The 43,654-nt window shown below is 69.2% G+C and carries 42 protein-coding genes; 30 read left to right on the top strand and 12 right to left on the bottom strand.

The window, feature by feature from the left end:
* A partial coding sequence (locus VFF46_RS11260) for an MFS transporter (RefSeq protein WP_325037023.1) occupies positions 1-703 on the top strand: 703 nt, incomplete at its 5' end.
* Positions 704-771: 68 nt separating this feature from the next.
* On the opposite strand, the gene VFF46_RS11255 is transcribed toward VFF46_RS11260, so the two are convergent.
* Together VFF46_RS11255 and VFF46_RS11250 are read right to left on the bottom strand one after the other, a co-directional pair.
* On the bottom strand, positions 772-1,263 hold the full coding sequence (locus tag VFF46_RS11255; RefSeq protein WP_325037022.1) for a GNAT family N-acetyltransferase: 492 nt from the start codon (positions 1,261-1,263) through the stop codon (positions 772-774).
* Between the two features lie 37 nt (positions 1,264-1,300).
* Positions 1,301-2,320: a M48 family metallopeptidase gene (locus VFF46_RS11250; RefSeq protein WP_325037021.1), complete on the bottom strand. Its 1,020-nt coding sequence runs from the start codon at positions 2,318-2,320 to the stop codon at positions 1,301-1,303.
* Between the two features lie 117 nt (positions 2,321-2,437).
* Between VFF46_RS11250 and VFF46_RS11245 the strand changes: the two genes are divergently transcribed.
* A complete protein-coding gene (locus VFF46_RS11245; protein ID WP_325037020.1) occupies positions 2,438-3,556 on the top strand; it encodes a PLP-dependent cysteine synthase family protein in 1,119 nt (372 codons plus the stop codon).
* Positions 3,557-3,662: 106 nt separating this feature from the next.
* Here the strand turns inward: VFF46_RS11245 and VFF46_RS11240 are convergent, their stop codons facing one another.
* A complete protein-coding gene (locus tag VFF46_RS11240) occupies positions 3,663-4,622 on the bottom strand; it encodes a zinc-binding dehydrogenase (RefSeq protein WP_325037019.1) in 960 nt (319 codons plus the stop codon).
* Positions 4,623-4,728: 106 nt separating this feature from the next.
* On the opposite strand from VFF46_RS11240, the gene VFF46_RS11235 reads away from it, so the two are divergent.
* Together VFF46_RS11235 and VFF46_RS11230 are read left to right on the top strand one after the other, a co-directional pair.
* Positions 4,729-5,307 carry a helix-turn-helix domain-containing protein gene (locus VFF46_RS11235; protein WP_325037018.1) on the top strand — a complete coding sequence of 193 codons (579 nt, stop codon included), beginning with the start codon at positions 4,729-4,731 and terminating at the stop codon, positions 5,305-5,307.
* Positions 5,304-5,762, top strand: a complete 459-nt coding sequence (locus VFF46_RS11230; protein WP_325037017.1) for an AAA family ATPase — start codon at positions 5,304-5,306, stop codon at positions 5,760-5,762. The genes VFF46_RS11235 and VFF46_RS11230 overlap by 4 nt, the downstream gene beginning before the upstream one ends.
* On the opposite strand, the gene VFF46_RS11225 is transcribed toward VFF46_RS11230, so the two are convergent.
* Both VFF46_RS11225 and VFF46_RS11220 read right to left on the bottom strand, forming a co-directional pair.
* Positions 5,730-6,488, bottom strand: coding sequence for a hypothetical protein (locus VFF46_RS11225; RefSeq protein WP_325037016.1), 759 nt, complete (start codon positions 6,486-6,488; stop codon positions 5,730-5,732). The genes VFF46_RS11230 and VFF46_RS11225 overlap by 33 nt on opposite strands.
* A gap of 2 nt (positions 6,489-6,490) precedes the next feature.
* Entirely contained in the window at positions 6,491-7,363 is an 873-nt protein-coding gene (locus VFF46_RS11220; RefSeq protein WP_325037015.1) for a 1,4-dihydroxy-2-naphthoate polyprenyltransferase, read from the bottom strand.
* Positions 7,364-7,451: 88 nt separating this feature from the next.
* Here VFF46_RS11220 and menE point away from each other — a divergent pair, with 88 nt between their 5' ends.
* Genes menE through menD form a run of 3 tightly spaced genes read left to right on the top strand, consistent with a single transcriptional unit; the run spans position 7,452 to position 11,103 of the window.
* The gene (gene menE / locus VFF46_RS11215) at positions 7,452-8,543 is read left to right on the top strand and encodes an o-succinylbenzoate--CoA ligase (protein WP_325037014.1); all 1,092 of its coding nucleotides are present in this window, start codon (positions 7,452-7,454) and stop codon (positions 8,541-8,543) included.
* Positions 8,540-9,466, top strand: a complete 927-nt coding sequence (locus tag VFF46_RS11210; RefSeq protein WP_325037013.1) for an o-succinylbenzoate synthase — start codon at positions 8,540-8,542, stop codon at positions 9,464-9,466. The genes menE and VFF46_RS11210 overlap by 4 nt, the downstream gene beginning before the upstream one ends.
* On the top strand, positions 9,463-11,103 hold the full coding sequence (gene menD / locus VFF46_RS11205; protein ID WP_325037012.1) for a 2-succinyl-5-enolpyruvyl-6-hydroxy-3-cyclohexene-1-carboxylic-acid synthase: 1,641 nt from the start codon (positions 9,463-9,465) through the stop codon (positions 11,101-11,103). The genes VFF46_RS11210 and menD overlap by 4 nt, the downstream gene beginning before the upstream one ends.
* Here menD and mptB read toward each other — a convergent pair.
* The 4 genes from mptB to VFF46_RS11185 all read right to left on the bottom strand — a co-directional run bounded on the left by mptB (position 11,090) and on the right by VFF46_RS11185 (position 14,979).
* Entirely contained in the window at positions 11,090-12,493 is a 1,404-nt protein-coding gene (gene mptB / locus VFF46_RS11200) for a polyprenol phosphomannose-dependent alpha 1,6 mannosyltransferase MptB (RefSeq protein ID WP_325037011.1), read from the bottom strand. The genes menD and mptB overlap by 14 nt on opposite strands.
* A gap of 40 nt (positions 12,494-12,533) precedes the next feature.
* Positions 12,534-13,298, bottom strand: coding sequence for an ABC transporter permease (locus tag VFF46_RS11195; protein ID WP_325037010.1), 765 nt, complete (start codon positions 13,296-13,298; stop codon positions 12,534-12,536).
* Complete coding sequence (locus tag VFF46_RS11190; protein WP_325037009.1) at positions 13,295-14,281, bottom strand: ATP-binding cassette domain-containing protein; 987 nt, start codon at positions 14,279-14,281, stop codon at positions 13,295-13,297. Before VFF46_RS11190 ends, VFF46_RS11195 begins: the two co-directional genes overlap by 4 nt.
* Before the next feature lie 68 nt (positions 14,282-14,349).
* Complete coding sequence (locus tag VFF46_RS11185) at positions 14,350-14,979, bottom strand: PadR family transcriptional regulator (RefSeq protein WP_325037008.1); 630 nt, start codon at positions 14,977-14,979, stop codon at positions 14,350-14,352.
* A gap of 55 nt (positions 14,980-15,034) precedes the next feature.
* Between VFF46_RS11185 and VFF46_RS11180 the strand changes: the two genes are divergently transcribed.
* Positions 15,035-15,868, top strand: a complete 834-nt coding sequence (locus tag VFF46_RS11180; protein ID WP_325037007.1) for a GNAT family N-acetyltransferase — start codon at positions 15,035-15,037, stop codon at positions 15,866-15,868.
* Positions 15,865-16,701: a GNAT family N-acetyltransferase gene (locus VFF46_RS11175; protein ID WP_325037006.1), complete on the top strand. Its 837-nt coding sequence runs from the start codon at positions 15,865-15,867 to the stop codon at positions 16,699-16,701. Before VFF46_RS11180 ends, VFF46_RS11175 begins: the two co-directional genes overlap by 4 nt.
* Here VFF46_RS11175 and VFF46_RS11170 read toward each other — a convergent pair.
* Both VFF46_RS11170 and VFF46_RS11165 read right to left on the bottom strand, forming a co-directional pair.
* On the bottom strand, positions 16,694-17,311 hold the full coding sequence (locus VFF46_RS11170; RefSeq protein WP_325037005.1) for an MBL fold metallo-hydrolase: 618 nt from the start codon (positions 17,309-17,311) through the stop codon (positions 16,694-16,696). The genes VFF46_RS11175 and VFF46_RS11170 overlap by 8 nt on opposite strands.
* A 3-nt stretch (positions 17,312-17,314) precedes the next feature.
* A complete protein-coding gene (locus tag VFF46_RS11165) occupies positions 17,315-18,595 on the bottom strand; it encodes an isochorismate synthase (protein WP_325037004.1) in 1,281 nt (426 codons plus the stop codon).
* Positions 18,596-18,667: 72 nt separating this feature from the next.
* Between VFF46_RS11165 and VFF46_RS11160 the strand changes: the two genes are divergently transcribed.
* The 17 genes from VFF46_RS11160 (at position 18,668) to VFF46_RS11080 (ending at position 37,440) form a co-directional block, all read left to right on the top strand.
* Positions 18,668-19,375 (top strand): demethylmenaquinone methyltransferase, encoded by a 708-nt coding sequence (locus VFF46_RS11160; protein ID WP_325037003.1) that lies wholly within the window; start codon positions 18,668-18,670, stop codon positions 19,373-19,375.
* Between the two features lie 165 nt (positions 19,376-19,540).
* Positions 19,541-20,854 (top strand): geranylgeranyl reductase family protein, encoded by a 1,314-nt coding sequence (locus VFF46_RS11155; RefSeq protein ID WP_325037002.1) that lies wholly within the window; start codon positions 19,541-19,543, stop codon positions 20,852-20,854.
* A gap of 87 nt (positions 20,855-20,941) precedes the next feature.
* The gene (locus VFF46_RS11150; RefSeq protein ID WP_209692643.1) at positions 20,942-21,301 is read left to right on the top strand and encodes an NADH-quinone oxidoreductase subunit A; all 360 of its coding nucleotides are present in this window, start codon (positions 20,942-20,944) and stop codon (positions 21,299-21,301) included.
* Position 21,302: 1 nt separating this feature from the next.
* On the top strand, positions 21,303-21,857 hold the full coding sequence (locus VFF46_RS11145; protein ID WP_131286677.1) for a NuoB/complex I 20 kDa subunit family protein: 555 nt from the start codon (positions 21,303-21,305) through the stop codon (positions 21,855-21,857).
* Positions 21,854-22,561 (top strand): NADH-quinone oxidoreductase subunit C, encoded by a 708-nt coding sequence (locus VFF46_RS11140; RefSeq protein WP_325037001.1) that lies wholly within the window; start codon positions 21,854-21,856, stop codon positions 22,559-22,561. Before VFF46_RS11145 ends, VFF46_RS11140 begins: the two co-directional genes overlap by 4 nt.
* Complete coding sequence (locus tag VFF46_RS11135; RefSeq protein ID WP_325037000.1) at positions 22,561-23,898, top strand: NADH-quinone oxidoreductase subunit D; 1,338 nt, start codon at positions 22,561-22,563, stop codon at positions 23,896-23,898. Before VFF46_RS11140 ends, VFF46_RS11135 begins: the two co-directional genes overlap by 1 nt.
* Positions 23,899-24,630, top strand: coding sequence for an NADH-quinone oxidoreductase subunit NuoE (nuoE, locus tag VFF46_RS11130; RefSeq protein WP_325036999.1), 732 nt, complete (start codon positions 23,899-23,901; stop codon positions 24,628-24,630). It begins immediately after the preceding gene.
* 2 nt (positions 24,631-24,632) lie between these two features.
* Positions 24,633-25,940: an NADH-quinone oxidoreductase subunit NuoF gene (gene nuoF / locus VFF46_RS11125; protein ID WP_325036998.1), complete on the top strand. Its 1,308-nt coding sequence runs from the start codon at positions 24,633-24,635 to the stop codon at positions 25,938-25,940.
* Positions 25,937-28,366 carry an NADH-quinone oxidoreductase subunit G gene (locus VFF46_RS11120; RefSeq protein ID WP_325036997.1) on the top strand — a complete coding sequence of 810 codons (2,430 nt, stop codon included), beginning with the start codon at positions 25,937-25,939 and terminating at the stop codon, positions 28,364-28,366. Before nuoF ends, VFF46_RS11120 begins: the two co-directional genes overlap by 4 nt.
* A gap of 73 nt (positions 28,367-28,439) precedes the next feature.
* The gene (gene nuoH, locus VFF46_RS11115) at positions 28,440-29,765 is read left to right on the top strand and encodes an NADH-quinone oxidoreductase subunit NuoH (protein WP_325036996.1); all 1,326 of its coding nucleotides are present in this window, start codon (positions 28,440-28,442) and stop codon (positions 29,763-29,765) included.
* Positions 29,758-30,306: an NADH-quinone oxidoreductase subunit NuoI gene (nuoI, locus tag VFF46_RS11110; protein ID WP_325036995.1), complete on the top strand. Its 549-nt coding sequence runs from the start codon at positions 29,758-29,760 to the stop codon at positions 30,304-30,306. The genes nuoH and nuoI overlap by 8 nt, the downstream gene beginning before the upstream one ends.
* Positions 30,303-31,139 carry an NADH-quinone oxidoreductase subunit J gene (locus VFF46_RS11105; protein ID WP_325036994.1) on the top strand — a complete coding sequence of 279 codons (837 nt, stop codon included), beginning with the start codon at positions 30,303-30,305 and terminating at the stop codon, positions 31,137-31,139. The genes nuoI and VFF46_RS11105 overlap by 4 nt, the downstream gene beginning before the upstream one ends.
* The gene (nuoK, locus tag VFF46_RS11100; protein WP_130441814.1) at positions 31,136-31,435 is read left to right on the top strand and encodes an NADH-quinone oxidoreductase subunit NuoK; all 300 of its coding nucleotides are present in this window, start codon (positions 31,136-31,138) and stop codon (positions 31,433-31,435) included. Before VFF46_RS11105 ends, nuoK begins: the two co-directional genes overlap by 4 nt.
* A gap of 11 nt (positions 31,436-31,446) precedes the next feature.
* The gene (gene nuoL / locus VFF46_RS11095) at positions 31,447-33,315 is read left to right on the top strand and encodes an NADH-quinone oxidoreductase subunit L (protein WP_325036993.1); all 1,869 of its coding nucleotides are present in this window, start codon (positions 31,447-31,449) and stop codon (positions 33,313-33,315) included.
* A complete protein-coding gene (locus VFF46_RS11090) occupies positions 33,312-34,835 on the top strand; it encodes an NADH-quinone oxidoreductase subunit M (RefSeq protein ID WP_325036992.1) in 1,524 nt (507 codons plus the stop codon). The genes nuoL and VFF46_RS11090 overlap by 4 nt, the downstream gene beginning before the upstream one ends.
* A gap of 5 nt (positions 34,836-34,840) precedes the next feature.
* Positions 34,841-36,421 (top strand): NADH-quinone oxidoreductase subunit NuoN, encoded by a 1,581-nt coding sequence (nuoN, locus tag VFF46_RS11085; RefSeq protein ID WP_325037024.1) that lies wholly within the window; start codon positions 34,841-34,843, stop codon positions 36,419-36,421.
* Positions 36,418-37,440, top strand: coding sequence for a polyprenyl synthetase family protein (locus VFF46_RS11080; protein WP_325036991.1), 1,023 nt, complete (start codon positions 36,418-36,420; stop codon positions 37,438-37,440). Before nuoN ends, VFF46_RS11080 begins: the two co-directional genes overlap by 4 nt.
* On the opposite strand, the gene VFF46_RS11075 is transcribed toward VFF46_RS11080, so the two are convergent.
* Positions 37,437-38,942, bottom strand: coding sequence for a phospholipase D-like domain-containing protein (locus tag VFF46_RS11075; RefSeq protein WP_325036990.1), 1,506 nt, complete (start codon positions 38,940-38,942; stop codon positions 37,437-37,439). The genes VFF46_RS11080 and VFF46_RS11075 overlap by 4 nt on opposite strands.
* 82 nt (positions 38,943-39,024) lie before the next feature.
* Here VFF46_RS11075 and VFF46_RS11070 point away from each other — a divergent pair, with 82 nt between their 5' ends.
* From VFF46_RS11070 to VFF46_RS11055, 4 genes are all read left to right on the top strand, one after another.
* Positions 39,025-40,212 carry a helix-turn-helix domain-containing protein gene (locus VFF46_RS11070; protein WP_325036989.1) on the top strand — a complete coding sequence of 396 codons (1,188 nt, stop codon included), beginning with the start codon at positions 39,025-39,027 and terminating at the stop codon, positions 40,210-40,212.
* A gap of 159 nt (positions 40,213-40,371) precedes the next feature.
* Positions 40,372-42,690, top strand: a complete 2,319-nt coding sequence (locus tag VFF46_RS11065) for a molybdopterin cofactor-binding domain-containing protein (RefSeq protein ID WP_325036988.1) — start codon at positions 40,372-40,374, stop codon at positions 42,688-42,690.
* Positions 42,691-42,696: 6 nt separating this feature from the next.
* On the top strand, positions 42,697-43,179 hold the full coding sequence (locus tag VFF46_RS11060) for a (2Fe-2S)-binding protein (RefSeq protein WP_325036987.1): 483 nt from the start codon (positions 42,697-42,699) through the stop codon (positions 43,177-43,179).
* The coding region (locus tag VFF46_RS11055) for an XdhC family protein (protein ID WP_325036986.1) at positions 43,172-43,654 on the top strand (483 nt) is incomplete at its 3' end. The genes VFF46_RS11060 and VFF46_RS11055, both read left to right, overlap by 8 nt.

Genomic DNA, 43,654 nt, shown 5'->3' with positions numbered 1-43,654 from the left:
GAGCTTCTTCGTGATGCTGATCGTCGGCGCGGCGATGTTCTCGATGTTCTACTTCCTGGGCATCTTCGTGCAGTCGATCATGGGCTACAGCGCGCTCAAGACCGGCGTCTCGTTCCTGCCGTTCAGCGTCGGCATCGTGGTCGCGGCGCAGGTCGCGTCGGCGCTGGTGGCGCGGATCGACCCGCGCTGGATCGCCGGTGCGGGTGGCGTGTTCGTGGCGGCCGGCATGTTCGGGTTCAGCCGGCTGCAGGTGGACTCGACGTACCTGACGCATCTGCTGCCGTACATCCTGGTGCTGTCGTTCGGGATGGGGCTGATCTTCGTACCGCTGACGCTGACCGCGGTCAGTGGCGTGGCGGCGGAGGACTCCGGCGTCGGATCCGCCGTACTGAACACCGTGCAGCAGATCGGTGGTGCGGTCGGCCTGGCGCTGCTCGGGACGATCTCCACGAACGCGATCAAGGACAGGTTCGCCGAGCTGGCCCCGGGCCTGCAGAAGGCGGCCGAGTCCGGGCAGTCGCCGGAGCAGATCAAGCAGCTGCAGGGACAGTTCACCGCGCTGGCCACGACGCACGGGTTCACCCGCGCGTTCCTGTGGTCGTCGTTCCTGGCGCTGGGCGCCGGGCTGATCACGCTGATCGGCCTGTCGATCAAGCACAAGGACCTGGCCAACGACGGCCAGAGCCCGGTCCACATGGGCTGATCACTGGGTTGATCGCCGTACTCGAAGGGCTCGCTTCCGGGAGGGGGAGGCGAGCCCTTCGTCCTTTTCTACAACGGTTTCCGCATCACGAGCTCGCGGCGTACGCCGTCGGCCATCAGATCACCGGGCTCGTCGGTGTCGACGTACCCGTGGCGGAGATACAGGTTGTGCGCGGGGTCGTTGCCGGGGACAACGGACAGCTTGAGGGCGGTCGCGCCGGTGGACCGTGCCCAGTCCTCGACGGCCTGCATCAGGGCGTTGCCGACACCCTTGCCGCGGCCCGCTGGCGCGACCCACATCGAGACCAGCTCGGCCGTCTCGCCGGCCGGGCTGTACTCATCAAGGAATCCACCCGCCATTCCGGCCGGCGTGCCGTCGATGCCGGCGATCACCTGGTAGGCGCCGGGCTCGGAGAGTCGCTGCCGCCAGCGGTCCTCGGTCGCGTCGGCCCAGTCCTCGTAGCGGGAGCCGAACGCGAACGCGGCCTCCTGCAGCGCGGCCAGCCGTAGTTCGCGCCAGGCTTTCCAGTCGTCCGGGCCGATTGCTTGGATGTCGATCACGTCGTACAGGATGCAACCGGCCCGGGCTGGACACCAATCAGTTTCGGGGCGGGAACTTCGAGGAGACCCAGTCGCGGACGCCGCCGAGGCCGTCCCCGAGGTCGCGGAGCAGCTTCGCCAGCGGGTCCTGCGAGCGGTTGAAGGCTTCGGAGTACGACTTCGCGGCGTTCTTCGCCTCCTGCGAGATCGACGCGTCGGCGTCCTCCTGGCGCTTCGGGTAGTCGCCGGAGACGATCGTGGTGTACTCGCCCTCGTCCACCCAGCGGCGCAGCTCATGCGCCCGGATCACGGCCAGCGGGTGCGACTGCGCCTCGAGCAGCAGCAGCTTCAGCACGCTGTCGCGGAGGTCGCCGGCGCTCTCGTACTCCGTGCCCTGGGCAAGGAACGCGGTCGTGTCGAGCTCCTGGAGCTGGCCGCCGCTGGCGAGCTTCATCTGCACCCGGAGCGCGACCGCCGGGTCCTGGGTCGCGAGCAGACCGGCCCGGTCGCCGGACAACTCCGCCTTGCGGGACCACTCGTGCAGCGCGGCGATGATCGCGCGCAGGCCGAGGGCACCGATCGGCATCCAGTTGAACGCGCCGGTGAGCCGCATCAGCCACATCAGCAGCGACTGGTACAGCGCGTGTCCGCTCTGCGCGTGCCCGAGCTCGTGTCCGAGGACGAATCGCAGCTCCTCCTCGTCGAGGCCCTGGAGGAGCGCGCTGTTCACCACGATGAACGGCTTGTCCATGCCGATCGTGACCGCGTTCCAGATCGGGCTGTTGGTGACGTACAGCTCCGGGAGGTCCCGGACGTCGAGGGTGCTCGCCGCCTCGGTGTACAGCCGGTTGACGGTCGGGAACTGCCGCTCGTCGACCCGGATCGCCGAGCCCAGGTACTGCAGCCGGAAGGCGCGCTCGTTGATCAGCCCGGACATCTTCCGCAGTACGTAGTCGAACCCCTTCAGCTGCCGCAGCGCCACCAGCGCGCCACGGTCCGCGGGGTGCTCCCACGCCCGCGAGCTGATGTCGGTCAACGTCACCCGCTGCCGCGTCGGCCGATCACTGTTCTCACTCATCGTTCCCCCTGCCCGGTCGTCATGGGTTCCGACAGTAGCTCGCTTTCGGGGTCCCGCGGGGGTGGTTGCGGAGCGTAGGAATACTCAAATCCGCGCGGAAGTCCTAGCCTGGCCCGCATGAGTGAGGTTGACGGGGTGTGCCGCGAGGTCGATCGGCGGGACGAGAAGGCGCGGGCCTGGGTGTCCGAGGCGATCCGGATCGTGGACGCCGACGCGAACCGGAGCGCGGACACGCATCTGCACGTGTTCCCGATGCCGGAAGGTACCGGTGTGGACCTGTACCTCAAGGACGAGTCCGTGCACCCGACCGGCTCGCTCAAGCACCGCCTGGCCCGGTCGCTGTTCCTGTACGCCCTCTGCAACGGCTGGATCCACGAGGGCACGACGGTGATCGAGGCGTCCAGCGGCTCCACCGCGGTCAGCGAGGCGTACTTCGCCCGCCTGCTCGGGCTCCCGTTCGTCGCGGTGATGCCGCGCTCGACCAGCCCCGAGAAGGTCGAGCTGATCGAGTTCTACGGCGGCCGCTGCCACTTCGTCGAGCGCTCCGGCCAGATCTACGGCGAGGCCAAGCGGCTCGCCGAGGAGACCGGCGGGCACTACATGGACCAGTTCACGTACGCCGAACGCGCGACCGACTGGCGCGGCAACAACAACATCGCCGAGTCGATCTTCGGGCAGCTGTCCCTGGAGCAGCACCCGATCCCGACCTGGATCGTGGTCGGCGCCGGCACCGGCGGTACGTCGGCCACCATCGGGCGGTACGTCCGCTACCAGCGGCACGAGACCTCGGTCGCGGTCGTCGACCCGGAGAACTCCGCGTTCTTCCCGGCCTTCGAGGCCGGCGACCACGAGTTCTCCACCGGCCGCCCGTCCCGCATCGAAGGCATCGGCCGCCCGCGCGTCGAGCCGTCGTTCGTCCTCGGCGTCGTCGACCGGATGATCTCGGTCCCCGACGCCGCGTCGATCGCCGCGATGCGCTTCTGCTCCCGCGTCACCGGCCGCCTGGTCGGCGGCTCCACCGGCACCAACCTCTGGGGCGCCCTCCGCCTCGCGGCCGAGATGCGCCGTACCGGAGCCCGCGGCAGCATCGTCACCCTGCTCTGCGACAGCGGCGAACGCTACGGCAACACCTACTACGACGACGCCTGGCTCCGCACCAGCGGCATCGACATCACCCCCTACGCCACCACCCTGGAAACCTTCGCCACCACCGGCCACTGGACCGAACCGGAGTAGCAGCAGCTCGACAGTACGTATATGTCCACTGCCCGGCAATCCGAGGGACGACCACGCGGGCGAGCGCGTGTAGTGGACGCATACGTACTGTCGAGCGGCCGATTGTTCAGGGGCGGAGTGCCAGTTTGCCGGTGGTTGCGCGGGATTCCAGGGTGGTGAGGGCTGTTGGGCCGTCGGGGAGGGGGTAGGTGGTTGGGGTGGTGGGGGTGAGGACTTCGGTGGAGATGAGGGTGAAGAGTTCGGTGAGGACTTCGCCGTAGAGGTGGGGTGTGTGTTGGATGAGGGCGCCCAGGTTGAGGCCGATGACGTGGAGTTGGTGTTTGTAGACCAGGTCCCAGTTGGTGAGGGTTGAGGTGCCGGCGGCGAGGCCGTAGACGACGACCCGGCCGGTGACGGGTTTGGTTACCTCGAGGCTGGTGGTGAGGTTGGTGGACTCGAGGGCAAGGTCGACGCCGTCGGTCAGGTGGAGGATTTCGGTGGCCAGGCCGGGGGAGTGGGAGTTGAGGACGTGGTCGGCGCCGAGGCGGCGTACGGTGTCGTGCTTCTCGGGTGCGGCCGTGGCGATCACCGTCGCGCCGTAGTGCTTGGCCATTCGTACGGCGGCTTGGCCGGTGGCGCCGGCGGCGGCGTGGATGAGGACGGTCTCGCCGGCGGTCAACCGGCCGAGCGGGCGGAGGGCAGCGAGCGCGGTCGGCCAGTTGACGAGTAGTCCCAGCGCCTCGGCGTCGTCCCAGCCCTCCGGTACGGGAAGGACGGCGACGGCGGGCAGTACGGCGTACTCCGCGAATGCCCCGCCGGCGATGCACACGCCGACCACGTGCGTGCCGGGCGTGAGGTCGACGCCTTCGCCGGCCGAGACCACCTCGCCGGCGGCCTCGATCCCGGCGACGTACGGCGGCTGCGGTCCGCCCGCGAACGTGCCGTACGACTGCGAGATGTCGACGTAGTTGACCCCGGCGGCGGTCACCCGGACGAGCACTTCGCCCGGTCCGGGGCGCGGCACCGGTACGTCCGTCAGCTTCACATCCCGCGGCCCGTCCAGCGACGTCTGCACCAGCGCTTGCATCCCACACCCCTTTGTTGGTCGATTGACCAACAAAGAGTCGCAGCACAGCATCCACCGGTCAAGCTAAACTTGGTCGATCGACCAACAAACCTCGGAGGAGGAGCCGATGGCGACCCGCGGCAGACCGCGGACGTTCGACCCGGACGTCGCGTTGCGCCAGGCCCTCGACGTGTTCTGGGAACGCGGGTACGAAGGCACCTCGCTGAGCGACCTCGCCGAGGCGATGGGGATCCGGTCGGCGAGCATCTACGCGTACTTCGGCAGCAAGGAGAACCTGTTCCGCCAGGTCATGACCCTGTACGGCGCCACCGCCGGCGAGCCGCCCCGCCGGGCGCTCCGCGAGGGCAAGACCGCCCGCGAGGCGATCCACGCGATGCTGCGGGCGACCGCGGACCAGATCACGCACCCCGAACACCCGCACTACTGCATGCTGATCCTCGCCGCCCCCACCGGCGCCGTCGAGAACCACGCCGTACGCCAGTTCCTCGCCGACGGCCGGCACGGCATGTACGAGGAGATCCGCGACCGCCTCGCCGCCGACGTACCGCCCGTACGACTCGACGGGCTTGCCCGCTACTACACGACCGTCGTCCAGGGCCTTTCCGTCCAGGCCCGCGACGGCGCCACCCGCGCGGAACTGGAGACCGTCATCACCTGCGCGATGGCCGCCTGGGACGCGTTGTGACCCGCATCCTGATCACCGGCATGTCCGGCGCCGGCAAGACCACCGTGCTCGACGAACTCGCCCGCCGCGGCCACCACACCGTCGACACCGACCACGACGACTGGACCCTCCCCGACGGCACCTGGGATGAGCCCCGCATGCATCAGCTGCTCGCGCAACCCGAGGTGATCGTCTCAGGTACCGTCGAGAACCAGGGCAGCTTCTACGACCGCTTCCACCACGTCGTCCTGTTCACCGCCCCGCTCGAGATCCTCATCGATCGGGTACGCCGCCGTACCAACAACCCGTACGGTCGAACCCCAGCAGAACAAGGGGAAATCGCGCACTACGTCCGCACCGTCGAGCCCCTCCTCCGCCGCGGCGCGACCCTCGAGGTCGACACCCGGCAACCCATCTCCGCCCTCGCCGACACCATCGAGCGGTTAGGGGGTGTCCTGGAGGATCCAGGCGAGTAGGGACTGGGCGTCTTCGGCGCGCTCGGTCGGGGTGTTGTAGGTGGTGGGGGTGCCGGGGGACTCGCGGATGGTGAGGGCTTCCTGGGCTATCCGGTGCCAGCGCGGGTCCAGGGAGTTCAGGACGTAGCGGCCGGCGCCGCTCTTCGAGGTGAGGGTCCGGGTGGCCAGGAGGTGGTGCAGGCGGGGTGCGCCGAGCGTGACCCAGGCGACGGCGGCGTCGTTCCGGCCGGCGGTGGCCAGGTCGGCGTTCTCGATCCGCTGGGCGATCGCGCGCCAGTACGTGTCGAGGTTCGTCCGGGTGTACGCGATCAGGTCGTCGAGGTTCGTGTAGACCGGCGGGAGTTCGCCGCGGACGACGACCGCGCGCTCGGCGAGCTCGTGCCAGGTGACGAGGTTGATGTCGCTGGTGCCTTCGGGGTCGAACGCGCCCTGGAAGAACACCGGACGCGCCCCGAGCGTTGACGGATCGGCCGCCAGGTCCGCGGCCGTGCAGTGGAAACCGTCGAAGGTCAGCTCCGCCTTGGCGGCCTCATGCACTTCCTGCAGGACAGCGGTGTCCGGTACGTCGTCCCACACCGCGACGAAGTCGACGTCACTGCCCGGGAAGAACTCGCCCCAGCAGATCGACCCGTGCAGGAACAGCCCGGTCAGCCGTCCCGGGAGCCGACTGTCCACCTCGGCCAGGAAACGATCGGTCAGCTCGACAACGGCGCTCGGCAAAGTCATGCTTACCCGCCCAGAGCCAGGCCGAGCCCGAGGCCGACGGCGTACAGGAGTTCGGTGAGGCCGGTGTTCTTCAGGACTGGGATGAGCGCCGGGCCGACCGCATCGCTGAGGATCACCCGGGTGGACATGATGGCCAGCGGTACGGCGATGAAGGCGAGGAGTGCCCACGGCGTCGCGACTGCCGAGACGGCGGCCAGGACGAACGCGAGGACGATCAGGGCGGCGTACAGGCGCCGGGAGTTGGCCGCGCCCAGGACGACGGCGAGTGTGCGCTTGCCCGTCACCGAGTCGGTGGGGATGTCGCGGAGGTTGTTCGCGACCAGGAGCGCGCAGGCGATCGAGCCGACCGAGACGGCGCCCGCGATGGCGGTCCAGTGCAGGGTCTCGGCTTGGGCGTACGTCGTACCGAGCACCGCGACCAGGCCGAAGAAGAGGAAGACGCTGACCTCGCCGAGCGCGCGGTAGCCGTAGGGCTTCTTGCCGCCGGTGTAGAACCACGCGCCGAGCAGCGAGGCGGCCCCGGCGACCAGCAGCCACCACGTGGTCGTCGCGCACAGCACGATGCCGAGCACGGCGCCGACACCGAAGCAGGTGAACGCGGCCGTCTTGACGGCGCGGGGCGTGGCGACCTTGGAGCCGACCAGGCGCAACGGGCCGACGCGGTTCTCGTCGGTACCGCGGATACCGTCGCTGTAGTCGTTGGCGTAGTTGACGCCGATCTGCAGCGCGAGCGCGACGCCGAGGGCCAGCAGCGCCTTCCACCAGACGAAGGCGTCCAGGTAGGCGGCCGCGCCGGTTCCGACGAGCACGGGGGAGATCGCGGCGGGCAAGGTGCGGGGGCGGGCGCCTTCGATCCACTGGGCAGGGGTAGCCATGACCGTCGATTCTGTCAGCCGGGCGGCCGACCGGAGGCAGCGGGCCAGCGTGCTGGGACCAGCACCTGGGTCGTACGCTCGGTGTGACATGTCTACCTTGCGGCTGATTCCCGGTACGCCGGATGCGGTGCTGACCGCGCTGAGCGAAGTACTCGACGGGAGCGGTACGCCGTTCGCGCCGGTGCCGGAGGACGCCGTCGGAGCCGCGCGGGTGCGGCAGGCCGCGGCGCCGGACGAGCCGATCGAGGACGACTGCGCTGTGGTGCTCACCACGTCCGGGTCCTCGGGCGAACCGAAGGGCGTGCTGCTGTCGCGGGACGCGCTGATCGCCTCGGCCGTCGCTACCCACGACCGGCTCGGCGGTCCCGGGCAGTGGCTGCTGCCGATGAAGCCGTACTTCGTCGGCGGCCTGCAGGTCCTCACGCGCTCGCTGGTCGCCGGTACGACGCCGGTCCCGGTCGAGGACGGCTTCAGCGCGTCCGCCCGCCGGCTGACCGGGGACCGCCGGTACACCGCGATGGTCCCGACCCAGCTGGCGCGGTACCTGGACACGGACCTGGAGGCATTGCGGTCGTTCGACGCGATCATCATCGGCGGGGCGTCGACGCCGGAGCCGCTGAAGCAGCGCGCGCGGGCGGCCGGCGTGACCGCGATCCCGGCGTACGGGATGACCGAGACCGGCAGCGGTTGCGTGTACGCCGGGGTGCCCCTGGACGGTACGTCGATCGCCCTGGACGACGGGCGGATCCTGATCAAGGGCAGCACCCTGTTCTCCGGGTACCGGTTGCGCCCGGAGCTGACGGCCGACGTACTGCGGGACGGCTGGTTCCGTACGCAGGACCGTGGCGAGCTGGAGGACGGGCGGTTGCGGGTGGTCGGCCGGGTCGACGACGTGGTGATCTCCGGTGGCGTGAACGTCACGCTGACCACGGTGCAGGCGCGACTGCTCGAACACCCTCGCGTGAAGGACGCCGTGGTGCTGGGAGCTCCTGACGCGGAGTGGGGGACACGGGTGATCGCTTTCGTCGTGGGCGAGCCGGCACGGGAGGAGGTCCGCGACTGGGTCAGCGAGACGCTGCCGCGGACCTGGGCGCCGCAGGACGTCGTACAGCTGGAGACGTTGCCGATGCTTGCTTCGGGCAAGGTCGACCGGCAGCGGTTGCTGGAAGGCGTGCGGTGATCACGTACTCGATCGGGCTCAAGAACAAGTTCCGTGGCATCACAGTGCGCGAGGGCATGCTGTACGAAGGCCCTGCGGGCTGGGCGGAGTGGAGCCCGTTCCTGGACTACGACGACGCCACCTGCGTCTCCTGGCTGCGTGCAGCGCGTGAAGCCGCCGAGGACGGGTGGCCGGCGCCAGTACGCGACCAGGTCCCCGTCAACTGCACTGTGCCGGCAGTAGGTCCAGAGAAAGCTGCAGCGATCGTCAGAGCATCAGGATGCGGTACGGCAAAGGTGAAGGTGGCTGAGCCGGGCCAGACGCTTGCTGACGACTTGGAGCGTGTTGAAGCGGTACGGGATGCCATAGGCAACGGAAACGTCCGCATCGACGCCAACGGGCTGTGGTCGGTGGACCAGGCCCTGCAGAACCTCAAGGAACTGCAGCGGTTCGAGCTGGAGTACGTCGAGCAGCCCTGCGCGACTGTGGAGGAGCTGGCCGAGGTCAGGCGGCGTACGGACGTACCTGTTGCGGCGGACGAGTCCATCCGCCGGGCGGAGGACCCGCTGCGGGTGAAGAAGCTCGACGCGGCCGACATCGCCGTACTGAAGGTGCAGCCGATCGGTGGTGTGCGTGCGTGTCTGGACATCGCAGAGCAGATCGGGCTGCCCGTTGTGGTGTCGTCGGCGCTGGAGACCTCAGTAGGTATCGCTGCCGGTGTTGCACTCGCTGCTGCGCTTCCGGAGTTGCCTTACGCGTGCGGGCTCGCCACGGTCTCGATGTTTACGCAAGAGGTCGTCGCGGAGCCCCTGCTGCCTGTTAACGGGTTCCTGCCGGTCAAACGCGTCGCACCGGATCCCCAGCTGCTAAAGGCTTCTCGTGCTGATGCAGAGCGGACCAGGGTGTGGGAAGAGCGCCTGTCCCGAGTAAGGAGTGCCGGATGAACCCGTCCACAGCGTTCGCGACTGTGGTGGTCGATGAGCTGATCCGTTGCGGTGTCCGCGAGGCCGTGGTGTCTCCGGGCTCCCGGAGCGCTCCGTTGGCGTTGGCACTGGCTGCTGCGGACCGTGACGGGCGGCTGCGGCTGCACGTGCGCATAGACGAACGTACTGCGGGTTTCCTGGCGATCGGGCTGATGCGGGGTACCGGTCTGCCGGTGCCCGTGGTGACGACCTCGGGTACCGCGGTGGCCAACCTGCACCCTGCTGTGCTGGAGGCGTCGCACAGTGGGCTCCCGCTGGTCGTGCTGAGTGCGGATCGGCCGCCTGCGCTGCGGGGGAGTGGGGCGAACCAGACGACCGATCAGCTGAAGGTGTTCGGGTCGGCGGTGCGGCTGTTCCACGAGATGGGTACGCCGGTGCGTGAGATCGGCCAGGTGGCGTACTGGCGGTCGCAGGTGGCGCGTGCGGTGGCTGTCGCTACCGGGGCGCGGTCTGCTGATCCTGGGCCGGTGCAGTTGAACTGTCCGTTCAGTGAGCCGCTGGTGCCCACTGATGGGCCTGATTGGCCAGAGCCTCTGGCTGGTCGTAGTACCGGGCCGTGGACGGCTGTGCATGCTGCGAATGCTCAACCCGCGGCAGTGTCTCCGGGGCCGCGGACTGTCGTGGTTGCTGGTGACGGGGCTTCGCAAGCCGCGAGGCTTGCTGCGGAGGCCGGGCGGTGGCCGTTGTTCGCGGAGCCGTCCAGCCGGGCGCGGACCGGGCCGTCGGTCATCAGCACGTACAGGTTGTTGCTGCAGGCAAGTGAACTCGCGGAGGAGATCGAGCGGGTGCTGATCTTCGGCCACCCGACGTTGTCGCGGCCGATCTCGCAGTTGCTGGCGCGGGCTGATGTCCAGGTGGTCGTGGTGTCGCCGACCGGGTCGTGGCCGGACCCGGCCCGCCGGGCGGCGTCGGTGGTGACCGGACTGGAAGTCACCGGGCCGGACACGACCGACTGGCTCGCGCGCTGGCAGGACGCGGACCAGGCGGCCCGGCCGGAGCTCGACAAGCTGCTCGCGGACGGCCTGAACGGACCGCGGGTCGCGGCGATCGTCGGCGAGGCCGCGGGCGCCGACGGCATGCTAGTGGTCGCCTCCTCGAACCCGGTCCGCGACCTCGACCTGGCCCCGGTGGTGCCGATCCGGACGATCGCCAACCGCGGCCTGGCCGGTATCGACGGCACGATCTCGACCGCCGTCGGCGCCGCCCTGGCGAACGCGGGACCGACGTACGCGCTGATCGGTGACCTGGCGTTCCTGCACGACAGCAACGGCCTGGTCATCGGCCCGGACGAGCCCCGCCCGGACCTGCGGATCGTGGTCGTCAACGACAACGGCGGCGGCATCTTCTCCACCCTCGAGCAGGGCGACCCGGCGCACGCCACGCACTTCGAGCGCGTCTTCGGTACGCCGCACAACGTGGACCTGTCCGCACTGTGCGCCGCGAGCGGTACGCCGTACACGCTGGTGCAGACCGCGGACGAGCTGCGGGCCGCGCTGGCGCCGACGGTGGCCGGGCTGGACGTGGTCGAGGTACGGCTCGCCCGGGACGGCCACCGGCCGCTGAGCCGGTCGATGGTCGAGGCGCTCAAGCAGCTGTAACGGGTACCTTGCGGGCCGGCTGCAGCGTGCGGAGGTGGTTGAGCAGCGGCAGGGCGATCGCGATCACCAGGGCGGTCGTCGTCAGGATCGGGATGGTCGCACCGCGCAGCGACGAGTTGAGCGGTGCGGCGATCGTGAAGATCAGGCTGACCGCAGTGATGATCGTGGTCATCCGCCGGCCGGGCCGTGCGACGGCCAGGAACGGCAGGCACCACAAGAAGTACCAGTCGTGCGCACTGGGGCCTAGTACGACAACCGCGAGCAGGGCCACGCCCACAGCCCGTGCTGCGTAGTGGATCGAGGATCTGAGGCTCAGCCACGCGATCAGGCCGAGCGCGGCGATCATGCCGATCAGCCGGACGATCTGTAGCGCCTGTGCGGCGGCTGTGTCCTCTCCCAACCAGCCGAGTAGGCCGGACGCCGCCATACCGATCAGGTTGGCGATGGAGAACGGAGAACGGACCAGCCCGGGTACGTCGAGTGCACCGAGCCAGCCGGAGCCCACACCGGTCAGCGCGCCGATCGTGACCAGGGTGACCACCGACACGAACCCGGCGATCACCAGGCTGGCGAACCGGTGCAGCCGTCCTGCCAGCGGACTCATGACCGCAGCGATCGCTATAGCAACCAGCCCGCCCGGGAGCTTCACTGCGGCCGCGGCACCGGCCACTACGGCCGCCGTACCCCAGCGGCCGGTCAGGGCGAGTGCGAACGCGCTGCAGGCGAGCCCGAGCATCAGGATGTCGTTGTGGGCGGCGCCGATGCCGTGCGTGATCAGCATGGGGTTCAGTACGACCAGCCAGGTGGCAAAGGCCGGGTCTACCCGACAGGCGGTTGCAAGGCGCGGCACGGCCCAGGCGATGAGGACTATGCCGAGTACTGCGAGCAGTCGGTGCGCCAGCATCAGGAGGTACGGGTTCATGGTCAGGTGAGCGACCAGGCCGCCGTACGCGAGTGGCAGCGGGCCGTACGGTGCAGGGGTCTGCATCCACATCGGGTCGACGGCCTCGACGATGTGGCCGGACAGTACGCCGGGTCCTACGTCGTACGGGTTGTAGCCCTCCGCTACCAGCGCGCCCTGGGCCGCGTAGCTCCAGGCGTCGCGGCTGAACAGTGGAGGGGTCAGCAGCAGCGGGATGCTCCAGCACGCCGTCATCCGGAGCAGGGGCAGCCGTTCGCCGGCCATGACCCGCCGGCCGACGGCGAGCCAGGCCCAGGCCATCAGCCCGAGCCCGGCCACCATGAACGTCAGCCCGACCATCCGCCCGGCCAGGGAGTGCCGCAGCGGGAACGGGTCGACCCAGGACGACTGGGGCACCACCGACGTCACCAGACTGGCAGCAGCAACTACGACAGAACCGAGGACCCCACGGACCATCGGCGAGCGCATGGCGGCACCGTAGCGCCGCCATGCAACTGCCCGATGAACACTAGGCAGATTCCTTCCGGAAGGTTCTTGCGCCGACAGCCAGTCCGATGACGGTCAGCAGGACCACCCAGAAGAGACCCCACAGGGACGCCGAGCTGTTGATGTCGCCGCGGAAGAGGGCGCGGACGCCGTTGACCACGTGCTTGAGCGGGCTGATGTCGGACAGCCGCTGCAGCCACTTCGGGCCGATCTGCATCGGGAGCAGGATGCCGGACAGCAGCAGGAGCGGCATCGCGATCCCGTTCAGCAGCGGGGCGAGCGCGTCCTCGCTCTTGGTGATGAGCGCGACGGAGTACGACAGCGAGGCGAACGTGGCGCCGAGCAGCGCGACGATCACCAGCGACAGCAATACGCCGCCCCAGGGCGCCCGCAGGCCCAGCGGGAGCGCGGCGAGCAGCAGCAGCACGGACTGCGCGACCAGCACCACGACGTCCCGCAGCACCCGCCCGGCCATCAGCGCGATCCGCGACGCCGGGGTGACCCGGTCCGCCTCGATCACGCCGGCCCGGTACTCCGCGATCAGGCCGAAGCCGACGAACATCGCGCCGAACATCCCCAGCTGCACGATCAGACCTGGAATGAACACCTGGTACGCGTTGGTCGCGTGCCCCTGGCTGATCTGCGCGGTGATCGGCTTCAGCAGCGGGCCGAACAGGAACAGGTACATCAGCGGCTGGCTGAGCATCAGGATCGACCACATCGGGTTCCGCAGCGACAGCCGCATCGCCCGGTGGAACACGATCCAGGTTTCCCGCAGCGTACTCATGCGACAGCCTCTTCCTTCTTCTCCGCAACAGTGTCTTCGTCCCGCAGCGAGCGGCCGGTCATGGTCAGGAACACGTCGTCGAGCGTCGGCCGGTGCACCTCGACGCCGTGCAGCTCGATGCCCTGGGCATCGATCGAGCGGAGCAGCCCGGGCAGCACCGACCCGCCGCGCTGGATCCGGAACCCGACCACGTCGCCGTCGGTCTCGATCTCCACCGCGCCGTCCAGCTGCTCGACGATCTTCGTCACGCCCGGCGCCTGGGCGGCGTCGGCGAGACTCAGCCGGACCGCGTCACCGGAGACCTGCTGCTTCAGGTTGTCCGGCGTACCGGAACCAACGATCCTGCCGTGGTCGATGACCAGGATCCGGTCGCAGAGCGCGTCCGCCTCGTCCAGGTAGTGCGTGGTCAGGAAGATCGTCGCGCCGCGGTCGCGGAGGCCGCGGATGTGCTCCCAGAGGTTCGCCCGCGCCTGCGGGTCGAGGCCGGTGGTCGGCTCGTCCAGGAAGATCAGCTTCGGGTCGTGGATCAGCCCCATCACGATGTCCAGCCGGCGCCGCTGGCCGCCGGACAGCGTCTTGCACTGCCGCCGCCACAGCCCCGGCAGGTCCAGCTCCTCGAACAGCCGCTGCCCGTCCGCGGCCGCCTTCGCCTTCGGTACGCCGTACAGCCGGGCGTGGTCGACCACCTCGTCGCCGGCCACCGCCTCGGGCAGCGTGGAACCGCTCTGCGGGACGTACCCGATCCCGCGCCGTACCCCGACCGGGTCCTTCGCGAGGTCGCACCCGGCCACCGTCGCGGTCCCGCTGGTCGGCTTGATCAGGGTCGCCAGCATCCGCATCGTCGTGGTCTTGCCGGCCCCGTTCGGCCCGAGGAACCCGACGATCTCGCCGTCGGCCACCTCCAGGTCGACCCCCTGGACGGCCTGCACCGCCCCCCGCTTCGTCTTGAACGTCCGCACCAGCCCGCGCGCTTCGATCATCATGCGAGCCAGTGTGAGTGATCAACTTTGACTAGTCAATCTTGATTAGTCGAGGCGGAGCGGGTAAGAGGTCAGCCGCGGGGTGCGTCCGGGATCTCGCCCCAGTGCGTGACCATGCCGGGGTACGGCGCCCAGTCGACGGGTTCGCCCGCGAAGGCGTAGGCGCCGTTCTGGATGCGCTCCAGGAAGCCCCGGGTCCACTCGAGTTCGCCGTTGTCCCGCGCCGCGGTGATCCGGAACATCTCGACCACGTGGTTCGGCGTCCCGGGATCCTCCAGGATCTGGCGCTCGGAGAACGGCTCGGACTTCAGTCCGGACTCCAGCTGACTGATCCGCGCCTCCAGCGCGGCCATCACCTCGTCGCGGCCGAGCGACCACAGGAAGGCGATCGTGGCCTGCATCTTGTCCGGGTGGAACCCGTCGACGGCCCACAGCATGCCGCGCAGCAGCGAGAAGTACTCGGTCTCGCCGTCGGCGGTCAGCTTGTACGACGTACGCCCGGGCCGGTGCGCGCCGTCCTGCTCGATCTCCTGCAGGTACCCGTGCTTGGCGAGCGTCCGCAGGCCGGTGTAGATCGAGCCGGGGTTGATGTTCGCCCAGTCCTGCACGCTCCACGTCAGCAGCTCGCGGCGCAGCTGGTACCCGTACGCCGGCTGGAAGATTCGCACGACGCCGAGCAGCAACAACCGGGTGGTGGACATAGCCGCAGTGTAAATCCGGGCGACCTGCGTGGCGCGGAGGCGTACGCTCCGCTGCATGGATGTCCGGGTGACGAGCGATCCGCAGGCCTTCGAGCGGGAGGTATTCCCTTTCCTGCAACAGGATCCGGTGCTGCACACGATCATCATGAGCAACGTCCACGACCGCGCGCAGGGTACGGCGGGGCCCGAGGACGAGCCGTCGTACTTCGTCTCCGTGCACGCCCCGGACGTCGTCGGGGTCGCGATGCGGACGCCGGGCCGCGGGGTGTACCTCGGCGCGCTCCACGAGGACCTCGCGGAGCCGATCGCGGAGGCGTACGTCGACGTACTCCCGGACCTTCGTGGTGTCGGGGGCACTCGTCCCGCTGTGCTTCGGTTCGCCCGGCGGTGGTGCGAGCTGCGTGGCGGTGACACGACCGAGACGCGGGGCACCCGGCTCCACAAGCTCGTCGAGTTCACACCGCTGTCGGCTCCGGGCGGCCCTCGGCTGATGCGGGCGGATGACGTCGATCTGGTCGCCGGCTGGAGCGACGGCTTCGCCGCCGAAGCCACCGACGAGATCGCCAGCGACCACCACGAGTGGGCCGAGCGGCGGCTCGCGCAGGGCACGCTGTGGATCTGGGAGGCCGCCGGCGAACCCGTCAGCATGGTCGGCTTCCACCTGCCGCTGTTCGGTGTCTGCCGCGTCGGCCCGGTCTACACCCCACCGGAACACCGCCGCCACGGCTACGCCGGCGCCCTGACCAGCCACGTCAGCGCGAACATCCTTGCCGGCGGCAACCAGGCCTGCCTCTACACCGACCTCGCCAACCCCACCTCCAACAAGATCTACCACGAGGCCGGCTACCGCCCGGTCGCGGACTTCGTCGACGTGGAGTTCGGCGGATGATCGCCCGCGCTACCGGCGACCCGGCGGCGTACCGCGACCTGGTTTTTCCTTTCCTGCAACGGGATCCGGTGCTCAACACGAGCTTGCTCACCAATGTCGCGGACCGCGTCGGCGGGATCATGAACGACCCCGAGCCGCCGGTGTTCGTGTCGGTCCACGACGGCGGCGAGGTGGTCGGCGCGGCGATCGCCACCGCGCTGCGCGGCGTCCTGCTCGCGGGGTTGCCGGTCGAGCTGGTCGCGCCGGTGGTCGACGTACTCGCCGAGGCCGCACCGCGAGCGCAGGGCGTGGACGGCACGGCGGACGCGGCGCAGCGGTTCGCGGAGGAGTACGGCGTACGCACCGGGAGGCCGTACCGCGAGATTGAGCGGAGCCGCTTGCACAAGCTCGAGGAGTATGTCGAGCAGACGGCCGACGGCACGCCCCGACTCGCGACCGAGGCGGACATGGACGTCCTGGTGCCGCAGTTCGGGGCGTTCCGGGCCGAGGTCGGGCACGCGACGGTCGGAGCGGCGGCGGACCGGATGTGGGTGCGGCAGCGGATCGAGCGGCAGCGGTTCTGGGTGTGGGAGGACGGTGGCCGGGTCGTCAGCTTCGTCGGGCATCAGGCGCCGGTGTTCGGTACGGCGCGGGTCGGGCCGGTGTGCACGCCGCCGGAGTACCGCGGCCACGGGTACGCGAGCGCGCTGACCGCGACCGTGACGCGTCGGCTCGGCGAGAGTGGTTATCAGGTGTGCCTGTTCACCGATCTCGCCAACCCGACGTCCAACAAGATCTACGCCACGATCGGCTACCGACCGGTCGGCGACTTCGTCGGCTACGCGTTCAGTTGATCTCGGTCGACTCGCCCGGGGCCAGGCCGAGGTACGGGCGCTCGTCGCTGTTCAGGAAGCGCGGGAACATGCTCAGGCCGATCGGGCTGAGCAGGCCGTCGTGGATGCCGACGAGCTGGTCGGCCTTGACCGTACGGGCGTAGTCGACGGCCGGCGGCAGGGCGAACCACGGGCCGGAGATCGGCACCAGGTTCGTGTGTACGGCGCGGTCGGGCCGGGTGAACGAGTCGCCCGGGTGGTAGACCGCGTCGTCGATCAGGAAGCCGACGTTCTCGCACGGCACGCCCCACTCGGGCAGGATCACCGCGTGGTCCTTGCCGTACGCACGGACCGCGAAGCCGGCCGCCTCGAACGACTGGCCGTCCGCGACCACGTGCACCCGGTCGCCGAGCGCGGTCAGCTGCGCCGCGACGCCGGCGTTCGTGTAGACCGGCACGTCGAGCGCGGCGACCCGGTCGACGTCGAGGTGGTCCTGGTGCTCGTGCGTGACCAGGATCGCGTCTGCCTTCTCGAAGGCAGCATCCTCGCTGAACGACCCCGGGTCGACCAGCAGCGTCTTCCCGTCCTTCTCCACCCGGACACAGGCATGTGCGAACTTAGTGAGCTTCAAGGTTCAGTCTCCTAGGGCGTCTCGCATCGGTACCAGTTTGGCGTTCGTTTCGGCGAGTTCGGCGTCCGGGTTCGAGCCCGCGACGATGCCGGCGCCGGCGAACAGGCGCATCCGGCGGGCGTCGTCGGGGTCGGCCTGGCCGCAGCGCAGCGCGATGCACCACTCGCCGTCGCCGGCCGCGTCCATCCAGCCGACCGGTCCGCTGAACCGGCCGCGCTGCAGGCCCTCGATCTCGCCGATCAGGTCCCGCGCGACCGGTGTCGGCGTACCGCAGACCGCCGCGGACGGGTGCAGCGCGGCGGCCAGCCCGAGCGCGGACGCGCCGTTGTTCGCGACGCCGGCCACGTCGGTGGCCAGGTGCATCACGTTCGGCAGGTGCAGCACGAACGGGGTCTCCGGGACGTTCATCGACGAGCAGTGCGGCTCGAGCGCGTCCGCGACCGAGCGGACCGCGAACTCGTGCTCCTCGAGGTCCTTCGACGACCGCGCCAGCGACGCGGCCAGCGCCAGGTCGTGCGCGTCGTCCCCGGTACGGCGGATCGTGCCGGCCAGCACCCGGGACGTGATCAGGCCCTTCTCGCGGCGGACCAGCAGCTCGGGAGTGGCGCCGATCAGGCCGTCGACGGAGAACGTCCAGCAGTTCGGGTACGCCGTGGCGAGCCGGTGCAGCGGCCAGCGCAGGTCGATCGGCTGCTCGGCGATCGCGATCAGGTCGCGGGCCAGCACCACCTTGTCCAGGTCGCCCGCGGTGATCCGGCGGACCGCGTCGGCGACGATGCTCGACCAGGCGGTCCCGGTCCGGGCGCCGTCGGCGAACGTGACGTCGTACACCGCCGAGGGCTCGTGCACGACCAGCTCCGGCGGCGCGGCCAGCGAACTGGCCGGCGAGATCGTCGTCACCCAGGTGGTGCCGGCCCGGCGGCCGACGATCACCTCGGGCACCACCAGCTCGCTCGGATCGGAGTCGGTGAAGCCGAAGGAGCCGAAGCAGACCAGCCCGGAGCCCGGTACGCCGATCTCGTCGCGGACCACGGCGGCGCCGACCAGCTCCTGCCACCAGCGCGCGGCCTGCTCGAAGCGGTTGCTCCCGGCAACGTCCAGCCGGGCGGCGACGCCCCAGCCGACGTGGCCGTCGCCCCGCCGTACCCACGCCAGTCCGCCCTCGTCCGGCAGATGGTCGAGCAGGTGCGCCGACACGCCGTCCACCGGTTGACTGCGAACCACCAACTGCGGTGCGGGGCCTCGGGTCGCGAGGGCCGCACGGCTACCTGGAGATGCACTCACGAAAGGCAAGAGTATGCCTGCCGGATGTCCAGTGAATTTCGGAGGCGCTGCGGCCCGTGATCAACTAGACAGGTGACCCGCGCAGATCTGTCCAAACAACCGCATGACGTGGCAGCCATGTTCGACAACGTGGCCGAGGGGTACGACCGGACGAATGCGGTCGCGACGATGGGCCTGGAGAAGCTGTACTGGCGGCCCGCGACGCTGGCCGAGATCGCGCCGCGGAAGGGGCTGAAGATCCTCGACCTGGCGGCCGGCACCGGTGCGTCCAGCATCAACCTGCGCGAGTCCGGCGCCGAGGTGGTGTCCTGCGACTTCTCGGTCGGCATGCTCACGGTCGGCAAGCGCCGGCACCCCGAGCTGGACCTCATCGCGGGCGACGCGCTCCGGCTGCCGTTCGCGGACGAGTCGTTCGACGTGGTGACGATCTCCTGGGCGCTGCGGAACGTGAACGACGTACCGCTGGCGCTCCGCGAGATGCTCCGGGTCACCCGGCCCGGCGGGCGGCTGGTCGTTCTCGAGCAGTCGCACCCGACCTGGAAGCCGTTCCGGGTGGTGTACCTGGAGTACATGATGCGCGCGGTCCCCGCGGTCGCGAAGGTGGTCTCGACGAACCCCGAGGCGTACGAGTACCTGGCCGAGTCGACCCGGGCCTGGCTGCCGCAAGAGCCGCTGGCCAGGACCATCGAGGAGGCCGGCTGGACCAGGGTGCAATGGCGCAACCTGACCGGCGGACTGGTCGCGATCCACCGGGCCGTGCGACCCCAGTCCGGAAAATAACGGCCGGTTAATTACGCAACGGAACTTAAGCGTAATTTGCTTGCCTGCAAGGCGGTCGGGGCGAGTTTCGTGTCGACGTCAGGCAGTCCTAGACTGTCGAGTGAAGAGTGCTCGTGAAGTCGTTCACGAGCGCACACGCCCCCCAAGAACATCCAGGCCGGAGAGATGAGCCAGAGCGTGCCGAGCGGGCAGCAGGCGGAGACCGCCGATGTGATCGTCGTCGGTGCCGGACCCGCCGGCTCGGCCGCCGCGTACCACCTGGCGAACGCCGGTCTCGACGTACTGCTGCTGGAGAAGACCGCGTTCCCGCGGGAAAAGGTGTGCGGCGACGGGCTCACCCCGCGCGGCACCAAGCAGCTGATCAACATGGGCATCGACATCTCCGAGGAAGCCGGCTGGATCCGTAACTACGGCCTCCGGATCCAGGGCGCGGGGCACCAGCTGCAGCTCGACTGGCCGGACCTGGCCAGCCACCCGAACTACGGCCTGACCCGGAACCGGATGGACTTCGACGAGATGCTCGCCCGGCAGGCCGAGAAGGCCGGCGCCCGGCTGCGCGAGCGGACCAACGTCACCGGCCCGGTCCTGGACGCCGCGGGCAACATCGTCGGCGTCACGGCGAAGCCGGTCGACGACAACGGCCGGCGGGCCGGCGACGACGTCGAGTTCCGGGCGCCGCTGGTGATGGCGGCCGACGGCAACTCGTCCCGGCTGAGCATCGCGATGGGCATCCACAAGCGCGACGACCGCCCGATGGGGGTCGCCGTCCGGACGTACTTCACCAGTCCGCGGACGCACGACGACTACCTCGAGTCCTGGCTGGAGCTGTGGGCCGACGACCCGAAGCAGCCCGGCGGCAAGGTGCTGCTGCCCGGGTACGGCTGGATCTTCGGGATGGGTGACGGCACCGTGAACGTCGGGCTCGGCATCCTGAACACCTCCGAGGCGTTCGGCAAGGTCGACTACGCCGACCTGCTGAAGCAGTGGCTGAAGGTGACGCCGGACGAGTGGCAGTTCCGGGACGAGTACCAGACCATCCCGATCCGCGGGGCGGCGCTGCCGATGGGCTTCAACCGGCAGCCGCACTACACCCGCGGCCTGATGCTGCTCGGCGACGCCGGCGGCATGGTCAACCCGTTCAACGGCGAGGGCATCCCGTACGCGATGGAGTCCGGGGCGTTCGCCGCCGAGGTCGCCGCCCAGGCGCTGCGCCGGCAGCCGAACCAGCGCGAGCGCGCGCTGTCGGCGTACCCGAAGGCGCTCAAGCAGGAGTACGGCGGCTACTACACGCTCGGCCGGATCTTCGTGAAGCTGATCGGAAATCCGGAGGTAATGCGGCTGTGCACCAAGTACGGTCTGCCGCGCACCACCCTGATGAAGTTCACCCTGAAGTTGCTTGCCAACCTCACCGACCCGCGCGACGGCGACGTGATGGACAAGATCATCAACGGGCTCACCAAGCTGGCCCCCGCCGCCTGAAGCGGCGGGGCGGGTGCAGTGAGCCACAGCGGTACTGATAACAACTGACACAGACAGATCACCGGCTGAAGGAGGGAGCACGCAGCGATGCACCCCTACACACCGATTCTTGCTCTTGGTGTGCTCGCGCTGCTCTTCGTGGCGGGCAGCATCACCGTGAGTGCGCTGGTCGGCCCGAAGCGGTACAACCGGGCCAGGCTGGACTCGTACGAGTGCGGCATCGAACCGACCCCGCAGCCGGTCGGCGGTGGCCGCTTCCCGGTGAAGTACTACATCACCGCGATGCTGTTCATCGTGTTCGACATCGAGATCATCTTCCTCTACCCCTGGGCCGTCGCCTTCGACCAGATGGCACTGTTCGGGCTGGTCGAGATGGTCATCTTCATCGTCACCGTCTTCGTCGCGTACGCCTACGTGTGGCGCCGCGGCGGACTGGAGTGGGACTGACATGGGTCTTGAGGAACAGCTTCCGGCCGGCGTACTGCTGAGCACCGTCGAAGGACTGCTCGGCTACATGCGCAAGGCCTCGTTGTGGCCGGCAACCTTCGGGCTGGCCTGCTGCGCCATCGAGATGATGACCACCGGGGCGCCGCGGTACGACGCCGCGCGGTTCGGCATGGAGGTCTTCCGGGCGTCGCCGCGGCAGGCCGACCTGATGATCGTGGCCGGGCGGGTGAGCCAGAAGATGGCTCCGGTCCTGCGCCAGATCTACGACCAGATGCCCGGCCCGAAGTGGGTGCTGGCGATGGGCGTCTGCGCGTCGTCGGGCGGCATGTTCAACAACTACGCGATCGTGCAGGGCGTGGACCACGTGGTCCCGGTCGACATGTACCTGCCCGGCTGCCCGCCGCGGCCGGAGATGCTGCTGGACGCGTTCCTGAAGATCCACGACCAGATCCAGCACATGAAGCTCGGCGCGCACAAGAAGGCGCTGCAGACCGAGCAGGAGGCCGCGGCCCTGACCGCCGCCCCGACCATTGAGATGAAGGGGCTGCTGCGATGACCGACTCCCAGCCCGAGAACCTTCCGGCGACTTCGGCGGCGAGTGACGCGCAGACGCCGCAGGCGGAGGTCATCGACCAGCGCGAGGGCATGTTCGGTGTCCGCGGTACCGGGGACACCTCCGGCTTCGGCGGGCTCAAGCGCCAGGTGGCGCTGCCCGGCGCGACCCCGCGGCCGTACGGCTCCTGGTTCGACGGCGCGGTGGACCGGCTCGAGGGCCTGACCACCGCGGGCGCGATCGAGAAGGTCGTCGTCGACCGCGGCGAGCTGACGCTGCACATCAAGCGCGAGAACCTCGTCGAGGTGTGTCAGCAGCTGCGCGACGACGAGGCGCTGCGGTTCGAGTTCTGCTCCGGTGTCAGCGGGGTGCACTACCCGCACGAGACCGGCCGCGAGCTGCACGCCGTCTACCACTTCCTCTCGATCACCCACAACCGCCGGATCCGGCTGGAGGTGGCGGCGCCCGACGGCGACCCGCACATCCCGTCGATCGTCTCGGTCTACCCGGCCAACGACTGGCACGAGCGGGAGACCTGGGACATGTTCGGCATCGTCTTCGACGGGCACCCGGCGCTGACCCGGGTCCTGATGCCCGACGACTGGCCGGGGCACCCGCAGCGCAAGGACTACCCGCTCGGCGGTATCGACGTCGAGTACAAGGGCGCTGTCATCCCACCGCCCGACACGCGGAGGTCTTACAACTGATGACCACTACCGACCCTTACGCGACCACCCGCGACACCACCGAGGGCAAGGTCTTCACGGTCACCGGCCAGGACTGGGACTCGGTCGTCTCCGGTCTCGGCGAGGAGCCCGAAGAGCGCGTCGTCGTCAACATGGGCCCGCAGCACCCGTCCACGCACGGCGTACTGCGGCTGATCCTGGAGCTCGACGGTGAGAACGTGACCGAGGCCCGCTGCGGCATCGGCTACCTGCACACCGGTATCGAGAAGAACATGGAGTTCCGCTCCTGGACGCAGGGCGTCACGTTCGTCACCCGGATGGACTACCTGTCGCCGTTCTACAACGAGGCGGCGTACTGCCTGTCGGTCGAGCGCCTGCTCGGGATCGAGGACCAGATCCCGGAGAAGGCGAACGTCATGCGCGTGCTGCTGATGGAGCTCAACCGGATCAGCAGCCACCTGGTCTGTATCGCCACCGGCGGTATGGAGATCGGCGCGCTGACCGTGATGACGATCGGCTTCCGCGAGCGCGAGAAGACCCTGGACCTGTTCGAGCTGATCACCGGCCTGCGGATGAACCACGCGTTCATCCGGCCGGGCGGCGTCGCGCAGGACCTGCCGCCGGGTGCGCTGGACAACATCCGCGAGTACATCACCTGGATGAACAAGCACCTCCCGGAGTACGCCGAGCTCTGCAACGCGAACCCGATCTTCAAGGCCCGGCTGCAGAACGTCGGCTACCTGGACCTGGCCGGCTGCATGGCGCTCGGCATCTCCGGCCCGACGGTGCGCTCCACCGGGTACGCGATGGACCTGCGCAAGACCCAGCCGTACTGCGGCTACGAGACGTACGACTTCGACGTACCGACCTGGGACTCCTCCGACGCCTACGGCCGCTTCCGGGTCCGGCTGCAGGAGATGCACGAGTCGCTGAAGATCGTCGAGCAGTGCGCCGACCGGCTGGAGAAGATGGACGGCGAGCCGGTGATGGTCGCCGACAAGAAGATCGGCTGGCCGAGCCAGCTGGCGGTCGGCGCCGACGGGATGGGCAACTCGCTCGACCACATCAAGCACATCATGGGCGAGTCGATGGAAGCCCTGATCCACCACTTCAAGCTGGTCACCGAGGGCTTCCGGGTCCCGGCCGGCCAGGCCTACGTGGCGATCGAGTCGCCGCGTGGCGAGATGGGTGCGCACGTCGTCTCCGACGGCGGCACCAAGCCGTTCCGGGTGCACTTCCGTGACCCGTCCTTCGCAAACCTGCAGGCGATGCCGATCATGTGCGAGGGCGGCCAGGTCGCCGACGTGATCGTCGCCGTCGCCAGCCTTGACCCGGTGATGGGTGGAGTGGACCGCTAAATGGCCGAGAACAGCAGCCAGTCACATACGACTGCTACCGACAAGACGGTGCCGTACAGCACCGGCGACTCGAAGATCACCGAGACCACGATCGCGGAGATGCGCGAGATCGCGGCCCGGTACCCGCAGGCCCGGTCCGCGCTGCTGCCGATGCTGCACCTGGTGCAGTCGGTCGAGGGCCGGGTCACCCCGGAGGGCATCGAGGCCTGCGCCGACGTGCTCGGGCTGACCGGCGCCGAGGTGTCCGCGGTGGCCACCTTCTACACGATGTACAAGCGCCGCCCGGTCGGCGACTACCACGTCGGCGTCTGCACGAACACGCTGTGCGCGGTGATGGGCGGCGACCTGATCTTCGAGCGGCTGAAGCAGCACCTGGACGTCGGCAACGACGAGACCACCGAGGACGGCAAGGTCACCCTCGAGCACCTCGAGTGCAACGCGGCCTGTGACTACGCGCCGGTGATGATGGTCAACTGGGAGTTCTTCGACGACATGACGCCGGAGTCGGCCACCCAGCTGGTCGACGACCTGCGGGCCGGTACCGAGGTGAAGTCGCCGCGCGGCGCCACCATCTGCACCTGGCGCGAGGCCGAGCGGGTGCTCGCCGGGTACCCCGACGGCCGCGCCGACGAGGGCCCGACCGGCGGCAAGGCCTCGCTGGCCGGTCTCCGGCTCGCCCGCGAGCGCAACTGGTCGGCCCCGAACGGCTCCGAGACCCCGAAGGAGGGCTGACCATGACCACGCTGACCCCGGTCCTGTCCGACAACTGGGACCAGATCAACGCCTGGCAGCTGGCGTCGTACCAGCGCACCGGCGGGTACGACGCCCTCCGCAAGGCGCTCGCGATGCAGCCGGCCGACGTCGTTGCCACCGTCAAGGACTCCGGCCTGCGCGGCCGCGGCGGCGCGGGCTTCCCGACCGGGATGAAGTGGTCGTTCATCCCGCAGGACAACCCGAACCCGAAGTACCTGGTGGTGAACGCCGACGAGTCCGAGCCGGGCACCTGCAAGGACATCCCGCTGATGATGGCCTCGCCGCACACGCTGGTCGAGGGCGTCATCATCGCGTCCTACGCGATCCGCGCCTCGGCGGCCTTCATCTACGTGCGCGGTGAAGTGCTGCACGTGATCCGCCGGCTGCAGCAGGCGGTCCAGGAGGCCAAGGACGCCGGCTACATCGGCCAGAACATCCTCGGCACCGGCTACGACCTGGACGTCATCGTGCACGCCGGCGCCGGCGCCTACATCTGCGGCGAGGAGACGGCGCTGCTGGACTCGCTGGAAGGACGTCGCGGTCAACCTCGGCTGCGTCCTCCCTTCCCGGCGGTCGCCGGTCTGTACGGGTGCCCCACTGTCATCAACAACGTCGAGTCGATCGCTTCCGTTCCCGTGATCATCAAGAACGGCGCGGACTGGTTCGGCTCGATGGGCACCGAGAAGTCCAAGGGCATGACGCTGTACTCGCTGTCCGGGCACGTCACCCGCCCGGGGCAGTACGAGGCGCCGCTCGGCATCACGCTGCGCGAGCTGCTCGACATGGCCGGCGGGATCCGCGAGGGCCACCAGCTGAAGTTCTGGACGCCGGGTGGTTCGTCGACGCCGCTGCTGACCGCTGAGCACCTCGACATCCCGCTGGACTACGAGGGTGTCGGCGGGGCCGGCTCGATGCTCGGTACCAAGGCGCTGCAGATGTTCGACGAGACCACCTGCGTGGTGCGCGCCGTACTGCGCTGGACCGAGTTCTACAAGCACGAGTCCTGCGGCAAGTGCACCCCGTGCCGCGAGGGCACCTGGTGGCTGGTGCAGATCCTCGAGCGCCTCGAGGCGGGCAAGGGCTCCGAGGAGGACCTGGAAACCCTGCTCGACCTGTCCGAGAACATCCTCGGCCGCTCGTTCTGTGCCCTCGGTGACGGCGCCACCGCGCCGATCACCAGCTCGATCCAGCACTTCAAGGACGAGTACCTGGCGCACTTCGAGCACGGCGGCTGCCCGTTCGACCCGATGGCAAGCACTGTCTTCGCGACCGCTGGAGCTAGCGCATGACGATCCAAGCCAACCCACCGGCAGGTGCCGAGGTGGAGCGGACCGATCTGGTCACCGTGACCATCGACGACATCGAGGTCAAGGTTCCCAAGGGCAGCCTGCTGATCCGGGCCGCGGAGCAGATCGGGATCCAGATCCCGCGGTTCTGCGACCACCCGCTGCTGGACCCGGTCGGCGCCTGCCGGCAGTGCCTGGTGGAGATCACCGACGCCGGCAACGGCCGCGGGATGCCGAAGCCGCAGGCCTCCTGCACGATCACCGTCGCCGACGGCATGGTGGTCCGGACCCAGGTGAGCTCGCCGGTGGCCGACAAGGCACAGCACGGGCAGATGGAGTTCCTGCTCATCAACCACCCGCTGGACTGTCCGGTCTGCGACAAGGGCGGCGAGTGCCCGCTGCAGAACCAGGCGATGTCCAACGGGGCCGGCGAAACCCGGTTCACCGAGGTGAAGCGGACCTACCCGAAGCCGATCAACATCTCAGCCGAGGTGCTGCTGGACCGCGAGCGCTGCATCCTGTGCGCGCGCTGCACCCGGTTCTCCGAGCAGATCGCCGGTGACCCGTTCATCGCGCTGATCGAGCGCGGCGCGCTGCAGCAGGTCGGCATCTACGAGAAGGAGCCCTTCGAGAGCTACTTCTCCGGCAACACCATCCAGATCTGCCCGGTCGGCGCGCTGACCAGCGCGGCGTACCGCTTCCGCTCCCGGCCGTTCGACCTGGTGTCGGTGCCGTCGGTGGCCGAGCACGACTCCTCCGGCGCGGCGATCCGGGTCGACTACCGGCGCGGCAAGGTGATGCGCCGGCTGTCCGGCAACGACCCGCAGGTCAACGAGGAGTGGATCTCCGACAAGGACCGGTTCGCGTTCCAGTACGCGACCACCGGCGACCGGCTGACGCACCCGCTGATCCGCGAGGACGGCGAGCTGCGGCCGGCGTCCTGGCCGGAGGCGCTGACGTTCGCTGCGGCGAAGCTGAAGGACGCGCACGGCGACGCGGCGGTGCTGACCGGCGGCCGGCTGACCCTCGAGGACGCCTACGCGTACTCGAAGTTCGCCCGGGTCGCGCTGGGCACCAACGACATCGACTTCCGGGCCCGCCCGCACTCCGCCGAGGAGGCCGACTTCCTGGCCGCCGCGGTGGCCGGTACGGGTCTCGGTACGACGTTCACGGACCTGGAGAAGGCCGACACGGTGCTGTTCGCCGGGTTCGAGCCGGAAGAGGAAGCGCCGACGGTATTCCTGCGCGTCCGCAAGGCCGTGCGGAAGCACGGCACGAAGGTATTCACGCTGGCGGCGTACGCGTCGCGCGGTGTGGAGAAGCTCGACGGGGTCGTCGTACCGGCGTCGCCCGGCACCGAGGCCGCCGTACTGTCCGATCTCGGCAACGCCGGTGAGGCCGGCGCGGCGGCCCGGGCCGCGCTCGGTGCGGACTCGATCATCGTCGTCGGCGAGCGGCTGGCGAACGCGCCGGGCGGGTACTCGGCCGCGCTCCGGCTGGCGCTCGACACCGGCGCGCAGCTGGCCTGGATCCCGCGGCGTGCGGGTGACCGGGCCGCGCTCGAGGCCGGCTGCCTGCCGGGCCTGCTGCCCGGTGGCCGGCTGGTCACCGACCCGCAGGCGCGGGTCGACATGCAGGCCGCCTGGGGCGTCGAGAGCCTGCCGGCCGAGACCGGCAAGGACCTGAACGAGATCATCGCGAGCGCCGGCTCCCTGCAGGCGCTGGTGGTCGCGGGTGTCGAGATCGACGACCTGCCGGACCCGGCCGCGGCGCTGGCCGCGCTCGAGGCGGCGCCGTTCGTGGTCAGCTTCGAGGTCCGCAACTCGCAGGTCACCGAGTACGCCGACGTGGTGTTCCCGGTCGTACCGCCGGTGGAGAAGTCCGGCACCTTCGTGAACTGGGAGGGCCGCGAGCGGCCGTTCCCGGTGGTGCTCAAGGTGCCCGCCGCGATGCCGGACACCCGGGCCCTGGCCGCGCTGGCGCGGGAGATGGACCTGTCGCTCGGCTTCAGCACCCCCGGGGGCGCGAAGCAGGAGTTCGACGAGCTCGGCCGCTGGGACGGCGACCGCGCGCAGGAGCCGACGTACCAGGCCGGTCCGGCGCTCGGCGCGTTCGACTCCACCCGGCTCGCGACCTGGCGGATGCTGATCGACGACAGCCGCGCCTGTGACGGTGAGCCGCACCTGACCGCGACCGCGCGGACGCCGGTCGCCCGGATCTCGGTCACCACCGCGCACCGGATCGGTGTCGCCGACGGGGACGAGCTGGTGGTGAGCACCGACGCCGGCAGCATCCGGCTGCCGGTGGTGATCACCCCGATGACCGACAACGTGGTCTGGCTGCCGACGAACTCGGCCGACTCCCACGTCCGCCGTTCACTGCACGCCGACCATGGCTCGATCGTGACGATCGCCGGAGGGAACTCATGAACGAGCGCAGCGAGTTCATCATCAGGCGCAGCATGCCCGCATCATGCGTGCCCGCAGCGAAGCGAGGACTCGCATGATGCCGCTCGCGGTACCTGACGCAGGCGTCGGGCATGACCCGTGGTGGGTCATTCTCATCAAAGTGCTGTTCATCTTCGTCTTCCTGGTGGTGCTGACGCTCTTCAACATCTGGTGGGAACGCCGGGTCGTTGCGCGGATGCAGCACCGGATCGGCCCGAACGTGCACGGCCCCTTCGGTCTGCTGCAGTCGCTGGCCGACGGCGTCAAGCTGATGCTGAAGGAAGACCTGATGCCCAAGGGCGTCGACAAGGTGGTCTTCGTCCTGGCGCCCGCGATCGTCGCCATCCCGGCCTTCCTCACCTTCGCGGTGATCCCGTTCGGGCCGACGGTCAAGATCCCGGGCACCGACGTCTACACCCGGCTGCAGCTCACCGACCTGCCGGTCTCGGTGCTGTACGTGATGGCGGTCGCCTCGATCGGCATCTACGGCATCGTGCTCGGCGGCTGGTCGTCGAACTCGACGTACTCGCTGCTCGGTGGTCTGCGGTCCAGCGCGCAGATGATCTCGTACGAGGTCGCGATGGGCCTGGCGCTGGTCACGGTGTTCCTGTTCGCCGGCTCGCTGTCCACCTCGGAGATCGTGGCCGCGCAGGGGCACCAGACCGTGCACTGGTTCGGGGCGTCGATCCCGCTGCCCGGGTGGTACGCGTTCCTGCTGTTCCCGTCGTTCGTGATCTACGTGATCTCGATGGTCGGCGAGACCAACCGGGCGCCGTTCGACCTCCCGGAGGCCGAGGGCGAGCTGGTCGCGGGCTTCCTGACCGAGTACTCCTCGATCAAGTACGCGATGTTCTTCCTGGCCGAGTACATCAACATGGCGACCGTGTCCGCGCTGGCCACCACGCTGTTCCTGGGCGGCTGGCGGGCACCGTGGCCGATCTCGCTGTGGAGCGGCGCGAACTCCGGCTTCTGGCCGGTGCTGTGGTTCATGGGCAAGCTGATGTGCTTCATCTTCTTCTACATCTGGCTGCGCGGGACGCTGCCGCGACTGCGCTACGACCAGTTCATGAAGCTCGGCTGGAAGATCCTGATCCCGGTCTCACTGGTCTGGATCCTGCTGGTCGCCACCGTCCGCGCGGTCGGCCGGGAGACGAACTTCAGCCGCACCACGCTGCTGGTCGCGGCCGCGATCGTGCTGGTGATCGCGATCGTCAGCATGTTCGTCCCGGCCAAGCCCAAGCCCGAGAAGGCTGAGGTTGCCGACGGCAAGGACTTCGACGCCTTCGCCGGCGGTTTCCCGGTGCCACCACCGATGGCCGTCACCACTCCGAGCCAGAGCAAGACCGACGACAGTCTCAGCAAGGAAGGCAGCCGTGGCTAGTGTCAAGGAGTCCCTCTGGGACCCGGTAGCCGGTTTCGGTGTCACCTTCCGGACGATGTTCCGGAAGGTGTTCACCGAGCAGTACCCGTTCGAGAAGAAGCCGACCGCGCCCCGGTTCCACGGCCGCCACCAGCTGAACCGCTGGCCGGACGGGCTGGAGAAGTGCATCGGCTGCGAGCTGTGCGCGTGGGCCTGCCCCGCGGACGCGATCTACGTCGAGGGCGCCTCCAACACCGAGGGCGACCGGTTCTCGCCGGGCGAGCGGTACGGCCGGGTGTACCAGATCAACTACCTGCGCTGCATCCTCTGCGGTCTGTGCATCGAGGCCTGCCCGACCCGGGCGCTCACCATGACCAACGAGTACGAGCTGGCCGACAGCACCCGCGAGTCCCTCATCTACGAGAAGAAGGACCTGCTGGCACCGCTGCTCCCGGGCATGCAGGAGCCGCCGCACGAGATGCAGCTGGGCAAGACCGAGAAGGACTACTACCTCGGTCTGACCGGCGCGGCGGCGCACACCGAGGGGAGTGACGCGAAGTGATCACTCTCGTCACCGGCCCGCAGGTCGCGTTCTGGCTGCTGGCCCCGGTCATGATCCTGGCCGCGATCTGCATGGTGCTGGTCCGCAAGGCGGTGCACTCGGCGCTGCTGCTGGCGACGGTGATGATCTGCCTCGCGGTGCAGTACGCCGCGCTGGACGCGCCGTTCCTGTTCGCCGTCCAGATCATCGTCTACACCGGCGCGATCCTGATGCTGTTCCTGTTCGTGCTGATGCTGGTCGGCGTCGACGCGTCCGACTCGCTGGTCGAGACCATCCGCGGTCAGCGGCTGCTGGCCGGGATCGCGTTCCTGGGCTTCGGCATCCTGCTGATCGCCGCGGTCGGCAACGCGATCTACGGGCACCCGACCGGCCTCGCCGACGCGCAGCCGGACGGCAACCCGAAGGGCATCGCGCAGCTGCTGTTCGGCAAGTACGTGTTCGCCTTCGAGGTCACCTCGGCGCTGCTGATCACCGCGGCGATGGGCGCGATGATGCTGGCGCACCGCGAGCGGCTGACCAAGAAGAAGACGCAGCGCGACCACGCCGAGGAGCGGATCCGCAAGTACGCCGAGCAGGGCATCCACCCCGGCCCGCTGCCGACCCCCGGCGTGCTGGCCCGGCACAACGCCGTCGACACCCCGGCGCTGCTGCCGGACGGGTCGATCGCACCGACCTCGGTTTCGCGCGTCCTGCAGGCACGTGGCACCGTGTTCCCCGAAGCCGAGGAGCGCGCGGACGTCGAAGAGGTCCGCGAGCTCGACCTGGGCGAGGCGTACCCGGCCGAGGCGGAGAGCACCGACCTGACCGGATTCCGCGAGGAGGAGAAGAAGTGAGTACCGAGCCGTACATCGTGCTCGCGGCGATCCTTTTCAGTATCGGCGCACTCGGCGTGCTGGTCCGCCGGAACGCGATCGTCGTCTTCATGTGCGTCGAGCTGATGCTGAACGCGACCAACCTCGCGTTCGTCAGCTTCGCCCGCCAGCACGGCAACCTCGACGGTCAGATCGCCGCCTTCTTCGTGATGGTGGTGGCCGCGGCCGAGGTGGTTATCGGGCTGGCCATCATCATGGCCATCTTCCGCACCCGTCGCTCGGCCTCGGTCGACGACGCCAACCTGCTCAAGTACTGAGGTAGCAACCGATGAGTCATGAGCTGACGTGGCTGCTGGTCGCGGTACCGGCGTTGTCCGCGGCGATCCTGCTGCTCGGTGGCAAGGCCACCAACGCGTGGGGTCACCTGCTGGGCACGCTGGCGCCGGTGATCTCCTTCGCCTTCGGCGTCGTGCTGTTCTTCCAGATGCAGGGCAAGGCCGGCAGCGAGCGGTCCACCACGGTCCGGCTGTTCGAGTGGTTCTCGGTCGGCCACATCAAGGTGGACTTCACGCTGCTGATCGACCCGCTGTCGATCCTGTTCGTGCTGCTGATCACCGGTGTGGGTTCGCTGATCCACATCTACTCGATCGGCTACATGGAGCACGACCCGCGGCGGCGCCGGTTCTTCGGGTACCTGAACCTGTTCATCGCCTCGATGCTGCTGCTGGTGCTGGCCGCCGACTACCTGCTGGTCTTCGTCGGCTGGGAGGGCGTCGGTCTGGCGTCGTACCTGCTGATCGGCTTCTGGCAGCACAAGAACTCGGCCGCGGTCGCCGCGAAGAAGGCGTTCGTGGTGAACCGGGTCGGTGACATCGGCCTCTCGCTCGCGGTGATGAGCATGTGGGCGCTGTTCGGCTCCTCGGCCTTCTCGACCGTGAACGCCGGCGCCGGTCACCTGTCCAAGACGTGGGCCACGCTGCTCGGCCTGATGCTGCTGCTGGCGGCCTGCGGCAAGTCCGCGCAGGTGCCGCTGCAGTCCTGGCTGCTGGACGCGATGGAAGGCCCGACCCCGGTGTCGGCGCTGATCCACGCGGCGACCATGGTCACCGCCGGCGTCTACCTGGTGGTCCGCTCGCACGCGATCTACGCGGTCACCGACGCGGCGTCCACCGCCGTGGTGATCGTCGGTACGGTCACCGCCCTCGCCGGCGCGATCATCGGTTGCGCCAAGGACGACATCAAGAAGGCGCTGGCCGGTTCGACGATGAGCCAGATCGGCTACATGATGCTGGCCGCCGGCCTCGGCCCGGTCGGGTACGTGTTCGCGATCTTCCACCTGCTCACGCACGGCTTCTTCAAGGCCAACATGTTCCTCGGTGCCGGTTCGGTCATGCACGGCATGAACGACGACGTGAACATGCGGCACTACGGTGCCTTGCGGACGCCGATGAAGATCACCTTCGTCACGTTCGCGTTCGGCTACCTGGCGATCCTCGGTATTCCGCCGTGGGCCGGCTTCTTCAGCAAGGACAAGATCATCGAGGCCGCGTTCGCGGACAACACGGTGATCGGTCTGTGCGCGCTGCTCGGCGCCGGCATCACCGCGTTCTACATGTCGCGGGTGATGCTGATGACGTTCTTCGGCAAGAAGCGCTGGGCCGAGGACGTGCACCCGCACGAGTCACCCAAGGTGATGACGTGGCCGCTGATCATCCTGGCGGCGCTCTCGCTCGGCGGTGGTGCGCTGTACTTCGTCGGCCACTGGATCGTGAACTGGCTCGAGCCGATCGTCGGCCACGAGGAGGCGCACCCGCCGCTGAACGCCACGGTGATGACGATCATCACCCTCGCGGTGGTCGCGGTGGGCATTGCGATCGCGGTGCTGATGTACCGCAGGGACATCCCGCGGGAGGCCCCGGCCGGTTCGCCGGTCACCACGTTCGCGCGGCGTGACCTGTACGGCGACGCGCTCAACGAGGCGCTCTTCATGCGTCCCGGGCAGTACCTGACCCGGACGCTGGTCTGGCTGGACAACCGGGGCGTCGACGGCCTGGTGAACGGGCTGGCCGCACTCTTCGGCGGACTGTCCGGCCGGCTCCGCCGGTTCCAGACGGGCTTCGTCCGTTCGTACGCACTCAGCATGGTCTTCGGCGCCGCATTCGTGGTCGTCGCCCTCCTCGCGGTGAGGTTGTCGTGAACATCGGTTGGCTGACCCTGTTACTGCTCCTGCCGTTCGTCGGGGCCATCGCGACGATGCTGGTGCCGAAGGCGAAGGCGCTGACGGCCAAGCAGGTCGCGCTCGGGTTCTCGCTCGTGACGCTGGTACTGACCGTGATCGTCGCGATCGGGTACCACCGCAACGGTGCCGCGGACTACGCCGAGACGCACACCTGGATCAAGGCCTTCGGCGCGCACTACGCGCTCGGCCTGGACGGTCTGGGCATCGTGATGGTGGTGCTGACCGCGCTGCTCTCGCCGATCGTGATCATCGCGTCCTGGAACGACGCCGCGCACGGCCGCTGGTCGGAGAAGTCGTTCTTCGCCTGGATCCTCGGCCTGGAGGCACTGTCGATCGGGGTCTTCTCCGCGACCGACGTGTTCCTCTTCTACGTGCTGTTCGAGGCCACGCTGATCCCGATGTACTTCCTGATCGGCGGCTTCGGCGGTCCGCAGCGTTCGTACGCCGCGGTCAAGTTCCTGCTGTACTCGCTGCTCGGCGGTCTGCTGATGCTGGCGTCGGTCGTCGGCCTGTACGTCGTCTCCGCCAAGCACGGCGCCCCGTCGTACCTGCTGTCCGACATGGTCAAGCTGGACATGGGGCAGAACACCGAGCGCTGGCTGTTCCTCGGGTTCTTCTTCGCGTTCGCGGTGAAGGCGCCGATGGTGCCGTTCCACACCTGGCTACCGGACGCGGCCGGTGAGGCGACGCCGGGGACGTCGGTGCTGCTGGTCGGCATCCTGGACAAGATCGGCACCTTCGGGATGATCCGGTTCTGCCTGGGCCTGTTCCCGAACGCGTCCCACTGGGCCACCCCGGTGGTCCTGGTGCTGGCGCTGATCTCGGTGCTGTACGGCGCGCTGCTGGCGATCGGCCAGACCGACATCAAGCGGCTGATCGCGTACACCTCGATCTCGCACTTCGGCTTCATCGTGATGGGCATCTTCGCGCTGACGTCGCAGGGCCTGACCGGGTCGACGCTGTACATGTTCAACCACGGTCTCTCCACGGCCGCGCTGTTCCTGGTCGCCGGCTACCTGATCTCCCGGCGCGGGTCGGCCCGGATCGCGGACTACGGCGGGGTCGAGAAGGTCGCGCCGGTACTGGCCGGGACGTTCCTGTTCGCCGGCCTGTCCAGCCTGGCGCTGCCCGGTCTGTCGCCGTTCATCTCCGAGTTCATGGTGCTGGCCGGGACGTTCAGCCGGCACAAGGTGATCGCGGTGATCGCGGTCCTCGGTATCGTGCTGGCCGCGCTGTACATCCTGCTGATGTACCAACGCACGATGACCGGCCCGGTCCGGGACGGCATCGAGAAGCTGAAGGACCTGAACCCGCGTGAGGTGCTGGCGATCGCACCGCTCGTGATCCTGATCATCGGGCTGGGCATCTTCCCGAAGCCGATCGTCGACATCATCAAGCCCGCGGTCGACTCGACCATGCAGCGGGTGGGCGTGACCGACAAGGCACCGCAGATCCCCGTGACGGAGGGACAGAAGTGACCGCGATGTTGCTGCCGCTGGCGGACTTCACGAAGCCCAGCATCGAGTACGGCGAACTGGCTCCGCTGTTCGTCGTCTTCGGTGCGGCTGCCGTCGGCGTCCTGGTCGAGGCGTTCCTGCCGCGGCCGCTGCGGCACCTGGTGCAGCTCGCGATCACGGTGGTCGCCGTGGTCGCGGCCGGCGTACTGACCGGCTTCGAGATGCACAAGGGCAAGGAACTGATCGCCGCCCAGGGCGCGATCGCGATCGACGGCCCGGCGCTGTTCACCTGGATCATCCTGCTGGCGCTGACGCTGATCAGCGTGCTGCTGTTCGCCGAGCGGTCGATCGACGGCGGGCTGTCGGCGTTCGCCGGCCAGGCGGCCGCGGTGCCGGGCTCGGAGGCCGAGCGGGAGGGTACGGCAGCCCGCATCGAGCACACCGAGATCTTCCCGCTGACGCTGTTCGCGGTCGGCGGCATGATGCTGTTCGCGGCGTCGAACGACCTGCTGATCCTGTTCGTCGCGCTCGAGGTCTTCTCGCTGCCGCTCTACCTGCTCTGCGGCCTGGCGCGGCGTCGCCGGCTGATCTCGCAGGAAGCCGCGATGAAGTACTTCCTGCTCGGCGCGTTCTCGTCGGCGTTCCTGCTGTTCGGGATCGCGCTGCTCTACGGGTACGCCGGCACCATGTCGCTCGGCGGGATCGCGGACGCGCTCGGCACCCAGACCGGTGGCGACACGATCCTGCTGGCCGGTACCGGTCTGCTCGGTGTCGGCATGCTGTTCAAGGTCGGCGCCGTACCGTTCCACTCCTGGACCCCGGACGTGTACCAGGGCGCCCCGACGCCGGTCACCGGCTTCATGGCGGCCTGCACCAAGATCGCCGCGTTCGTCGGCCTGATGCGGGTCTTCTACGTCGGGCTCGGCGGAACGCGCTGGGACTGGGCGCCGATGATGTGGATCGTCGCGATCCTCACCATGGTGGTCGGTTCGATCGTCGCGATCACCCAGACCGACGTGAAGCGGATGCTCGCGTACTCGTCGATCGCGCACGCGGGCTTCCTGCTGACCGCGTTCGTCGGCCTCGCGCAGGCGGGCAACGGCGTGCACAACGGGATCACCTCGACCCAGGCGGTGCTGTTCTACCTGGTGTCGTACGGCTTCCCGACGATCGGCGCGTTCGCGGTCGTCACGCTGGTCCGGGACGCGGGCGGCGAGGCGACGCACCTGTCCCGCTGGGCGGGCCTGGGCAAGAAGTCGCCGCTGCTGGCCGGGATCTTCGCGTTCTTCCTGCTGTCCTTCGCCGGTATCCCGCTGACCGCGGGCTTCACCGGCAAGTGGGCGGTCTTCAGCGCGGCGTGGACCGGCGGTGCGTGGCCGCTGGTCGTGGTCGCCGTACTGTCCAGCCTGGTTGCCGCGTTCTTCTACATTCGCGTGATCGTGCTGATGTTCTTCTCCGACCTGCCGGCCGACGCGCCGGACGTGGCGCTGCCGGGTTGGCAGACCACGTCGGCGGTGGCGCTGGGTCTCGCCGCCACGGTGGTCCTCGGTCTGGTTCCCGGACCGGTGCTGGACCTGGCGGCCCGAGCTGGTGAGTTCATCCGTTGAGTCCGACCCCGCTGCCGGCCGAGAGCCTGGGACTCGAGTTCGCCGACGCCGGCCTCGAGTCCCGGGTTCGCGCCGGCCTGGACGCCGTCGAGCAGGTACTGCGTGACTCCAGCCAGTCCGAGGCACCGTTCGTCACCGCCGCGGCCCAGAACGTCATGTTCGTCGGCGGCAAGCGCTTCCGGCCGCTGCTGGTCCTGATGGCGGCCGAGTTCGGGCCGGACCCGGCCGCGGCCGAGGTGGTGAAGGCCGCGGCGGTCGTCGAGCTGACGCACGTCGCGACCCTGCACCACGACGACGTGATGGACGAAGCGGCGCTGCGCCGCGGCTCGGCGACGGCGAACGCCCGCTGGGACAACTCGATCGCGATCCTGTCCGGCGACTGGCTGTTCGCCCGGGCCTCCGACCTGGTCGCGGACCTCGGGCCCGAGGCGGTCCGGATCCAGGCCCGCACGTTCGGCCGGCTGGTCGAGGGCCAGATCCGGGAGACCCTGGGCGTCGGCGAGGGCCAGGACCCGCTCAAGCACTACCTGTCGGTGATCTCCGACAAGACCGGCTCGCTGTTCGCGACGTCGGTGCTGTTCGGCGCCCGGTTCGCCGGCGCCTCCGAGGAGATCCAGCAGGCGCTGCAGACCTTCGCCGAGGAGATCGGCATGGCGTTCCAGCTCGCCGACGACATCCTCGACATCGCCTCGGAGTCCGACCAGTCCGGCAAGACTCCCGGCACCGACCTGCGCGAGGGCGTACCGACCCTGCCGGTGCTGATCTTCCGCGCCCAGGCCGACCCCGGGAACCCCACCGACGCGCGCCTCCTGGAGCTCCTGGACTCGGACCTGTCCGACGACGCCCGCCTGACCGAGACCCTGGACCTGCTCCGGGCCCACCCGTCCTTCCGCCAGGCCGAGGACGACGTCCGCCGCCGCGCGGCCGACGCCCGCAAACTCCTCACCACCCTCCCAGAAGGCCCCGCCCGCGACGCCCTCGACGCCCTCTGCGACCTGGTCGTCACCCGCTCCGTTTAGAAGGTGTTGCGCCTCCGAGCGAGGTGAGGGCGGCCGTCGGGGTCGTAGACGTGATGCGCGAGCCAGCCTGCCCATCGGGACGTGGCGCGGCCGAGTGGGTTTGGGTGGTGGGGGCGGATTCGGCCGGGTGGGCGTGGGCCCCGGCGGTCGTCGGCGTACCACTGGTCGAGGGTTGCGGCGGCCGTCTGCCACTGGGTGAAGCCGGTGGACGGATCCAGGTCGGGGTCGGCGATGCCCAGGTGCTCGGTCCAGAGTTGTGTTCGCAGTGATCGGGCGAGGTCGGGGGAGTCGATCGCGCAGGTCAGCTCGCTGTCGTTGGTCCAGGATCTGCGGTTGAAGTTGTCCGATCCGCAGGTCATCCAGCTGTCGTCGACGATGCACACCTTCGCGTGCACATAGATCGGTACGCCGTCCTCGTTCTCCAGGTCGTAGACCGCCACCCGGTCGGAGTCCAGCCGACTCAGCGCCTCGAGCTGGGCCTGCTGGGACGGCGGCCCGCTGAGCCCGCCGTCCTGGTCCGGGTACCGCGGTACGACCGCGATGATCCGTAGCTCCGGTGATCGATCGAGCGCATCCCGGAGGGCCTCACCAACCGGGGCGGACCACAGGTACTGGTCCTCGAGGTAGATGAGCGACTTAGCCCGGCCGAACGCTTTCAAGTAGGCGCGGGCGACGGAGTACTCACCGCGCGGCGCGAAGGGGAACCCCGGATGCTTGTGCGCATAGGTCCGCAGTACCTGGACGGCGTGCGAGCCGGCCGGTGGCGGGTCGGCGGTGGCCTCCGGCAGCTCGCCAGGGTGCCGCGGCATCCGGGCCAGTCGCTGCATCACCATCCGGTACGGCGTACGCCGGTCCAGCGGGTGCGGATCGTCCCATCGCTCGACGAAGCACCGCAACAGCTCGCCCACGACCGGGCCATGGAGCTCGAGCATCACGTCGTGCCAGGGCGGCCGGGATCCGTAGCGTGGATCCATCGGCGCGGCCTGCGGATCGCCCAGGTGCCGGTCGTCGTCGCGCCGCCCGTGACACAGGTCGATGCCACCGACGAACGCGAGGTCGGCGGCCGGGTCGTCGCGGTGCCGGATCACGAACAGCTTCTGGTGGTGTGAGGCCAGCCTGCGGACCCGCTGGTCGAGCAGGACCTCACCGCCGGCCTCGTTCAGCTCGGTGCCGAGGTGCTGGTTCTCCTGCGAGTTGAACCTGAGCCGGTCGGAGTGCGATCGCCAGAGCAGCGCCCGTACCTGCACGCCCGAGCGGGCCAGGTCGCACAGCAGTTGGCCGATCGACGGACCGCCGTCGCACAGGATCTCGTCCGGGTCGCCCCGCCAGTCGGTGAAGAACACCTGGTCACCCCGCTGCAGTGCGCGGAGTTCGTCGTACAGGCGCCGGAAGTACGTCGCCCCGTGCATCAGCGGCCGGACCAGGTTGTCCTCGGTCCAGGCGTCGATGTCCGTGGCCGGGTTGCCCCGCTCGGCTGCTGTCAGGAACCAGTCGTGGGTCACCGTCCACCAGTTCCCGCGATCGCCTCCACGTATGAGTCGAGGCCTGTGCGGCACGGCGACTGTGTGCGATGCTGTGCCGACTATGGGTAAGGCTGTGGATCCTGGAGTGCTGACGGTCGAGTCGTTGGCGCAGTGTGTGCTGGGGCGGCTGCCGGTCTTGACGGATCGGCTGGTGGCGACGATCTACGCGCAGAATCCGGCGTACCTGGAGCTGGATTCGGTGCCGCGGCAGGACTTGTGGCGGTCGTGTCATGACAACGTTGCCCGGGTCGTGCAGATGATTGCCAGTGGCGACGACCGGTTCGACGCGGCGCAGGCGACGGGCCGGCGGCGGGCGGAGCAGCGGATGCCGTTGGACGACGTACTGAAGTCGTTCCGGCTCGGCGGGCGGCTGGTGTGGGAGGCGTTGATCGACGAGGCCCGCGCGCAGGGGACGGCCGAGTCCGAGGTGCTGCTCGACGTGGCCGGAAAGGTGTGGGAGGTCGTCGACCGGACGTCCTCGCAGGTCGCCACCGCGTACCACGCCGCCGAACGGTACCTGGTCCGCGCCGACGAGCAACGCCGGTCCACGCTCTGGGAGGGCCTGCTGCAGGGGCGGGCGAACCGCGCGTTCGTGCAGGACGCCGCGAGCGTGCTCGACGTACCGGTGAACGGGCCGTACGTCGTGGTCGCGATCGACAACCTGGTCGACGACGACTGTACGACGACGTCGTTCGCGCGCCGGCTGGCCGGTGTCCGGGTCGCGTCCGCGTGGCAGGTGCGGCCGCAGACCGTCGTCGGATTGCTTGCCCTCGGCACCGAATCCGCAGCTGCGGTGCTGCGGCTGCTGCGGCAACTCGTGGATGCGCCTGCCGGCCTGTCCGGCGTGGTCGCAGGTCTGGCCGAGGTGGATGTCGCGTACCGGCAGGCGATGCTGGCCCGCCGTACCCTCACCGCCGGTCAGATCGACGTTGCGGCGTTGCCCGAGCGGCTCCCCGAAGCGCTCCTGCTCAGCGCACCGGAGCTCGCCGACCAACTGATCCGGGCCTGGCTGGTGCCGTTGACAACGGTTTCCGCCCCGGAACGCGAACTATTACTGGACACCCTGGACAAGTGGGTGCTGGCCGCCGGATCCGTTCGGCGTACGGCGGAGCTTGCGCACTGTCACCGGAACACGGTCATCAACCGCCTGCACCGGGTCGAGCAGATCACCGGGCGTGACCTCACCGACGACGGGTTCCAGTTGGAGCTCGGCCTTGCACTGAAGGCCTTTCGGCTCTTTCCCGCGTGACCGAACGCCTGCCTGTGCGTTGTGCACAGTGAAGGCGCCGAAAACCTGGGCATTGCGGCCATCCCGCGGTCTTGCCGGCGGTGCCAGACTGCGTTCCCAGCATTGCTCGAGCACGGAGGTCACCCAATGGTCGAACGCAGTACCGGACATCGCCGATCGTTGGACGCACCAAGCGAGTCGGGCGGACGCGGTCTGCTGGGACGCCGGCGCGTCCTGGGATACCTGATCGCCGCGCCGACGCTCGCGGTCGGGGTGAGCTGGCTGGTCAACGACACCGACCCGCGGCCGGCCGACGCCGCCGTACCGTCGCTGCCGCAGCCGGAGGACATCTTCGACCTCGGTGACCTGCAGAACCTGGCGGCCGCGCCGACGTCCGGCCTGATCACGGTCCAGCTCCGCCCCGACGGTACGGCGCACTTCGCGGTGCCGCGCGCCGAGGTCGGGCAGGGCATCACGACCGCGGTCGCGATGATCGTCGCCGAGGAACTGGACCTGCCGATCGAGAAGGTCGAGATCGGCCTCGCGGACGCCCGCCCGGAGCTGTTGATGAACCAGCTGACCGGCGGGTCGAACTCGATGCGCAGCATGTACGTCCCGGTCCGTACGGCCGCCGCGATCACCCGGCAGCGCCTGGTCGAGGTTGCGGCACTGCAATGGGGCGTCGCGGTCGACAAGGTCACCGCGGCCGCCGGAGTGCTGACCGGGCCGAACGGGCTGACCGCGACGTACGGCTCGCTGGCCACGGCCGCCGCCGTCACGAAGACGCTGAAGGTGACCGCCCAGCTGAAGTCCAACGCCGACTTCAAGGTGCTCGGCAAGCCGCACAACCGGGTCGACGCGCACGACATCGTCACCGGCCGCAAGCAGTTCGCGATGGATATGCAGGTGCCGGGCGCGAAGCCGACGATGGTGGCCCGGCCGCCGACGATCAACGGCACGCTGCGGTCGATCAACAACCTCACCGCGCTGCGGGCGCTGCCGGGTGTCACCGATGTCGTTGGGATCGCCCACGGTGTCGCGATCCGGGCGGACACCTTCGGCCAGTGCATCGACGCGATCCAGAAGGTCGACGCTACCTGGGGACCGGGCACCGTCGACGACGAGTCCGACGCGACCGTGCTGGCCAAGTTGCGGGCGGCTCAGCTGCCGATGGCCGTGCCGCCGCTGCTGTCGAAGACGATCGACGCCGAGTTCGTGTTCGCGTTCGCCAGCAACAGCCCGCTGGAGCCGGACTGCGCGATCGCCGACGTCCGCCCGGACAGCGCCGAGATCTGGTCCAGCCTCAAGGTCCCGATCGTCGCCCAGGAGGACATCGCCAAGCAGCTCGGGCTGCCGATCGACGCGGTCACGGTGCACGTCGTCCAGGGCGGCGGTTCGTTCGGCCGGCACCTGTTCCACGACGTCGCGGCCGAGGCGGCGGAGATCTCGCAGAAGATGGGCAAGCCGGTCAAACTGTCCTGGTCGCGGACCGACAACTTCCGGCAGGGCCGGACGCACCCGATGAGTACGTCGCGGGTCCGGGTGAACTACCTGGCCGGGAACGTGCTCAGCTACGAGCAGCGGCACACCAGCGTGCAGACGGACTTCGGTCACGGCCTCGGCGAGATGCTCACGGCGTACGCCGCGCATCTCCCGATCGCGGGCAACCTGTCGTTCGCGGAGTCGATCTTCGAGCTCAGCCAGTCCTCGCCGTACAACTTCGGCGTCACGACGCAGCTGCTGAACGAGGTTCCCCTGAAGTTCAACACCGGCAGTATGCGGAACATCTACTCGCCGAACGTGGTCTGCGCCGAGGAGCTCGTCGTCGACCAGTTGGCCGCGAAGCTGGGCCAGGACCCGGTCCGCTTCCGCCGGAGCTTCCTCAAGGACCAGCGGTTGCTCGCCGTACTGAACAAGGCGGCCGAGGTCGGCAACTGGGGCAAGACGATGCCGAAGGGTACGGCGCAGGGCATCGGCGTGCACTCGGAGTACCGGGCCGCGGTCGCGACGCTGGTCGAGATCGACTGCCGGCCGGCGACGGTGAACCGGCCGCTGCCCGTCGAGGGCGTGACCGGGCCGCGGGTGACCAAGGCGGTGATCGTCGTCGACCCCGGGTTCTGCATCAACCCGAAGGGCCTGGAGGCGCAGATGTTCGGCGGCCTGCAGGACGCCATCGCGCTGGCGCTCACGTCCAGTCTGCACATCAAGAACGGCATCCCGCTCGAGGGCAGCTGGGACAACTACTTCTACACCCGGGAATGGAACACGCCGCTCGACGTGCAGGTGGTGATCATGCCGAACACCAGCGACAGCCCGAGCGGTGCCGGCGAGCTGGCCGTGGCGCCGGCCTTCGCCGCGATCGCGTGTGCGTACGCACGGGCCACCGGCACGATGCCGACGTACTTCCCGATCAACCACGGCACGCTCGGGTTCGAGCCGCTGCCGGTGCAGCCGTCCACCCCGCAGTCGCCGACCGACGGCCTCGACCACACGTTCTGAGGGATCATGCCTACGCACACTTTCAAGCTCAACGGCAAGCAGGTCAGCGTCGAGGTCGAGGACAACGTCCGGCTGCTGTGGGTGCTGCGCGACCTGCTCGGCGTCACCGGCCCGAAGTACGGGTGCGCGCTGAACGTCTGCAAGTCGTGCACCTCGCACATCAACGGCAAGGCGTTCAACCCGTGCTCGGTGCAGGTGAAGGACATCGCGCCGACCGACGAGGTGACCACGATCGAGGGGCTGCCGGCGACCGTCGGCAAGGACCTGCACCCGATGCAGGAGGCCTGGCTCGAGTACGACGTGGCGCAGTGCGGGTACTGCCAGCCCGGGCAGATCATGGCCGCGACCGCACTGGTCCGGAAGGCCCAGGCGGAGGGCCGCGCGATCACGGACGCGGACCTCGACGAGCTGCGGAACATCTGCCGTTGCGGCACGTACTCGCGGATCCGCGAAGCGGTGCAGGCCGGCGCGGAGCACATGGGTGCGTGACGTCCTCGCGACCGCCCGCGAGTGGTACGGCGGGCGGTTCGCGCTGGCGACGGTGATCGACACGTTCCGGTCGGCGCCGCGCCAGCCCGGTGCGACGATGGCGGTGTCCGCGGGCGGTGTGGTCGCGGGCAGTGTGTCGGGCGGGTGTGTCGAGGGTGACGTGTACGCGGTGGCGCAGGAGGTCATCCGCACCGGGGTCCCGGTGGTACGCCGGTACGGCATCTCCGACGACGACGTGTTCGCGATCGGGCTGACGTGCGGCGGCATCCTCGACGTACTGGTCGAGCCGGTCGACCCCACGTCGTACCCGGAGTTTGCCGCGGTCGCCGAGGCGATCGAGTCGGGGCGTCCGGTGGCGGTCGCAACCGTGGTCACCGCCGGCGAACACCTCGGCCGTCGCCTCGTCGTCGGTGCCGAGACGGCTGGTGGGCTGGGGGATCCTGGGCTGGATGCCGCGGTGGTCGAGGATGCGTTG

It is taken from the genome of Kribbella sp. (genome assembly GCF_035655035.1).
GTDB lineage: Bacteria > Actinomycetota > Actinomycetes > Propionibacteriales > Kribbellaceae > Kribbella.
This window is presented reverse-complemented; position numbering and strand designations above follow the sequence as displayed.

What these genes read in the sequence shown, in the direction of transcription:
- VFF46_RS11120 (WP_325036997.1), top strand. Translation starts at nt 25,937, where the DNA reads ATGACGATCCAAGCCAACCCACCGGCAGGTGCCGAGGTGGAGCGGACC.
- VFF46_RS11180 (WP_325037007.1), top strand. Translation starts at nt 15,035, where the DNA reads ATGGATGTCCGGGTGACGAGCGATCCGCAGGCCTTCGAGCGGGAGGTA.
- VFF46_RS11145 (WP_131286677.1), top strand. Translation starts at nt 21,303, where the DNA reads ATGGGTCTTGAGGAACAGCTTCCGGCCGGCGTACTGCTGAGCACCGTC.
- VFF46_RS11220 (WP_325037015.1), bottom strand. Translation starts at nt 7,363, where the DNA reads ATGGCTACCCCTGCCCAGTGGATCGAAGGCGCCCGCCCCCGCACCTTG.
- VFF46_RS11235 (WP_325037018.1), top strand. Translation starts at nt 4,729, where the DNA reads ATGGCGACCCGCGGCAGACCGCGGACGTTCGACCCGGACGTCGCGTTG.
- nuoE (WP_325036999.1), top strand. Translation starts at nt 23,899, where the DNA reads ATGGCCGAGAACAGCAGCCAGTCACATACGACTGCTACCGACAAGACG.
- menE (WP_325037014.1), top strand. Translation starts at nt 7,452, where the DNA reads ATGTCTACCTTGCGGCTGATTCCCGGTACGCCGGATGCGGTGCTGACC.
- VFF46_RS11240 (WP_325037019.1), bottom strand. Translation starts at nt 4,622, where the DNA reads ATGCAAGCGCTGGTGCAGACGTCGCTGGACGGGCCGCGGGATGTGAAG.
- nuoH (WP_325036996.1), top strand. Translation starts at nt 28,440, where the DNA reads ATGATGCCGCTCGCGGTACCTGACGCAGGCGTCGGGCATGACCCGTGG.
- VFF46_RS11195 (WP_325037010.1), bottom strand. Translation starts at nt 13,298, where the DNA reads ATGAGTACGCTGCGGGAAACCTGGATCGTGTTCCACCGGGCGATGCGG.
- VFF46_RS11185 (WP_325037008.1), bottom strand. Translation starts at nt 14,979, where the DNA reads ATGTCCACCACCCGGTTGTTGCTGCTCGGCGTCGTGCGAATCTTCCAG.
- VFF46_RS11245 (WP_325037020.1), top strand. Translation starts at nt 2,438, where the DNA reads ATGAGTGAGGTTGACGGGGTGTGCCGCGAGGTCGATCGGCGGGACGAG.
- VFF46_RS11250 (WP_325037021.1), bottom strand. Translation starts at nt 2,320, where the DNA reads ATGAGTGAGAACAGTGATCGGCCGACGCGGCAGCGGGTGACGTTGACC.
- VFF46_RS11060 (WP_325036987.1), top strand. Translation starts at nt 42,697, where the DNA reads ATGCCTACGCACACTTTCAAGCTCAACGGCAAGCAGGTCAGCGTCGAG.
- nuoL (WP_325036993.1), top strand. Translation starts at nt 31,447, where the DNA reads ATGAGTCATGAGCTGACGTGGCTGCTGGTCGCGGTACCGGCGTTGTCC.
- nuoF (WP_325036998.1), top strand. Translation starts at nt 24,633, where the DNA reads ATGACCACGCTGACCCCGGTCCTGTCCGACAACTGGGACCAGATCAAC.
- VFF46_RS11190 (WP_325037009.1), bottom strand. Translation starts at nt 14,281, where the DNA reads ATGATGATCGAAGCGCGCGGGCTGGTGCGGACGTTCAAGACGAAGCGG.
- VFF46_RS11135 (WP_325037000.1), top strand. Translation starts at nt 22,561, where the DNA reads ATGACCACTACCGACCCTTACGCGACCACCCGCGACACCACCGAGGGC.
- VFF46_RS11175 (WP_325037006.1), top strand. Translation starts at nt 15,865, where the DNA reads ATGATCGCCCGCGCTACCGGCGACCCGGCGGCGTACCGCGACCTGGTT.
- VFF46_RS11225 (WP_325037016.1), bottom strand. Translation starts at nt 6,488, where the DNA reads ATGACTTTGCCGAGCGCCGTTGTCGAGCTGACCGATCGTTTCCTGGCC.
- nuoN (WP_325037024.1), top strand. Translation starts at nt 34,841, where the DNA reads ATGTTGCTGCCGCTGGCGGACTTCACGAAGCCCAGCATCGAGTACGGC.
- VFF46_RS11070 (WP_325036989.1), top strand. Translation starts at nt 39,025, where the DNA reads ATGGGTAAGGCTGTGGATCCTGGAGTGCTGACGGTCGAGTCGTTGGCG.
- menD (WP_325037012.1), top strand. Translation starts at nt 9,463, where the DNA reads ATGAACCCGTCCACAGCGTTCGCGACTGTGGTGGTCGATGAGCTGATC.
- mptB (WP_325037011.1), bottom strand. Translation starts at nt 12,493, where the DNA reads ATGCGCTCGCCGATGGTCCGTGGGGTCCTCGGTTCTGTCGTAGTTGCT.
- VFF46_RS11140 (WP_325037001.1), top strand. Translation starts at nt 21,854, where the DNA reads ATGACCGACTCCCAGCCCGAGAACCTTCCGGCGACTTCGGCGGCGAGT.
- VFF46_RS11150 (WP_209692643.1), top strand. Translation starts at nt 20,942, where the DNA reads ATGCACCCCTACACACCGATTCTTGCTCTTGGTGTGCTCGCGCTGCTC.
- VFF46_RS11155 (WP_325037002.1), top strand. Translation starts at nt 19,541, where the DNA reads ATGAGCCAGAGCGTGCCGAGCGGGCAGCAGGCGGAGACCGCCGATGTG.